We start from the raw sequence: 57,158 nt of genomic DNA on the forward strand, positions 1-57,158 counted from the left end.
GGCTCGACCCCGTTGACCCGCACCTGCAGGCTCGCCAGTTCCAAGGCGGCGTTGCGAATAAAGCCGTTGACCCCAGCCTTAGACGCCGCGTAATGGCTAAGCCCCGGGTACGCCACCCGTGGGCCGGTCACCGAGGAGGTGACCAGCACACAGCCGGCGCCCTGGCGCTGGAACATCGGTAAGGCCGCCTGGGTCAGCCAGAACAGTGCCGAGAGGTTCACTGCCAGGGTGCGTTCGAGGATGGCGGGGGTGATTTCGGCGAATGGGGTCAATGGGAAGTAACCGGCGTTGTGAATCAGAATGTCCAGCCGTCCCCAGTCGCGTTCCAGCCCCTGCACACAGCTAAACACAGCGCAGGCCTGCGCCAGGTCAAGGTCGGTGGCCTCCACCTGGCAGCCCTGGGCCGTCAGTTCGGCGGCCAGCGCCTGGGCCTGTGCCAGGCGCAAGTCGGCGATCATCACCCGTGCCCCGCGCCGGGCAAAGGCTTCGACGATGGCCCGGCCAATGCCTTGCGCACCGCCGGTGACCAGGGCTGTTTTGCCGCTGAAATCGAAGTCTTCAGCCATGGGCGGTCTCCAGATGCGCGTAAGCCAGGGTCGGCACATCGACGATGCTTGAGCCGCCATCGGCGACCAGCGTTGCGCCGGTGATGATCGAGGCGTCGGCGCTGGCCAGGAAGCGGCAGACCTTGGCGATTTCTTCGGCGTTGGCGGGGCGGCGCAACGGCACATCGGCGCAGACCCGCTCATAGGCTTGCTCCAGGGTGTCGCCATAGGCACTCATCAGCGGCTGCATTTCCTCATCGGCCATGGGCGTGGTGACCCAGCCCGGGCACACCGTGTTGACCCGCACGCCGCGTGGGCCGTAATCCCTGGCCAACGAGCGGTTGAGCCCCAGCAGCGCGTGCTTGGCGGTGGTGTAGCCGCAGACTTCGGGGCCGGCGGCCAGCGAGGCGATGGAGCCGATCAGCACAATGTTGCCGGCCCCTTCGATCAGCAACGGCAAACAGGCCCTGGCACTGTAGAACGCGCTGTGCAGGTTGCTGCGCAGCGAGGTTTCCCAGGTGGCCGGGCTGGTCTGGGTGGCGCTGCCCATGCCGTGGCCGCCGGCGCAGGCCAGCAACACATCCAGCCGACCGTAACGCTCGCTGATCTGTGCGATGAACCCGGCCCAGACGTCCGGGCAGGCGGCATCGCCCACCAGGATCAGGCCGCCGGTGTCGGCGGCCACCTGCTCCAGCGGCTCGCGGCGGCGGCCGATCAGCACCAGGTTGGCCCCTTCGGCGGCGTACAGCCGGGCGCAGGCGGCGCCGATGCCGGTGCCGGCGCCAGTGATGACGACGGTGCGTGAATCAGGCATCGGGGTACTCCGTGCGGTTGAGGACCTGGCAGTAGGAACTGACCGGGAAGTTCGAGAGTTCGTCGAAGGACGAGCCGGCGTAACCGAAGATCTTGCCGTCGCTGCGGTGCTGTTGCAGGTCGATCAACACCAGGCCGAGGGTGGGGATGATTTTTTCGCGCCAGACGAACAGGTACAGCTGCTCGGCAATCTTGTAGTAGTGGCAACGGTCGGTGTCGCACAGGCCCTGCTCGACGCCCTTCAGGCACTGCCAGGAGTAGAACTGATCGTTGAGGTAGATGTGCTCGTAGACCTCGCTCGGGCTGTAGCGGTACAGGTTGCGCAGCCCGTTCAGTTCAGTGGTCGGCGCGTGGGGGCACAGGCCTTCCTGCCAGGGGCGATCCAGGCTGCCGTGGAGGAAATCCACGCTGACCGAGGTCAGGGGCTTGCCGGCCAGGGCGCGGCTGTACAGCCCTTCCTGGGTCTGTTCCTGGGGCGGCATGCGGCCGATCACCGCGGTAAAGGACGCGCTGTGGGTGTCCAGCACCAGGCTCACCGACCAGGCCTGGCCGGCTTCGTGCTTGATGAAGTCCACCAGGTACAGGCCCGGGCGCACCGAGGTGGCGCGGTACGGGGCCGAGCCGCTGGAGTGCCCGTCGGCCGCGTGCCAGTTCAGTGCCTGGCCCTCAAAGCGATGTTCAATCTGCCAGCCGTTGGCGAAGTACAGGGTGAAGGTCTTGCCGCTGAGGTCTGCCAGGTTGGGCAGGATAAAGGCTTCAGGGGCGAAACCGTCGGCAAGGGCGCCAACGGTGATCCAGTCGGAAGGTGTGGTCATGGCAAGGCTCCGGTTGAGTGGGTGAACACCCCGGATCATGCCGCCCGCACCTGGGCCCGCCTATCAACCAAAGGGTTGAGGCGGGCTATAAAAACAGCGTGCTCAGTAACTCGGTGCGGCTGGCCACGCCGGTCTTGCGGAACAGGTTGATCAGGTGGGTCTTGATGGTGGGCAGGCCGACGCCCAACTCCAGGGCCAGTTGCTTGTTGCTCGCTCCCTGGCGCAGCAACAGGGCGATCTGCCGTTCTTTGGGCGTCAGTCCGGCCAGCGCATCCTCACAGGGCTGCATGTTGGCAACGGCCATTTGCAGCAAGGCTTGCAGGGCCGTGAGTTGGGTCAGTTGAGCGGCGGTGAAGGCGCCCTGGTCGGCGGTGCGCAGCAGGGAGATGGCGGCCTGGGGCTGGCCGGCGCGGTGCGCGAGGATCTCCACCACGTCCACCACCCCGTAGCGCTGCAGGAAGTCTTGGTAACGACGGCTGTCACGGCTGGGCTGTCGGGCCATGGCCAGGCCCAACGGCACCACCGCCAGGCCACTGGACAGGCAATTGCGCGGTTGCAGCGGGTCGAACTGGCGGTAGTTGTCCAGGTAATCGCGGTGCATGTCACCGCTCATGCGGTGCAGGCTGAAGTCCCGGGCTTGCAGTTGGCGGTCGACACAATAGAACGCGGCCTGGCTGGCCGGCACAAGTTGGGTGAAAGCCTGCAGGCAATGGCCGGCGACTTCCTGGATCGGGATGGCGTGCATGGTGGGTCACCCTCGCCAAAAAAGGCTGCCGGTGGGTGCCGGCAGCCGGGATCAATCAGGCAACGGCGAAATAATGCTTCACAAAGCTTTCGCTGACCACTTCCCAGAGCACGGGCGTGCCCTTGGTCACGAACCAGCTGTCACCCGCTTTGTAGCGGGTGCTCTGGCCAGTGGATTCATCGGTCAGCAGCACTTCACCGGTGACCACGGTGGCCTGTTCGGCGAAGGGGTAAACCATGCGGAACTTGCCTTGGGTGGTGCCGAAATAGGCGCTGCTGACGGGGTCGGTGGGGGCGCCGAAGGTCATTTTGCCAAAGGCTTTGACTTCACCTTCGAGGATCTCGGAACCCAGGTCGGCAACAGTGCCCCAGGCATCCAGTTCGGACAGTTGGATGTCTTGCTTGAGGGGGGTAACGGGCATGGCAGTTCTCCTGTGTATGAAAGGGGGGGCATCAACGGCGACCGTTGAAGTAGCCCGAAAGTTGGTGAAGGCTTTTGCCAGCGGTCAGCAGCAGCGGCCGGATGTGGTCCTTGCCCAGGATCTGTGCGTGCTTGACCGAGCTGATCAGGTCATAGCGCGAAGAGCCTTCGCTCATGCCTTCTGCCAGGACCTTGCAGATGATGTGGCTCGGGGTGACGCCAAAACCGGCGTAGCCCTGTACGTAAAAGGCGTTGGGCCGACCGCTGAGGGTGCCGATCTGCGGGAACAGGTTGGCGCCGGTGGCCATCGGGCCGCCCCAGGCCAGGTCGATGCGCACGTCCTTCAGGTAGGGGAAAATCTTCAGCATCAGGTTGCGGTTCCAGGCCTTCAGGTCCAGCGGGATGTGCTCGACAAAAGGCGTGGCAGCGCCGAACAGCAGGCGGTTTTCGTTGGTCACCCGGTAGTAGTCGATCACCGGACGGATATCGCTGTAGGCCCCGCGAATCGGGCTGATACGGTTGATCAGCTCGTCCGACAGCGGCTCGGTCATCAGTTGGAAGGCGTAGGTGTTCAGGGTGGTCTTGTGCAGCTCGGGCTCCAGTTTGTTGAGGAAACTGTCGCAGGCCCACAGCAGCTTGGACGCTCTCACCGAGCCGCGGCCAGTACGCACGGTGATGCGCTCGCCATAGCTGACTTCCAGGGCCGGGCTGTGTTCGTAGATGCGCACCCCGTGCTCGCTCAGCGCCTTGGCTTCACCCAGCAGCAGGTTCAGGGAGTGCACGTGGCCGCCGCCCATGTGCAACAGCGCGCTGCTGTAGGCGTCGGAACCAATGATCTGCTTGACCTCGGAGCCCGCCATAAAGCGGATTTCGTCCTTGGTGTTGATCGACTTGAAGTCCTTTTCCCAGGCACGCAGGGTCTTTTCCTGGCGGGCGTTGAAGCCCATGTAGCCGTAGCCGTTGCAGAAGTCTGCGTCGATCGAGTACTTGGCGATGCGGTCCTTGATGATCCCGGCCCCCAACTCGCTGATCTCAAAGATCTCCCGCAGCCCTTGCTCGCCCACATGCTTCTTGACCTTCTCCAGGTCGTGGCCGATGCCTGCCATGATCTGGCCGCCGTTGCGCCCCGTGCCGCCGAACCCCAGGTAACGCGCTTCCAGCACCACGATATTGGTGATGCCTTTTTCAGCCAATTCCAGCGCGGTGTTGATACCGGAGAAGCCGCCACCAATCACGACCACATCGGCTTCCACATCCTGTTCAAGGGTGGGAAAGCTCAGGTTGTATTTCTTGGTGGCTGAATAGTAGGTAGGCGTTTCGATATTGATCATGGCGCAGCCTAAAAAGTGAAGGGGAACCCAACTGCAGAACCAGCACCCAACGCTGTTCCTGATGGAAGCTATTAAGTGCCTTCCGAGCGGTAGGTGTCTTGATTCTGTGTGCCGTGGCTTTTGACCAGGGTTGCCAGGACTCACCTTGAGGGTTGCCCCAGGTGCTCACGGCGAGGGGCCTGAATCTAGGCCAAGGCGGCCTTTGCCGCTTGAGCGGGTTTTCTCAGGAAACAGCGCGGATTAGATACCTTAAATAGGGTTTAACGTTATTTAGGGTGTCGGTATTTTTGTATTCGTTTTTAATAAATACGATTTGCAAATGGTGTTTTATGTTTAAGTAATTGTTTTTATTGTATTTATTTTTTATTTATAGGTTTTTTATGACGCCATTTGGTGCTTTTTAAGTGATACGGATTGTCTTTGAAAATGTTGAATAATTGAGTGGTAAAGGCCTAATCTGTCTCGGCATCGTTTCGCTCACCCCGGAAAGCGCTTCGCGAACCAGAGAGGCGGTAGCCTTCAGGCTGTTCCTGGCGCGAATCCTGCTTCTTCATGAGCTTCGAACGGTGCCGCTGCGCTCCCCGCCGTAACCCGATGGCCGGTCACCCAGGCCCGGGCAGGGCGTGCAGCACGGCAGTGGTGCCGCCATTTATCGTGAAGTGGCGTACATAATAAAAATAAGCCCGCGTGAGGCCCGAGATGATTTCTACACCTGCACAACGCCGTGATGGGTTTGATCAGTGGATCCACCAGATCAACCAGATATGCGGCGCCTTCAACGCACAAACCCTGGGCACCGAGTTTTCCGGGCAGATCCGCGAGTGCCAAAACGGCGCACTGGAGCTCAGTTTTGTCGATGCCTGCCAGGCGCGGCTGTACCGCACGCCGCGAGAGGTCGCGGCAGGTGAGGGCGGCAAGTACTTCGCCGTGTTCCAACTCGATGGCACCGCCGGCATGGCCCAGGGCGACAACAAGGCCTTGCTCTCGGCGGGCGACATCACGCTGATCGATGCCTCGCGCCCCAGCGACTTCACCTACAGTGAAAACTCGCGGCAGTTGTCGCTCATTCTTCCCTATCAGTTGGTCGAGCAAACCCTGCGCTTCAGTCAGGTCCGGTGCGGCCAACGGATTGCCGCGACATCCCCCATTGCCCTGTTTTCCCACCGTTTGATATTGGATGCCGCGTCACAACCCAGCCTGAGCCGGCAGGAAAGCGAAGCGACCCTGGAAGCGATTGTCAGCCTGCTGCGCCCGGCGATCAGCCAGGCCGAAGACGGCGGTGATGTGCACGAGCGCCTGTTCCGCAAGACGCTGGGCTGCATTGACGAGCACATCCGTTCGGAAGAGCTCTGCCCTGAATGGCTGGCGCGGGAAGTTGGCGTCTCCATGCGCGGCCTGTATCGGATGTTCGCCAAGAAGGGGCTGGTGGTGGCGCGCTATATCAAGAACCGTCGCCTGGACCTGTGTGCCGAGTCCTTGCGCCAGTCGGGGGTCGAGCAAAAGCTGTCGGCGCTGGGTTACTCGTGGGGGTTCTCCGATTCGAGCTACTTCTCCACGGCGTTCAAGTCGCGCTTTGGCATTTCCCCGGGGGAGTACCGCAAGCAGCACGCTTGACCGATGCGTTCTCCAACACAAAAAAAGAGGCTCCTGGGAGCCTCTTTTTTTATGCGCTTATTGGGGTGAGTTGAGGTTCAACGTCGGGGTTTCATCGAAGAAGTTCCATGGTTTCAACAGCACATGCACCCACTCGGTGGGCATGATCGGCCACTCTTCGGCACGGGCGATGTGGGTGGTGCCAGTGGTCAGCCAGACCACATTGTCGGTGTTCTCGATGGACTGGTTGTCATGGGTGAACTGGCCCAGCCCGGCGTCCTTGTCCGAGCGGTTCGGGTACTTGCCTTCAGGGTATTTTTCCTCGGGGTTGTAGCGCGTTACCCAGAGTTGTTTGTCCATAAAGCTCAAGCGGTGATAGAGCCACTCATCCTTGCCGAAGTTGGCGCCCTTGGCCACCGGGTGAGTGCCGCCGGCGTAAGGGATCAACTGATAGGAAACCGGGTTGCCGACTTTGTTTTCCTTGCTGAAGTTGGTCAGCAGGCGAACGGTCGAAGGGTCGAATTTCTGCGCGGCTTGCTGTTCGGTGCTGACCACCTGCTGCTCGGTCTGCATGGTGCTGGTGCGCGGCCCGCCGCGGTCGTTCTTGGCAACCACCGGGTTCACTTCCACCAGGGAGTTGTTTTCCCCATCCACATCCATGTCCAGGCGGAAGTTGTAGATGTGCTGGTGGGTGGTGCCGACGATGTTGTGGTCGAGCAGGGTGCCGTAGCGGGTGTCTTCCTTGGCGGTGGCCTCGTGCATGGTTTTGGACTTCACGCCCTTGACCGCCTCGATGCCGGTGGCGCCGGCGTCGATGCCGATGGTGCCGTTCTGCTGGAAGACCCAGTCGAAGATGTAGTCGTAGTTGCCGACGGTGCTGATCCAGCGCACCACCAGTTCACGGCGTTCGGTGCTGAGGTTGGGCTGGCCCATCTCCTGGTGTTTGTATTCCGGGCCGGCGTAGCGCTCGAACACCGCCATGGCGCGTGGGATCGAGGTCGGTGCGCCGGTGTAGTCGGCCAGGGTGGCGTCCAGGAGCACGGCGTTTTCCGGGGCGTCCTTGCCGCGGGCGATCGGCGAGGTCAAGGTGCCCATGCCGTAGTCGCCCGAGTCCAGGTAGGCCTTGAAGTACCAGCCCACATCCGGGTCGCCGTAAGGCACGATCATGCCGCCCAGGGAGCCTTCGTACATGACTTTGCGTTTCTTGCCCTTGTCGTCGTAGGTGACGGTGGACAGCACCGGGCCGACCCGGGAATCGAGGCGGACGTGGAAGTTCCAGTTCTGCCAGTGAATGCTGTTGCCGGTGATGGTGTAGTTTTTCCCCTCGGGCTCGATGATCTCCAACGGCTTGACCTTCACTCCCAGGCGCCCACGCCCGTCATAGGGGGTCGGTTTCATCGGCACCGGGATCAGGGCTTCGTCCTCGATCTTGATCAGCTTCTTCTGCTCCAGGTCGACAATCGCCACCAGGCCCTCGATCGGGTGTGCCCAATAGTTGCCGTCATCGGTGTTCAGGTAACTGACGATCTTCAGCAGGCGTTTATCCTGGGCCAGGCCGTCCTTGCCGTCGAAATAGCCGACCGTCAGCGGCGTGGCCACGACCTTCTTGACGTCGTTGATGCCACGTTTGGCCAGGGCCTGTGCGTATTCCGGGCTCGACTCAATGGCGGACTGCACGGTGGCAAAGTCATCCAGCAAGACCATGCCGTGGGCACCTTCCACGGGCTTCCAGGACTTCAGCGTCTTGCTGTCCAGGTCCACCAGCCCTTCGATCACATGCTTGCCATCGAGTACCACCACGTTGGCCTGGCGCGTTTGGCTGACGTTCTGGCCGGTGTAGACGAAGTTCCACACTTGGTCCTTGGGCGGCTCCTTGACGGAGACTTCGGTGAAGCGCAAGCCAGGCTGGTAGTGCTCGGACTGCTTGACGATGGTCACGGCGGCCTTGATTTCGTCGGCGCTCAGCGGGTTGAGCGGGTTGGGGCGAGTCTCGACGACAAAGGTCTTGTCCAGGCCGGACTGGAATACCTGGTTGATGAAGTCCTTGGACATGAACGCGGTCTTGTTCTTGAACACCACCGGCACGGACAGCTCCATGCGCTTGCCGTTGAGCAGGGCCACCTTGCTGTTGGGCTTGACCTTGACGTAGGCACCGTCCTTGGCGATGACGAACAGGTTGGCGTAGTTGTCCCATTTGACCGTGGCGCCAAACGCCTCGAGGGTCGATTGCAGGGGCACCATCTCGGCGGCCGCTCCGTGAGCGTCGGCATTGGGCAGCCAGCACGGCAAGCTGACGGTGGCCAAGGTCATTGCCAGCGCGAGTCGAGCCAGCGGTTTTCTTTTTAGCAACGCTACGGACGTGAACATTTCTGAGTTCCTTGGGACGAGCCGGGGACAGGCACACCTGCACTTTGCTACAGCCGGTGGATCGCTTCTTTTTGATTCTTGCCAGAAACCTTGTGCTCTGTGCCTAAATCAACCGTTCTCGATCGGCACCCCATCGAACCCGGGAGTTTCCGGAGCGTCGAGACGATGCCGCGCAGTGTAAGGCCCAGCGGCCGACGCCGCGCTGTCTCGCTCGCCGAACCGAGATTGGCAGGGACAGAAACCGCTCTGGCACAGATGAAAAGTCCAAGGCCTCATCGCTGACTTAGGCTCTGACGCCAAGCACTGTAACGCCGGCCGTGGGGCGGTTGAGGCGTGCAGTGGGTGGTTATTTCCAATCGTCTGCGTGAGGCAAGGATCATGAATCATAGTCATAAGGTCGCGACCCTGGACAGGGTCAGCGCCTTCTTGAAGCAACGCCGTGGCTTGTACATCGATGGCGGTTGGGTCAGTGCCCAGTCCACGGCCACCTTGCCGGTCTACGACCCTTCAACCGGGCTGCAGATCGCCTCGACTGCCGACGCCAATGCGTTCGATGTCGAGCGTGCGGTGACGTCGGCCCATGGCGCTTTTGTCTCGGGCGTCTGGTCGCGCCGACTGCCGGCGGAGCGCGAACGTATTTTGCTGCGCTATGCCGACTTGCTCGAACAGCACGCTGAAGAACTGGCTCAGTTGGAAACCCTGGAGCAGGGCAAATCGATCACGGTGTCGCGGGCCTTTGAAGTGGGCTGCACCCTGAACTGGATGCGCTACACCGCAGGCCTGGCCACAAAAATCTCCGGACGCACCCTCGACCTTTCGCTCCCTGTGCCCGCCGGGGCGCGCTACACCGCCTACACCCGCAAAGAGCCGATTGGCGTGGTCGCCGGGATTGTGCCCTGGAACTTCCCGTTGATGATCGGCATGTGGAAAGTGATGCCGGCACTGGCGGCCGGTTGCTCGATTGTGATCAAGCCTTCGGAAATCACCCCCCTGACCTTGATGCGCATGGCCGAACTGGCCACTGAAGCCGGCATTCCTCCGGGTGTCTTCAACCTGGTGACGGGCAGCGGCAGCGGGTGCGGTCAAGTCCTGACCCGCCACCCGTTGATCAGCAAAATCAGCTTCACCGGCTCGACCGCCACCGGCAAGGGCATTGCCCGCAGCGCCGTGGACCGGCTGACCCGCATCACCCTGGAATTGGGCGGCAAAAACCCGGCCATCGTCCTCAAGGACGCAGACCCGCAGCAAGTGGTCGAAGGCCTGATGATGGGCAGCTTTCTCAATCAGGGCCAGGTCTGTGCCGCCAGTTCGCGGATCTACATCGAAGCCCCGCTGTTCGACCGGCTGGTGGGCGACTTCGAATCGGCGGTCAAAGGGCTGACCTTAGGGGCGGGCATGGACCCCAGCGCCCAGATCAACCCGGTGGCCTCCAAACCCCATCAACTCAAAGTCCAGTCCTACCTGGCCGACGCCCACAGCCACCAGGCCGAGCTGATCAGCGGCGCCCCGGTCCCGGACCACCAAGGGTTTTATGTCTCGCCAACCCTGGTGATCAACCCCGATGACAGGTTGTCGCTGAGCCGGGAGGAAGTGTTCGGGCCGGTCGTCACCCTGACCCGGGTGGCCGACGTCGAAGAAGCCCTGAGCAAGGCCAACGACACCGAATACGGGCTCACCGCCAGCTTATGGACCAACAGCCTGTCCGCCGCCATGGACCTGACCCCACGCATCGAGGCCGGCACCGTGTGGGTCAACAGCCACACCCTGATCGACGCGAACATGCCGTTTGGTGGTTTCAAACAGTCAGGCACAGGGCGGGATTTCGGTGTCGATTGGCTCGATGCCTTTACTGAAAGCAAATCCATTTGCATCCGGCATTGAGCTGTTGTGAGCCGGCAAGGCCAGTGTTGGGGCAGGGGTTGAATGCGCCGTTTGATCTGATCTCTAGCTGACTTGCCCAAGGCTGCCTCGAATACTCGAGGTGGCCTTTTTTATGCCAGGGTATCGGTGATCGCCGATTGCATAGAGGTGGCGCTCGGCTCGGTTGGCGGCGATGTTGAGGCGGTCGTGTTGAGAAACGGCTCACCGATCGCCTGGCGTATTTCGCGCACGTTGCGGGCCGGCGGGGCGCCGAATTGCCGGAGGTACTCGCGGCTGAACTGTGATGCGCTTTCATAGCCGACCGCGAACGCCACATCAGACGCGCGATGCTCGCCCGCCAGTAATAGCTGGCGAGCTTCCTGCAACCTTAGCTGCTTCTGATACTGGATAGGACTCAAGCCGGTCATCGACCGAAAATGCCGATGCAGGCTGGCGCGGCTCATGCCGCTGGCATCGCACAGCGCCTCGATACGCAGCCGCGAAGTGGAGTGATCCCTGATCCAGGCCACGGCACGGCGGATGCTTCCGAGTGCGCCGTCGGGTTGGGCAATCTGGCGCAGCAGCCGGCCTTGAGGCCCCTGCAGGAGACGATAGAGCAATTCCCGTTCGACCAAGGGGCCCAGAACCGGGATGTCGGCCGGTGTGTCGAGCAGCGACAACAAGCGCAGTAACGTGTCGCGAAGCGCCGCGCTCATCGGGTTGATGGTGATGCCAATCCCGTTTTCCGCGTTCTCGCGAACCGGCGGCAGGGTCGCCGCCAGTTCCGCCAGCAGGGCCGGATCCAGCACGAGCGAGACCGCCACGTAGGGCAGCCCCCCTTCAGCATCCAGAATCTGCCCGATCAGAGGCAGGTCCAGGGCGCTGATGAGGTATTGCTGACTGTCGTAGCTCAGAAGATGGTCGTTAAGCGCGACGCGCTTCGAGCCTTGCAGGATGAAGCAGATCATCGAGCGGTACAGGCAGGGTGTCTCGTCTGTGGAGCCTTGCCCGACGCAGAGGTCTACACGCGGGATCGGCGTGCGCGTCAAACCCGGCGGCGCATGGCGCAGGGCGATATCAAGGTGGGGGGCAAGGTCATTATTCATCTGCGGATTATGGCGATGCTCTGGCAGCACGCAAGACGATTGAGACAATCAGGCAATGAATTGAGCTGATCAGGCGTGGGTTGAAAACCGTCCGTTGCCTATCTTGGGCGGGTCAAGCAAGCACCCCAGGGTGCACCTAACCCAGCAGAGACAGACCATGACCCAGCAGATCGCTCTTATCACCGGTGCCAGCCGCGGCCTCGGCCGCAACATGGCCCTGCACCTCGCCAAGCGCGGCGTCCACATCATCGGCACCTACCGCAGCGGCGCAGCAGAAGCCGAGACGCTGAAGCTGGAGATCGAAGCGCAGGGCGGCAAGGCCGCGATGCTGCCGCTCGATATCACCGATACCGCCAGCTATGAGGCGTTCTCAAGCGCAGTGACCCATACGCTGATGGCCAACTTCGGCCGCGAGCGCTTCGACTTCCTCGTCAACAATGCCGGCAATGGTCTTTTTTCCAACTTTACTGACGCGACTCAAGAGCAGTTTGCCTCACTGGTCGCCACGCACCTTCGCGGGCCGATTTTCCTCACTCAGAAGCTGCTGCCCCTCGTCGCAGACGGCGGTCGCATCCTCAACGTGTCCTCCGGTTTTGTGCGCTTTACGTTGCCGGGGTACAGCATTTATGCGGCGGTGAAAGCTGCAGTCGAAGTGCTGACCCGCTACATGGCCGTGGAACTGGGCTCGCGCCGAATTCGGGTGAATGCAATTGCCCCGGGCGCCATCGCAACCGATTTTGGCGGTGGTGCAGTGCGCGATAACCAGGAGGTGAATGCCTACGTGGCACAAGGCATCGCACTGGGCCGTGTCGGCCTGCCGGACGACATCGGCGGTGCGGTGGCGGCCATCCTGTCCGATGACATGGCCTGGGCCAACGGGACCACGTTTGATATTTCCGGTGGGCAGTTGCTGTAACCGTAGCCCCACTCACGCCCTTGCGTCGCCGCCCTAACAGAGAGCCCCGCATGCCGCCCGCTCGACTTACGCCCATCAGTCATCTGTTGTGCCCGTTCGTCCAGCGAGCGGCCATCGTGCGGCCGGAAAACAGGTGGCCTTTGAGAGACGCGACGTCGACCTCGTTACCAAGCCGGGTTGGTTTCTGGCGCTTTCGCCGATGGGAGAGGGCAGCAAAATCGGATCAGCGAAGGTAATGGGCATACTTGAGTTAGACGGCGATAACATCATCGCGTGGAGAGATTGATTACTTTGATGACAACTTCATTCAGGCAACTTCCAAAGGTTAAGCGCGCCTAAGCGACCGTGTCTGACGTATTCAGAGCACTGCTGGTAGCGCTCGGTATTTTCACTCTTCACATCCTGTATCAGCCCCCGACGACCGACTAAAGACGACCAGGCTCCGGGAAGGAAATTCGCGTGAACGCCGGTTGAACGCAAGGTTCAACGCGGCTTGGCTACTGTTGGCTTGCGCCCGCGTGAACTGGGTTTTACCGGCACGCTGTTGCCGTATTCGCTCCACCAGGTTGCCAGGGCCTGCATCGTTGGCCCCAGTGCTCGGGCCTTTTCAGTCATTTCATATTCGACGCGTGGCGGCACTTCGGCGAACACGGTACGCGACACCAAACCATCATGTTCAAGCTCGCGAAGTTGTGCCGTCAGCATGTGCTGGGTAATGCCGCTGATGGCCTTGCGCAGTTCGCCAAATCGATAAATCCGCTGATTCAACAACCACATGATTTCCAGTTTCCATTTGCCCGAAAGCAGGGCAAATGCGCGGCGCATTTCTTCGTGCATGTTGATTTGAACAACTTCATTAGTTTGGTTTTCCATACTAACCACCACTTTTTCATCCTACTTGTGAACTTTCATGTTAGGCGACATCGTGAGCCCAAGTCGAAGTAAAACACGTGCTCAGGAAGCCGCTTAATGATTGCCAATTACGGGTATTGGATCAGCACCACGCTGTTGTCGTTGATCTATCTAGTCTCCGCAACGTTGTACATCTTCAAAAGAAACTGGGTGCGCGAAGTCTTCGCGGGTCTCGGTTATCCCGAGTACCTGGTGCCGCTGCTGATCGCGGTAAAACTCCTTGTCGTGGCGGTGATTCTGTCGCGCTTCAGTGTGGCGCTGAGTGATCTCGCCTATGCCGGAATGTTCTATCACCTGCTGCTGTCCGCCGCAGCGCATATCGGGGTGCGCAAGCCGCGTGATGCCTTGCCCGCCGTGTTGTGCCTGGTGCTGCTGGCCACTTCTTTCCTGACTCAAAACAGCGCCCGAGACTGGCCGTCGCCCTATGGGTGGGTGGCCACGGAAAACCTTGCAACCCTCAACTGATTGGAGAACACCATGTCCCGACTCAACGGAAAAGTAGCCATCGTCACCGGTGCCGGCCGCGGTATCGGCCGCGCGACGGCCAAGCTGTTTGCGGCCCAGGGCGCGACGGTCGCAGTGGTGTCGCGCACGGCGGCAAACGTCGATCAGGTGGTGGCCGATATCCAGGCGGCGGGGGGGAGCGCCCTGGGGATTGTCTGCGACATCGCGGACCCTGGGCAGGTCCAGGCGGCGGTCGACCAGGTGGCGTCGGCTTACGGCCGGATCGACATTCTGGTGAACAACGCTTTCGACCCCAGCGCGGTATTTTCATCGGTGCTGGAGTTGTCGGTGGAACAACTGCAGCGCAATTTCGAGATGGGGCCGATTGCCTATCTGCGCACCATGCAAGCCTGCTACCCCTATCTGAAGGCCAGCGGAGCAGGGCGGGTGATCAACTTCGGCTCCCTGGCCGGGGTGATCGGGATGCAGGGTTATGCCCCGTACAACATGGCCAAGGAAGCGGTGCGCGCCCTGACGCGTTCGGCAGCCCGGGAGTGGGGCGCCGACAACATCACCGTGAATAACCTGCTGCCTGTCGCGGACACCTGGGGCTCGGCCTACGATGCGCCAGCGCCGACCAACGTCCTGGGACGCTATGGTTCGCCGGAAGATGACATTGCCCCTGTGGTGCTGTTTCTGGCCAGCCAGGACGCGCAGTTCATCACCGGCTATAGCTTGACGCCGGACGGCGGTCAGATCATCGACAGCGCCCGTTAAGTTCGGCTTCAGGGCTGCCAGCAAGGCACCGATCACCGGACCTTGCTGCGGGCCGAGTCATGCATTGGCATGGCCTGTAACCGGAGCGGTGTGTGCGGCGGAACGTGCTGCCAGGTAGGCGAGTACGGCGGCCAATACCAACAACGCCGCGCTCAGTTCGAAGGTGGCCTGGTAGCCGCTGACGTCGAACACCAGGCCGCCCACGGTAGCGCCCAGGGCGATCGCCAGCTGCACGATTGCCACCATCAAGCCGCCTCCGGCTTCTGCGTCGTCTGGCAGGGTGTTCGCCAGCCAGGTCCACCAGCCCACCGGCGCCGCTGTTGCCAACAGGCCCCAGAGCCCAAGCAGCGTCATGGTGATGGCGGGCGAGCTGCCAAAAGACACCAGCGCCAGGGCGATCACCGCCATCAGCATCGGGATGGCAATCAGCGTTCGGTACAGGCCCTTTTTCAGCAAGGCTTCAATCAGGAAAGTGCCCACTAACCCGGCCACACCCAGCACCAGGAGCATCAGCGAGAGCATGGAGACGCTGACATGGGTGATGCCTTCCAGGAACGGCCGCAAGTAGGTGAACAACATGAACTGGCCCATGAAAAACACGCTGACCGCCAGCATGCCCAAGGCCACCGGAGCCTGGGCCATCAAGCGAAACGGATTGCCGCGGCTGGCGTGCCGGGGCGTCTTGATCGAGGGCAGGCTCGCCAGCAACCACAGGGCGGCGATCATGGCCACCGGCAGGATGCAGAAAAAGGCCCCGCGCCAGCCGATCAACGCCCCGAGAAAGCTCCCCAGGGGTGCGGCAATCACGGTGGCGAGGGCGTTGCCACCGTTGACGATGGCCAAGGCGCGCGGCACCTGGTCAGCGGGCACCAGCTTCATGGCGGTGGCTGCCGACAGCGACCAGAACCCGCCAATGGCCACGCCAATCAGCGCCCGGCCAACCATGAAGATCAGGTAGTTCGGCGCGTACGCCACCACCGCTCCGGACAGGATCATCAGCAGGGTCAGGGCGATCAGCAGTCGTTTGCGGTCTACTCGCGCCGCCACCGAGGCGATGAGCAGGCTGGTGATCAGGGCGAACAGCCCCGAGACGGAAATACCCTGGCCGGCCTGGCCTTCGGTGATGTTCAGGTCGGCGGCAATCGGCGTCAGCAGGCTGACGGGCATGAACTCCGAGGCCACCAGGGCAAAGGCGGCCAGGGACATGGCCAGTACCGCGCCCCAGGAGGGCCGAGCCTGCCGGGACGGGAGAAGAGGGTGAGCGGTCATTGCTTGAATCCTGTCATGCCTGAAGCCCCACGGCCTGATCAACCAGGCCGCAGAAAGTGCCGGCGCCCGGGCAGGGCGCCGATTCGATTACTTCAGGTTGCTTTTAAAGAAGCTGCCCAGTTTGGCGAAGGGAATGAGGTTGACCCGGTCGTAAAGATCCACATGCCCGGCGCCTGGAATGATCACCAGTTCCTTGGGCTCGGCGGCGCGCTGGTAGGCGTCTTCGCTGAATTCCCGGGAGTGGGCGTCGGCGCCGGTGATCAACAGCAGAGGCCGCGGCGAGAGGGTCTCGATGTCATTGAACGGGTAGAAGTTCATGAACTTCACGTTGCTGGTCTGGGTCGGCATGGTGGTGTGTTGTGGCGAGGCCCCGGCCGGTGTGACTTGCCCGCGTGGGGTGCGGTAGAAGTCGAAGAACTCATCGCCGATGGCGTTGCCGGTCAGCTTGAGTGGCGTGCCGCCGGTGTAGCGGATTGGCCCCCCGGTGAATTCTGCGTAACGCTGTTCGGCGGCGTCGCGAAGGACTTGCTGGCGTTGCTCCAGGGTCACGGCATGCTTGAGGCCGTTACGGTTGGCGGCGCCCATGTCGTACATGCTGACGGTGGCGATGGCTTTCAGGCGCGGATCGATCTTCGCCGCGCTGATGGCGAAGCTGCCACTGCCGCAGATACCCAGGACGCCGATTCGCTCACGGTCGACCAGGGGGGAAGTGCCGAGAAAGTCCACGGCGGCGCTGAAGTCTTCGGCGTAGATGTCCGGTGAGACCGCATTGCGCGGCGTGCCCGCGCTTTCACCCCAGAAAGACAAGTCCAGGGAGAGGGTGACAAAGCCCTGCTCGGCCATTTTAGTGGCGTAGAGGTTCGCGCTCTGCTCTTTGACCGCGCCCATGGGGTGGCCGACGATGATCGCGGCATTATAAGCGGTGGCGGCCAGGGCCTTGGGCACGAACAGGTTGCCCGCCACCTGCATGCCGTACTGATTCTTGAAGGTGACTTTTTCCACGGTCACCTGGTCGCTTTTGTAGAAGTTGCTCGCTGCGTTCGACATGTCGGCACCTAGTGAAGAAACGGAGGTAACAAGCAGCCCGAGGGCAAGAAAAATGCCTTTCATTGGAGAGTCCTTGTCATGGAGGGGGTTGGGGGGATGGGTTGTGCCGGGGGCGTTCGACGTCGGCCTTCATTCCGTCAGGGGCGTTGTCGATTGCTGGTCGAGATGGCGAACCCTGGGTGGCGTTGGTCGGTACATTTTCCCGACCCACTCAGCGGTTCTGTAGTGCATTACGCTGGATTACTTGCCTGATCCTATGAGTCTTGATCGATTGGCAAGACGCTGGCGGGCTGCCGAGTTACAGTTTCGGCGGACCTGGCAAAGAGCACAGCATGAACAACATCCACCCCGACACGGCGCAGCCCAACACGGCTCATTCCGCAGCCCCGCAAGAGGCGCTTGCGCAGAGCATTGGCGCGCGGATTTCAACCCCCGGCGACTTCACCACATCGATTCCGGGCCTCGGCCTGTTCCGCCGTGAACACCCGTCGCCGCCGGTGGTGTGCATGGTGGAGCCGAGCATCATTCTGGTGGCCCAAGGCGAGAAGCAGCTGTGGGTCGGGGGCGAGGGTTACCCCTACGACACCTCGCGCTTCTTGGTCACCTCCCTGGACTTGCCCGCCAACTCGGAAGTCCTGGCAGCACGCCCCGAACGGCCCTGCCTGGGGCTGACGTTCAAGCTTGACCTGCGCATGCTGGCGGAGCTGATTGCGCACAGTGAGCTGCCGCCAACCCGGGACCGTCCAGTGGTGACGGGCGTGGGCATCGGCACCGTGACCGGCCCATTGCTGGCATCGTTCGAGCGTTTGCTGGCGTTGCTCGATGAGCCCGAGGCCATTGCCGTGCTCGCGCCCCTGATCCAGCGCGAAATTCACTACCGCCTGTTACGCAGCGACCAGGCGGGTCGGTTGCGGCAAATCACCTCGGTCGATGGCCAGGGCTATCGCATCGCCAGGGCCATCGATTGGCTGAAACTGAATTACACCTCGGCCCTGCGCGTCGATGAATTGGCGTCTCGGGTGCAGATGAGTTCGGCGACCTTTCACCACCATTTTCGCCAGCTCACCGCCATGAGCCCGTTGCAGTACCAGAAGTGGCTGCGCTTGAACGAGGCCCGGCGATTGATGCTCAACGAACACCAGGACGTCTCCAGTGCGGCCTTCAACGTCGGTTATGAAAGCCCCTCGCAGTTCAGCCGCGAATACAGCCGGCTGTTTGGTGCGCCGCCCAAGCGCGATATCGCGACGTTGCGCGGGGCGGGCTGACCCAGGAGTCGAGGGCGGCTTGCCGAGGCGTTACTGCTCCAGCCAGGCCGCGTGCAACTGCGGAAAATGCGTGTGCAGCCACTCGATAAACACCTGCACCTGCGGCGTCTCCATTTTTGCCGTGCAGATGGCCACGGCGTTGGGGGCGAAGGTCATCGCCACCTCCAGCAGCGACCACAACCTGCAAGCCGTGATGAAGCTGGGAGCGGTGGCGGGCATCAACTACCGCAGCACCCCCGACTGGGAGGCCGAAGTGCTCAGGCTCACTGAGGGTAAAGGCGTCGATCTGCTGCTGGATGTGGCCGGTGGCAACGGCATCAACCAGTCCATCGCCGCCACCAAGGCCGCCGGGCGCATTGCGCAGATCGGCTTTCTGACCGGGCAGAGCGTCCAGCTCAACCTGATGCCACTGATCTTTCGCCAGACCACCCTGCGCGGTATCGCCGTGGCGCCGCGCTCGTCGTTCGACCGCATGAATGTGTTCTTGAACACCCACAAGATCCGGCCGGTCATCGATCAGGTCTATCCGTTCGACAAGGCCCGAGAAGCCTACGAGCACCTGGCCAAGGGAGCCTTCGGCAAGGTGGTGATCAAGGTCGGTGATCGAGGGGATGGCGCCCTTGAGCGCGGGTCGGCGCTTTAGGCCGCCAACGCTGCAACCGACCAACAGGCCGACCTGAACCTGAAAAGCCCCGCGCGAGCGGGGCTTTTTCGGGTCGATCAGGTGAGGGTCGATCAGGCGGCGAACTCAGGGCCGGAAAGGGTCTTTTTGTAGTCCGCTTTCAGCGCTTCCATCTGCTGTCCCAACTCGTCCAGCTTGGCCTTGCCCAGCAGCTTTTTCGCCTGGGGAAACATCTCGGTTTCCTCTTCTTCGATGTGGTGTTCCAGCAGCTCCTTGACCACTTTCACGCGGCCGGAAAACTCAGGGGTGCCCGGGCTGGTTTCCTTCAAGTCCGGTAATACCAGGGAGTCCACGGTGCGGTGCTCCTCCTTGGCCTCGTAATACATCACGTCTTGTTCCTTGCCGCCGGCTTCCTTGAAGGCCGGGTAGAGGATGTCCTCTTCGAGTCGGGTATGGAGGGTGATCTCCCTCTCCAGCTTGGCCAGCAACTCCGTGCGCTTTTTGACACCACGCTCGGTGGACTCGCTGAGTTGGGCCAGGATGGCTTTGACGCGTTCGTGGTCAGCTTGCAACAGGTCAATGGCGTTCATATCGAATTCCTTGGGTCATCACGGTGAGACGCGCGCCGATCAACAGGCCAACGCTACGCCTCAGGGGTGGCTGCATCGGCTGTGCCAACCACCGTGATTTATAAAGTCGTTGCAAACCAATGGCTTGTTGGGCCAGGCAACGCCGGGGCTCGGGTGTTTTGCATGATGGGGCGGTATTGCCAGTGCATTGCGCGGGTATTGGCGGGGCAGTGTGCTGAGGGACTTTACACCCCGCCATCAGGTGGGCGTGTGGCGGGTTGATCAGCGACCACGCGCCGTCACGCCTGAGTCCAAAGCCACCGCAAGATTCGGTAAAAACACAGGTCATTTCCGACCAGTCGACTGTTCCGGGCGTCCTTATGATGGGCTCGCAGGCCGCCGTGCCTGTTCGCGTGTAGACCCATTACAAGAATAAAAAAGGTAGTCGCAGATGAACAAGTTAAAAGCCGTTGCCGTGTCAACGTTAGTGCTGTCTGTTGACTCGAAAAGTTATGCGTTCGATGGTCATCCAGGGGATTACTTATGGCTCCCGGACCACTCTGCCGTCGCACTGATTTATGGACAGTATCAATCGGCCGACTCGTTCAAGATCGATGGCGGCAATACCGTGCCGAAGTCGAAACTTGAAGCGGCTACATCGATTGTGCGGGGCGTGTACTTCAGGGATCTGGGCGGGGTCAAATGCCCCCAGCAGTTCGACTTTCGCGCGACATTGCCGCGTGAACCCACCGGCAAGCTGATGAAGCGGCTGTTAAAGGCGGAGTATGAGGCTCGATAACATCGCACCTGACCGTCACAACCGAGGGCGGCGGTGACTGTCAGGTCGGGTGTTTCCGCTCGCTCAGTAGCGGGCCGCCGTATGGCTTTCAATGGCCTCCGCTGCGGTCAGGGTGTTTTTCATCAGGCAGGCCACGGTCATCGGGCCCACGCCGCCTGGAACCGGCGTTATCGCACCCGCCACGTCCATGGCGGAGTTGAAGTCGACGTCACCCACCAGCACCGAGGCGCCGTTTTTTTCGACTCTGTTGATCCCCACGTCGATGACCACCGCGCCTGGCTTGATCGCCCGGGCATCGATGAATTCGGCCCGACCCATTGCCACCACCAGGATGTCGGCCTGACGGCATTCGGCGATCAGGTCGCGGGTACGTGAGTGCACGATCGTGACCGTGCAGTGTTCTTGCAACAGCAGATTGGCCATGGGTTTGCCGACGATGTTGGAGCGCCCGACAATCACCGCTTTCTTGCCGCTGAGGTCGCCGAGCTGATCCTTCAGCATCATCAGGCAGCCCAGGGGCGTGCACGGTATCAGTTGGGCTTTCCCCTGGCCCAGCAGCCCCACATTGATCGGGTGGAAGCCGTCGACATCCTTGGCTGGGTTGATGGCCGCAATCACCTTGGACTCATCGATATGAGCCGGCAGTGGCAGCTGGACCAGAATCCCGTGTACGTAACGATCGTTGTTCAACTTGTCGATCAGATTGAGCAGGTCGGCCTCGCTGGTGCCACTGTCCAGCAGGTGCGGGAAGGACTCGATCCCGGATTCCAGCGCCTTTTTCATTTTGGTCTTCACATAGACTTGGCTGGCCGGATCGTTGCCCACCAGCACCACAGCGAGCCCGGGGGCTTTGCCGCGTTTCTCCCTGAAGGCCCGGGCGCCGACGGCAACGTCCTTGCGCAGTATTTCGGCAAACGCCTTTCCGTCAATGACGCTGGCCTGGGCCGTGGGCGTGTTATCCAAAGGTTGTGTCATGGTCATTTCGTCCTACCCCATCAACGGTCAGAAAGCTGCCTCCCAAGCGAGGGAGGCAGTTGCAGTTCAAGATTTCAGGCGTTCGCCTTTCGGATCGTAAAGGCACCCGCGAATGACTTTGGCGGGGCACGTCTCACCCAGGATCAAGAGGCTGAGTTCCGTGCCCAGGGCAGCAAACTCCCGTCGGACAAAGCCCATGGCCAGGCTTTTTTCAACGCGATAGCCATAGGCGCCAGAGGTTGTCAGCCCTACGAGTGCCCCTTGGTGGTAAACCGGCTCACTGCCCAGTGCGTCAGCGACCCCGGCTTGCACCTCCATCAGCACCAGACGGTGGGTGCTGGGCTTGTCTGTTTCTGCCAGCACCGCGGCACGTCCTTCGAACTCCCCTTTATCGGTCTTGATGAAATAACCCATGTTGGCCGCCAACGCCGTGTACTCGGTGGTCAGTTCTCGGCCCCAGATCTGGTAGCCCTTTTCGATGCGCATCGAGTCCATGGCACGCAGGCCGAAGTCGACGATGCCGTGGGCTTCACCGGCCCAGACCAGGGCTTCATACAACGCCTGCTGGTGTTCAAGGGGGTGATGCAGTTCCCATCCCAGTTCTCCGACGAAGTTCATGCGCAGCGCTCGGACGGGCGCCCCCACCACCTGGATTTCCTGGCCGGTGAACCAGGGGAAAGCCTGATTGCTCAAGTCGGCGTCGGTGAGTTTGGCCAGAACGTCTCGTGCCTTGGGGCCTGCCAGGATCAAGGTGCCGTAGGCCCGGGTGATGTTGGCGATGGACACATCGGTGTATTGCGCGGCGCGCTGGCGTAGCCAATCGTCAATCAACAACTCGCAGGCGGCGGGGCACATCAGGTAAAAGGCGCCGCTCTCCAGCAGGGTCATGGAGAATTCCCAGGCCACACTGCCCGTTGGGGTCAGCACATGGGCCAGTGCCACATCGCCACACTGGGCGGGAACCTGGTTGGGGCTGATTCGGTCCAGAAAGGTGCGAGCATCTTTCCCGCTGACTTCGAACTTGGTGAAGGCGCTCAAGTCGAGGATGCCTACGCGATTTTGCACCGCTGCGCATTCCGCTCGAACGGCGGGATCCCAGTTGCCCCGGCGATAACTGAACTGCTCGATGGGCGCGTCGGCCGCCGGTGCGAACCAACTGGCGCGCTCCCAGCCGTAATAGGCGCCGAACACCGCATTCTTGTGTTTGAGGAGGTCGTACACCGGAGTGGTCTTGATGGCTCGACACGCCGGGCGCATCGCGTATTCATTCGGGCAACTGAGTTGGTACTCGTTGGCGTACAGCTCCAGGGATTTGCTCACGGTGTAGGACAGGTTGGCGTAACTGCCAAAGCGTCGGGAATCCAGTTCCCACAGTTCAACCTCCGGGTGGCCGTTGATGATCCATTGAGCGAGATAACGGCCTGCGCCGCCGCCCTGGGTGATGCCAAAACTGAAACCGACGCACGCGAAGTAGTTGTCGTAGCCATGCACGGGGCCCAGCAGGGGCAGCCCATCGGGGGTGTACACAATAGGGCCGTTGACCACTGTCTTGATCCCGGCGTCACCGATGATCGCCACCTGTTCCATGGCCGCCCCGATGATGTCTTCCAGGCGGCCCAGTTCGGGTTGCAGGAGCTCTTGGCCGAATGTAGCCGGCACCCCGTCCACAGCCCAAGCGACGGGCTCACGCTCGTACGGGCCGAGTATCAGGCCCTGGCCTTCCTGCCGCAGGTAATAAGAGATATCGGGATCGCGCAGCAGGGGCAGGTCGTCGGGCCGCTCCACCAGGGCAGGAATTGCGTCGGTCACCAAGTACTGGTGCTCCAGGGAGCAGATGGGGAACTGGTGACCGATCATTGCGGCCACCTCGTTCGCTCTGAAACCTGCGGCGTTGACAATGATGTCCGCATGAATGACGCCTTGTTCGGTCGTCACTGCCCATTTTTTGTCTGCGTTCTGGGTGATCGCGGTCACCGGATTGTGTCGAACGATGGTCGCGCCGTAACCTCGGGCCAGGCGTGCCATGGCGTTGGTAATGCTGGTGGGGTCGATATGGCCGTCGTACGGGTCCCAGAGGCCTCCCAGCAACCCGTGGGTATCGAGGAAGGGGTGCAGCTCTTTCAGGCGCTCGGTATCGACTACCTCAATACCGTCCAGCCCTGCCAGCCTGGCCATGCCGGCCACTCGCTTGAACTCGTCCATTCGCTCCTGGGTATGAGCCAGGCGAATGGAGCCGGTTTGATGGTGACCAACGGATTCCCCCGTTTGCTCAGCGAGTTGCTGATACAGCTCGATGCTGTTTTTCTGCAGCTTCATGATATTCAGGCTGGTGCTGAACGAAGGGAGGTTGCCCGCAGCGTGCCAGGTTGAACCCGATGTCAGCTCAAGCTTCTCGACCAGCATGACATCGGTCCAACCCGACTTGGCCAGATGGTAGAGGGTGCTGACACCCGTGATACCGCCACCAATCACTAAAACTTTGGCTTCCGATTTCATCTCGAGGGAATCCTTTGACGGGTCTGTTGGAGAGTGAATTCGCCGGGGCTCCGGGCGTCTGGATTCCGATGCTAAGGCCCTTGAGATGGCACTACAAACGATGTATACCAGTGAAACTTATAAGTAGGGCTTATGCGAGGAGGGGGCATGTCGTTGACCAATCTACAGCTCAATTGGTTGCGGACTTTTGAGTCGGTTGGGCGGCATTTGAGTTTCTCGGCCGCAGCGGTCGAGCTGAACATGAGCCAGTCGGCAGTCAGCCAGCAGATCAAATTGCTGGAGCACAAATTGGGCAAGGCACTGTTCCTGAGGCAGACACGGTCCATCCAGTTGACCGTCTCGGGGCGTGCTTACCTGGCGGTGGTCCGCGAGGGCCTGTGGCACATGCACCAGGGCATGAACAACATCTTCAGCTCGGTGGCCCAGGGCGTGCTGGAGTTAAGCGTCAACAACTCGTTCGCGCAGTTGTGGCTCGCGCCGCGCATGGAGCGTTTTGCCGAGCTGTATCCGCAAATCTCCCTGCGGATGTATGGCGTGAACTGGGAAGCCGATGCTCCGCCGTCCAGCGCAGAGCTGGAGATTCGTTATGGGGCGGGCAACTGGCAGCAGTACGACATCCAGCAGTTGCTCTCCACGGAGTTGAAGCCTTACTGCTCGTTGGATGTCGCCGCCAAGTTGCGCAGTGCTGGCGGTTTGCTCAGCCTGCCGTTGATCGACGTATTGGGCACCCCCAATGGCTGGAGCGATTGGTTGGCGATCTACCCTCAGGGCGAAGCGGAAAACTATCAGCGGTTTTATGTCGACAGCTATGCCATTGCGGCAAGCATGGCGATCGAAAACGCGGGCGTGTGCCTGCTCAACGAAGAGTTGGTGGAGAAGTCCAGGTTGCGCGGGCAGCTCGTATCGCCATTGGATCAGAGCATCGACTGCCTGGCGGGCTTTTACCTGTTGAAACCCCACAACAAGCCGCTGTCGGGGGCGGCCCAGGCCTTTTGCACCTGGTTGGAGTCGGAGCTTCGCTGATACCCGAGGGTATCGAAGTGACGTGAGCAGGAGCCCGCCAATAGCGGGCTCCTGTGTTTCAGCCGTTGCTAGGGAAGGCGAACTGCGCCGCTTCATGGCTGGCACGTTGTGGCCAACGCTGGGTGATCGCCTTGCGCCGAGTGTAGAAGCGCACGCCATCGGGCCCGTACGCGTGAAGATCGCCGAACAGCGAGCGCTTCCAGCCACCGAAGCTGTGGTAAGCCACCGGTACAGGCAACGGGACGTTTACTCCAACCATGCCCACTTCAATTTCGTCACAGAACAGCCGTGCAGCTTCACCGTCGCGAGTAAAGATGCACGTACCGTTGCCGTATTCGTGCTCGTTGATGAGTTGCATGGCCTGTTCCAGGCTCGCTACCCGCACGATGCACAGCACGGGGCCGAATATCTCTTCCTTGTAGATGCGCATTTCAGGTGTCACGCGGTCGAAGAGACACCCCCCCAGAAAGAAGCCATTTTCGTTGTGGGGCACTTGCAGCCCACGGCCATCGACGACCAGATCGGCACCGGATTCAACACCGTCGTCCACGTAACCCTTCACTTTGTCGCGGTGGGCGCCCGTGATCAGTGGTCCCATGTCGAGGCCCGAGGATGTGCCGGCGCCGATTTTCAGCGCCTGGATCTGCGGTACCAGCTTATCGATCAGCGCATCGGCGATTTGGTCGCCCACACAAACGGCGACGGAAATCGCCATGCAGCGTTCGCCGCATGAGCCGTAAGCCGCCCCCATCAGGGCATTGACGGCATTGTTCAGGTCCGCGTCGGGCATCAGCACGGCATGGTTTTTCGCGCCGCCCAGGGCCTGGACACGCTTGCCGCGTTTGGTGCCTTCGGCGTAGATGTATTCCGCGATAGGGGTCGAGCCCACGAAGCTCAGCGCTTTCACTTCGGGCGCCTCGATCAAGGCATCGACGGCTTCTTTATCACCGTGAACCACGCTCATCACGCCTTTGGGCAAGCCAGCTTCAATCAGCAGCTCAGCGATGTAGAGCGTAGAGCTCGGGTCGCGCTCCGAGGGTTTGAGGATGAAGCAGTTGCCGCAGACGATGGCCAGTGGATACATCCACAAAGGCACCATTGCCGGAAAGTTGAATGGAGTAATACCGGCTACCACCCCGACAGGTTGGAAGTCGCTCCAGGCATCGATGTTCGGGCCCGCGTTGCGGCTGAACTCACCCTTCAGGATTTCCGGGGCGGCACACGCAAACTCGACGTTCTCGATACCGCGCTTCAACTCTCCGGCGGCGTCTTCGAGGGTCTTGCCGTGTTCTTCACTGATCATCCGGGCAATTTTGCCTTCGTTCTGCTCCAGCAATTGCTTGAAGCGAAACATGACCTGGGCCCGTTTGGCGGCTGGCGTCTTGCGCCAGGCGGGAAAGGCCGCTGTCGCGGCGTCAATGGCGTGCTGAACCGTGGCGCGATCGGCGAGTGATACCTGGTGGAGCACCTCGCCGGTGGAGGGGTTGAATACATCGGCGGTGCGGCCGTGGGTGGCAATACGTTCGCCGTTGATCAGATGATGAATGTGGCTCATTGGGCTGCCTCTGGGTGTGCAATCGATGGGTGTGCGGGCTCAGGTACCGGGCCCGCATAGGGGATGGGTCGGGGAGGGCGTCAGTCGAGCCGGTTCAAGGCTTCGCCCACGGCGTCAAACATCCGGTCGAGGTCTTCAGGCTTGGCGTTGAAGGTCGGCCCGAACTGAAGGGTGTCGCCGCCGAAGCGCACATAGAACCCGGCTTTCCACAGCGCCATGCCGGCTTCGAAGGGGCGGACAATCGCGTCGCCTTCACGCGGAGCAATCTGGATCGCGCCGGCCAGGCCGCAGTTGCGGATATCAACGATGTGTTTTGCCCCCTTGACGCCGTGCAGCCTGTTTTCGAAGTGCGGCGCCAGTTCGGCGGATTCCTGGATGAGGTTTTCCTTCTCCAGCAGGTCCAGGGTGGCCAAGGCCGCAGCGCAGGCCACCGGGTGAGCGGAGTAGGTGTAGCCATGGCCGAACTCGACCGCGTACTCAGGGCTCGCCTGGGTCATGAAGGTTTGGTAGATCTCGCTGGAAGCAATCACCGCGCCCATCGGAATCGCGCCGTTGGTGATCTGCTTGGCCACGTTCATGATGTCCGGCTTGACCCCGAAGTACTCCGCGCCGCTCCAGGTGCCCAGGCGTCCGAAACCGGTGATCACTTCGTCAAAGATCAACAGGATGTTGTTCTGGTCGCAGATTTCCCGCAGGCGCTGCAAGTAGCCTTTGGGTGGAACGATTGCACCTGCCGAGCCCGACATGGGCTCGACGATCACAGCGGCTATGTTGGACGCATCATGTAACTCAATGAGCTTGAGCAACTCGTTGGCCAGCTCCACGCCGCCGGTGTCTGCCATGCCTTTGGTGAAGGCCAGGCCCGGTTGCAAAGTGTGTGGCAGATGATCGACATCCATCAATTGGCCGAACATTTTACGGTTGCCGCCGATGCCGCCCAGGCTGGTGCCCGCAATGTTCACCCCGTGGTAGCCCCGCGCTCTGCCGATCATTTTGGTCTTGGTGGCGTGGCCTTTCAGGCGCCAATACGCCCGGGCCATTTTGACCGCAGTGTCCGCGCACTCGGAACCCGAGTTGGTATAGAACACATGATTCAGATCGCCCGGCATCAGGTCGGCGACGCGCTCGGACAGCATGAATGACAGCGGGTGGCCGTATTGAAAGGCGGGCGAGTAATCCAGGGTACCCAACTGTTGGGCGACCGCTTCCTGGATGGCCTTGCGTGAATGGCCAGCGCCGCAGGTCCACAGGCCTGAAAGGCTGTCGTAGACCTTGCGGCCTTCGGCGTCTGTCAGCCAACTGCCTTGTGCCGACACGATGAATCGCGGGTCGCGCTGGAAGTTGCGATTCGACGAGAAGGGCATCCAGTGCGCGTCCAGCTTCAGCTGGCTGGCCAGGGGCTGTGTGTGAGCCTGTTGTGTGTTCATGAGCAGTGGTCCTCTTGGCGAGACACTCATCGTGGTCAGTGGGTAAGTTGGCCTTGCTGAGCATCCTGGTTGGGGTTTCAAGGCTTGCTAAGAAATTGACATGCACATAGATTCGGTAAAACACACCTTTCACTACCATTGGTTTCAGGTTACCTAAACTATGAAGGCGCGCGTCCTAACCCGTTTGCCCAGGTCACTGATTTTGATATTCGAATGCTGAAGATTTTTCGCAGCGTCGTTGAGTGCGGTGGTTTCTCCGTGGCGGAAAGTGTCCTGGGCATTGGCCGGTCGGCCATCAGCCAGCAAATGACCGAGCTTGAGCAGCGCCTGGGCTTGCGCTTGTGCCAGCGAGGACGTGCCGGATTTTCCCTGACGGAGGATGGCCAGCAGGTGTATGAGGCGTGTTTGCGCCTGCTGTCGGCGATGGAGGGCTTTCGCAGTGAAGTCAACGGGCTGCACAGTCATTTGCGAGGCGAATTGATCATTGGCCTGACGGACAACCTGGTGACAATGCCGCACATGCGCGTCACGGACGCGTTGGCGGCACTCAAGAAAAAGGGGCCTGGCGTTCAGATTCAAATTCGCATGAGCACGCCGGGGGAGGTTGAACAAGGCGTGCTCGACGGCCGTCTGCACGTGGGCGTCATCCCGCAAGTCGGTGCCTTGTCCGGGCTCGAATACCAGCCGTTGTACAGCGAGCGTTCGCAGCTGTACTGCGGGGTTGGCCACCCGCTGTTTTTCATCAAGGACCTGGAATTGAGTGATCAGCGCATCCAGGAACAGGACGCCATCGCCCCGACATTCCGCTTGCCTGCAACCCTCCAGGAGCACTATCAAGTACTCAATTGCACGGCCAGTGCATCGGACAGGGAGGGCATGGCCTTCCTGATTCTTACTGGCCAGTACATCGGGTACCTGCCTGATCACTACGCACGCAGTTGGGTGACAGAGGGCCGGCTGAGAGCCCTGAAACCCTATTCCTGCTTCTACGACCTGACCCTGGCCTCGGTGACTCGAAAGGGTCGCCGTCCGCACCTGGTCCTGGAGACCTTTCTCGAATCGCTCGCGGTAAATGGCTAAGGCTGTCCAGCGGGGTGCACACTGCTTTTACGGATTAGCTCAACTTATCAATAACCGACTGATACATCGTTTGTTTTCGGTATAAACCCGCTCGTAGGATGGACCCCAGAGGCTATGTTCGATGCCTGTGGAGGTTTTGATGCAACGCGAATCCATGGAGTTTGATGTCGTCGTCGTGGGCGGCGGGCCTGCTGGCTTGTCCGCCGCGATTCGCCTGCGTCAGTTGGCAATAGAAGCCGGTCGGGAACTCTCGGTATGCCTGGTTGAAAAAGGCGCCGAGGTGGGCGCGCATATCATGTCCGGTGCGGTGTTTGAGCCCAGTGCGTTGAACGAGTTGTTTCCTGACTGGCGCGAGCGGGGGGCGCCGCTGCAGACCCCGGTCCAGGCGGACGAAATTTTCTACCTGTCGTCCTCCCGTCTTGCCATTCGGGTCCCGGGCGCACTGGCTCCCAGCACCCTGCACAACACGGGCAACTACATCATCAGCCTGGGCAACCTGTGCCGTTGGCTGGGTCAGCAAGCCGAAGCCCTGGGGGTCGATGTATTTCCGGGCTTTCCGGCCGCGCAGGTGCTGTATGACGACGAGGGGCGGGTCAAGGGCGTGGTCACCGCCGACATGGGCGTTGGTCGAGGCGGTGAGCACAAAGGCGGCTTCACGCCGGGTATAGAACTGATTGGCAAGCAGACCGTCTTCGCTGAAGGTTGTCGCGGGCATCTGGGCAAGCAGTTGATCAGCCAGTATCGCCTCGATGCCGATGCTGACCCTCAGCACTATGGGCTCGGCATCAAGGAAGTCTGGGACATTCCCGCCGAACAGCATGTTCCCGGGCTGGTGATTCATAGTACCGGATGGCCACTGACTCAGAGCGGCACCCAGGGCGGTGCCTTTATGTACCACTTGGACGACGGCACTGTGGTGATGGGGCAGGTGGTGGATCTCAACTACCGCAATCCCTACCTTTCGCCCTTCGACGAGCTTCAGCAGCTCAAGCATCACCCGCTGTATGCGCAGTACCTGCGTGGGGGTTCCCGCATCAGTTACGGCGCGCGCGCCATTGCCAAAGGCGGGCTGCAGTCCCTGCCTCGGATGCACTTCCCGGGTGGTTTGCTGATTGGCTGCGATGCCGGGACGTTGAATTTCGCCAAGATCAAAGGCTCCCACACGGCGATGAAGTCCGGAATGCTGGCTGCTGAAACGATCTATGAGGCGTTTGCCGCGGATGACTCGCCTGGCCAGGACCTGGCGGCCTACGCAGACAAATTCAAGGCCTCGTCGATTTATCGCGAGCTTCACCGGCAGCGTAATTTTGGTCCCGCCATGCACCGCTTTGGCAACCTGCTGGGGGCCGCGTATGCCTGGGTGGACCTGAATCTGTTGAAAGGCAAGTTGCCCTGGACCTTTCACGACAAGCGTCCCGATCACTCAACCATGGCCACGGCCGATAGCGCGGCGGCCATCGTCTACCCCAAGCCCGACCATGTCCTGAGTTTCGACAAGACCTCGTCGGTCTATCTGTCCAACACCAATCATGAAGAGGATCAGCCTTGCCACCTGACGCTGGTGGACGCCTCGATCCCCATCGCGTTCAACCTGCCGACCTATGCCGAGCCTGCACAGCGCTACTGTCCCGCCGGCGTGTACGAGGTGGTGGAAGAGGCGTCGGTGAGTCGACTTCAAATCAATGCGCAGAACTGCCTGCACTGCAAGACCTGTGACATCAAGGACCCGAGTCAGAACATCGGTTGGCGCGTGCCTGAAGGAGGCGGGGGGCCCAACTACACCAGTATGTAGAGGAGACAGAGTCGCTACGCGATTGAGCGACCGGAGTGTGACTAGTGCGATGCGTGGAACAGAACAATAACGAGCTGGATAAACCCCCTGCCTTTCTTACTAGCAATCTATCGGGAGCATCATGAAAAAATTAGCGTTGGTCCTCGTCTCTGGCCTGGCCTCTTTCGCCGCGGTGGCGCAAGAAAACCTGACCGTTGTCACCTATGGCGGGAGTGTCGCGGCGGCCCAGTTGCAGTCCTCGATCAAGCCCTATGCCGATAAAACGGGCGTCAAGGTTCGTACTGAAGATTACTCGGGCGGTATTGCCCAGCTCAAAGCCCAGGTTGAGTCGAAGAAAGTCGCCTGGGACGTGATCGACATGGAAATGCCCGATGCGGTGCGGGCCTGCAACGCCGGCCTGTTGGAGCGTATCAACCCGGAGAAAGACCTGGCGCCCGCCCCTGAGGGCTCAACCGCGGCAGACTTCCTGCCAGGTGCGCTCAATGAGTGCGGGGTGGGTGCCTATATCTGGAGCACCGCGGTGGCCTACAACACCAACGCCTACAAAGGCCAGGCACCAGCGACCCTGGCGGATTTCTTTGATCTCAAGAAGTTTCCCGGCAAGCGCGGCTTGCGCAAGGCGCCCCAGGCCAACCTTGAATGGGCGTTGTTGGCCGATGGCGTTCCCCGCGACCAGGTCTATGCCACGCTGGAAACCGAAAAAGGCCTGGAGCGTGCGTTCAGCAAACTTGATTCCATCAAAAGCCAGGTGATTTGGTGGGAGGCCGGGGCACAACCGCCGCAGTTACTGGCGGATGGCCAAGTCACCATGACCTCCGCCTGGAATGGTCGGATCTGGGCTGCACAAGTGAAGGAAAAACAGCCCTTCAAGATCATCTGGGACGGTCAGATGTATGACATCGATGTCTGGGCTGTTCCGGTTGGCGCACCCAATAAAACCAAGGCCATGGACTTTCTCCGCTTTGCCACATCGACCCAGGTTCTGGCGGATCAGAGTCAGTACATCGCCTATGGGCCTACCCGTAAATCGTCCCAGCCGCTGGTGCATGCCGATATGAAGTCGAGCATGCCGACCGACCCGGCCAATTTCGCCACGGCATTGCAGGTCAATTCCCAATGGTGGGGTGACCATGCGGATGAGTTGAACGAGCGCTTCAATGCCTGGCTTGCACAGTGACTCGATGGCTGTTGAGTGGGGTCGTCAAGCCGTTTGGGTCGGCTTGTATTTGCCCACCGGAGTACCAGCCCTGGTGAGGCATAACGACGGTTAGCCCGGGGGACCTTAAAAGGAAGAGGTCTTTGCCTGGTGCATTTCGCCCGACGCTTGCGTCGGGCTTTTTTCGTTCTGCCGGTTCAAAAAACAGTCACGGGCAGTCGGTCCTTATGAATAAGCCATGCTTATCCATGTACCTAATATAGATCGTTTGTAAGCGTCTATAGGGGCTTATAGCATCGGATTCCAGAGGTTTGGACTTATTCGGAGGTTGCTATGAAGGTGCTGGTGGCGGTCAAGCGTGTCGTAGACGCCAACGTCAAAGTCCGTGTCAAAGCGGATGAATCTGATGTTGAGTTAAGCAACGTAAAAATGTCGATCAATCCGTTTTGCGAGATCGCTGTGGAGGCGGCCCTTCAACTGAAGGAAAGCGGCCAGGCCAGCGAGGTAATCGCAGTCTCGGTGGGGCCTGAAGCGTGCCAGGAACAGTTGCGAACCGCGCTGGCGATGGGCGCAGACAGGGCCGTGTTGATCAAGTCGGGTAGCGATCTTGAACCGCTGGCGATTGCCAAGCTGCTTTACACCGTGGTCAAGCGTGAGGAGCCCGGTCTGGTGTTGCTGGGCAAGCAGTCCATCGATGGCGATAACAACCAGACCGGCCAGATGCTGTCTGCCTTGATGGGCAGCGCCCAAGGCACCTTCGCATCGCAAATCAATGTGGTCGGTGAGTGGGTCAATGTGGTCCGCGAAGTGGACGGTGGCCTGGAAACCCGAAGCTTGCGTTTGCCCGCAGTGATCACGGCGGACCTGCGTCTCAATGAACCTCGCTACGCCTCCCTTCCCAACATCATGAAAGCCAAGAAAAAGCCACTGGATGTCGTGGATGCCAATGACCTGGGGGTCGATACCCAGCCTCGTCTGAAGGTCATCAAGGTCTCGGCGCCACCAGAGCGCCAGGCCGGCGTTCGTGTGGGCAGCGTGCAGGAACTGGTCGAGAAGCTGAAGAACGAAGCGGGGGTGATCTGATGACGGTTTTACTGATGGCTGAACACCAGGACGGTGCTGTCAAAGCCAGCACCTTGAACGCGCTGTCGGCGGCGGTTCGCCTGGGCGGGGAGGTCGAGGTTCTGGTGGCGGGCCAGCGTGCGGGCAAGGCGGCGGAAGAGCTGGCTGCGTTTGCAGGGGTGAGTGGGGTGTTGATTGCAGAGGCTCCCGAGTACGCCGACCAAGGGGTCGAGAACGTCGCAGCCTTGGTCACCGAACTGGTGAAGACCTCGGCATACAGCCACGTTGTGGCCGCCTCTACCGCCTATGGCAAGAATCTGCTCCCTCGGGTTGCCGCATTGCTGGACGTTGCCCAAGTCAGTGACGTTGTGGAAATTCTTTCCGACAACACCTTTGTGCGGCCGTATTACGCCGGCAATGCCTTGGCAACCGTCGAAAGTCGTGACGCGGTGAAAGTGCTGACTGTACGCACCACGGCTTTTGCTGCGGCCGAGCGGGCAGGGGGGCTGGCTCCGATCAAGGCCGTTTCGGTGTCCTGCGATACCGGGCTTTCCACATTCCTGAATGCCGATTTCAGCGTGTCCGAGCGGGTTGAGCTGACCTCGGCCAAGATCGTCATTTCCGGTGGCCGCGGCATGGGCAGCGGCGAGAATTTCGCGATGCTGGAAAAAGTCGCCGACCAGCTCGGCGCCGCGGTCGGAGCCTCTCGTGCGGCCGTCGATGCGGGGTTTGTCTCCAACGATATGCAAGTGGGTCAGACCGGCAAGATCGTTGCTCCCGACTTGTACATCGCAGTGGGTATCTCGGGCGCGATTCAGCATTTGGCCGGGATGAAAGACTCAAAAATCATCGTCGCGATCAACAAGGACGAGGAGGCGCCGATCTTCCGGGTGGCTGACTACGGCCTGGTTGCCGACCTGTTCGAAGCCGTTCCAGCTCTTGAAGCTGCCCTGTCTCACGGAGTCTGAAATGAGCGCCAAGCGTACCTATACCTTTGCTTTCGACTGCCCTGACCGGGTCGGGATCATTACTCGTACCGCCGGCCTGTTCGCCAGTCATGGCGGCTGGGTGGAAGAGGCCTCGCAGTTTTCTGACGAGGAGAGCAATCGCTTTTTCAGCCGCATGGTGGTGCGTGCCCAATCGCTGCCTTTCGATATCGAGGTGCTAAAGCGCAAGGTCGAACCCCTCGCGCAAGAGATGTCGATGAACTGGCGGCTGGTCGACAGCGATCAGCGCAAGCGTGTGGTGTTGATGTGCAGCAAAGGCTCGCACTGCATGACCGACTTGCTGGATCGCTGGAAGACCGGCGATCTGGTCTGTGATATCGCCTGCGTGATTTCCAATCACGAAGATTTGCGCAGCCTGGTCGAGTGGTACGGCATTCCCTTCGAATACGTGCCTGTCGACAAAGACAACAAGGCCGAGGGCTTTGCGCGAACCGAGCGGTTGATTGACGAGTACCGGGCAGATTGCATCGTTCTTGCTCGTTACATGCAGATTCTTCCGCAAAACCTCTGTGAAAAATATCGGCATAAAGTGATCAATATTCATCACAGCTTCCTGCCGTCGTTTATCGGCGCCAAGCCTTATCACCAGGCTTCTCGCCGCGGCGTGAAGCTGATCGGGGCGACCTGTCACTACGTCACCGAAGACCTCGACGAGGGGCCGATCATCGAGCAGGACGTGGCCCGTGTCAGCCACCAGCAGACGGTTGATGACCTGGTTCGATTGGGCAAAGACGTCGAAAAAACCGTATTGGCCCGTGGGCTTCGGAACCATCTCGAAGACCGGGTCCTGGTCTACGGCAATAAAACCATCGTGTTTTAAGCACCCCTATCGTCGAGCCAGTTGCCCGCCCGGGGGCTGGCCTTGGAGTTTTATATGAGCAATAGCGTTCCGAGTTCAGCGCGTGTCGTCATCGTCGGCGGTGGGGTTATCGGCTGCAGCGTGGCCTACCACCTGACCAAACTGGGCATCAAGGATGTCGTGTTGCTGGAGCGCAAGACGCTGACCTGCGGTACGACCTGGCATGCGGCCGGCCTGGTGCCGACCCTTCGTGCCACTTACAACATGAGCATGCTGGCCAAGTACAGCGCCGGCTTGTATGAGGGGCTTGAAGCCGAAACGGGCCAGGCCACTGGCTTCGTTCGCAATGGCTCGTTGAGTGTCGCGACTCACCAGGAGCGTTTCACTGAGCTCAAGCGTGGTGCATCGATGGCCAAGCTCTGTGGTTTCCCCTGTGAAGTGGTCAACCCGGAGCAGGCGCTGGACCTGTGGCCACTGCTGAATATCGACGACATCGTGGGCGGTGTGTACTTGCCGTTGGACGGTGTGGTGAACCCGGTCGATGTCACCCAGGCACTCGCCAAGGGCGCGCGGATGGGCGGCGCCAAAATCATCGAGAACACCCAGGTCCTGGACATCAAGATCAAGGATGGCAAGGCGGCAGGCGTGGTCACGGCACAGGGCGATATCGACGCTGAGTTCGTCGTCAATTGCGCAGGCATGTGGGCGCGTAACTTCGGCAAGAAAGCCGGTGTCAACATTCCCCTGCATGCGGCCGAGCACTACTACGTCGTCACCGAGCCGATGCCGGAAATCAACGGCATCATGCTGCCGACCCTGCGTGACCTGGACTACTACAACTACTTCAAGACCGATGCCGGCAAACTGCTGATCGGCACCTTTGAACCCAACGCCAAGCCGTGGGGGCATGAAGGCATTCCAGACAGCTTCAGTTTTGACGAGCTGCCACCCGATTTCGATCACCTGGAACCCTATCTGGAGGCGGCGATCCGCCGTATCCCGGCCCTGGAGAAGACCGGGCTGCAGGTGTTCTTCAATGGCCCGGAAAGCTTTACCCCCGATGACCGCTATCACTTGGGTGAGGCGCCGGAGTTGCGCAACTACTTTGTCGCCGCAGGCTTTAACTCGGTGGGCATCCAATCCGCGGGCGGCGCCGGCAAGGTACTGGCCGAATGGATCGCCAAGGGGCACGCTCCCATGGACCTGTGGGACGTGGACATCAAGCGCAACTTGCCTTTCCAGGGTAATTCCCAATACCTGTACGACCGCACGACTGAAGGCCTGGGCCTGCTGTACGCCATGCACTGGCCGTTCCGTCAGTTCGAAACGGCGCGTAACGCACGCAAAAGTATCCTCCATGACCGTTTGCTGGCGGCCAATGCCTGCTACGGCGAAGTGGTCGGCTGGGAGCGCGCGAATTTCTTCGCTCCTGAAGGTGTGAAGCCGGAATACGGCTACAGCTGGGGCAAGCAAAACTGGTTCGACTGGTCGGCCGCCGAACATAACGCCGTGCGCAAAACCGTCGGCCTGTTTGATCAGAGCTCCTTCGCCAAAATACTGGTCCAGGGTCGCGATGCGATGTCGGTGCTTAACCGGATCTGCAGCAACAACGTCGATGTCGAGCCGGGTCGGATCGTCTACACCCAATGGCTCAATGAGCGAGGCGGCATCGAGGCCGACCTGACCGTCACCCGGCTTGAGAAGGACTCGTTCCTTATCGTCACTGGGCCCTGGACCCAGACTCGCGAGCTGAACTGGCTGCGACGCAACACCCCGGACGACGCCAATGTGGTGTTCACCGACGTTACCTCGTCGATGGCGGTGATCAGTGTGATGGGCCCCAACGCCCGCAACCTGCTGCAGCCCCTGACCACCGACGACCTGTCCAATGAAGGCTTCCCGTTTGCCACGTCGAGGGAGATCGAACTGGGTTACGCCCGGGTACGTGCGTCGCGTATTACCTACGTCGGTGAGCTGGGCTGGGAGCTGTATGTCCCGACCGAGTTTGCCCCGGATGTCTTCGACCGAATCGTCGCAGCGGGTGAACCTCACGGGTTGAAGTTGTGTGGCTACCATGCCCTGAACTCCCTGCGAATCGAAAAGGGCTATCGCCACTTTGGCCATGACGTGATGGAAGAGGACACCCCGCTGGAAGCCGGTTTGTCGTTTGCCTCGGACTTCAACAAGGCCGGAGGCTTCATCGGCAAAGAGGCGCTGCTCAAGCAGAAAGCCGAGGGCGTCAAAAAACGCATGGTGCTGTTCAAGTTCCTCGATCCGGAGGCCACCAACTATCACGAAGAGCCGATCTATCGGAACGGCCAGATCGTCGGTCGCACCACCTCCGGAATGTATGGCCACTACATCGGCGGCAACGTCGCCATGGGCTATGTCTGCAACGACGAGGGAGCAACGGCGGAGTGGGTGAAGGAGGGCACGTACGAGATTGAAGTGGCGACCCAGCGCTATGAAGTCGAAGCCAGTCTGCGTGCGTTCTACGACCCGGAAATGAACAAAATCAAGTGCTGAACCTGGTCGGCCAACCGCATTGACGGTGGGCAGGTTCGGTATGCAAACCACATAACAACAAGTCGATTGAATCGCGCAGTGCCCGGAGTTGCGTTCCGGGCCCCGCGCAAAAATCGCCGGAGACAACCATGAATGCAAAATGCATCGTCAGGTCGAAGTCGTCGATCACCCCAATGGGTTCGCGGCTTTGCGCCACTCCATCACGCCTTATCGATTCCGGGTTCGCCCTGAGCCCTTTCTGCCGAAAGATTCCTCTTGAATTTGTCGTGTCGACGACCCGATACGGGTGCCCTTGCGCCTGATTGATGTGGGTCCTTTTGTCCTCGCGAGCAAGAGAAACCGTGTGAGCGTCGTGTACCGCGGCGCTGCACTTAGCTGATTAAAGAGTTGCAGAAAGGTGGTCACATGCAAGCAGAATCCTTTGTGAGTTTTCGCAATGTGCAGAAGAGCTACGACGGTGAAAACCTCGTGGTCAAAAACTTCAACCTGGATATTCAGCGCGGCGAATTCATCACCATGCTCGGGCCTTCGGGCTCCGGAAAGACGACGTGCCTCATGATGCTGGCGGGTTTTGAAACCGTCACCCATGGGGAAATCTGCATCGATCGCCAGCCGGTCAACGACATCTCGCCGCAGAAGCGCGGGATCGGCATGGTCTTTCAGAACTATGCCCTGTTCCCCCACATGACCATCGCCGAGAACCTGGCATTCCCGCTCAAGGTTCGCGGGCTGTCGTCCAGCGACATCCAGGGCAAGGTGAAAAAGTCCCTGGAGATGGTCGCCATGGGCGCCTTGGGCAGTCGCATGCCCGCCCAGCTTTCCGGTGGCCAAAAACAGCGCGTGGCACTCGCCCGGGCGCTGATTTTCGAACCTCGCCTGGTGCTGATGGATGAGCCGCTGGGGGCGCTGGACAAACAATTGCGCGAGCAGATGCAATACGAGATCAAGCGCCTGTCGAAACAGCTGGGCATCACCGTCGTATACGTGACCCACGATCAGAGCGAAGCGCTGACCATGTCTGATCGTATTGCCGTGTTCAATGATGGGGTGGTTCAGCAACTGGCCAACCCCTCCGACCTCTACGAGAAACCCGAGACCGCCTTCGTCGCCAGCTTCATCGGTGAAAACAACCGGCTGCTGGGGAAGGTGGTCGCGGTCGAGGGCGATTACTGCCAGGTACAAGTCGGCAACCAGCAGGTGAAAGCGGTGGCGGCTAAATCGGTGAGCGCAACCCGCGGCACCCAGACCACCCTGTCGATTCGTCCGGAGCGGGTGTATCTCGATCCCGCGCCAGGTGAGTGCGACAACCGCCTGCCGGCAAAGATTCAAGAGCTGATCTATCACGGGGACCATCTGCGCCTGCGTCTGAGCGTCGCCGATCAAGATGACTTCGTCGTGAAAGTGGTGAACGGCGTCAACCAGGCCAGGCCGACCCCCGGCGCACTGGTGACCGTCGGGTGGCGCGCTGATGACTGCCGAGCGCTCAACACCGTTCTCTAACGTTCCTCACCGCTCACACGGAGATCACTTTATGAATCGCCCTGTAATGTCTGAAGGGCCTGCGGATCAGCTGTATGTTCAGCCGCAGGTGGGCCCGTCAATAAAGGAAAGCCTGGATAAGGCCGAGCGTCGGAACAAGTTCAAGTCGGTGCTGTTGGTCTTGCCGTTGCTGGCGTTTATTGCCGTCTTCTTTCTCATGCCCATCGGCGACATGCTGATGCGCAGTGTGCAGAACAGCACGCTGGCGGACTACATGCCGAACACGGTGGTCGAGTTGAAGCACTGGGATCGGCAAGCGCTGCCTGAAGAGAAGACCTTTGCGGTCATCGGCAACGACCTGCTCGGCCTTCTGAAGTCGCAGAACCTGGATCGGGTCGGGACTGATTTGAACCGCGTGCAGAGCGGCATGAAGCTGCTGTTGAACAAGACCGCGAGGGGGCTGGAGAAGCAAGGCGCGGCAGGCATTGCCGAGTTCAAGCCACTGATGATCAGCATCGACTCGCGCTGGGGTGAAACTGCGACCTGGTCACAGCTCAAGGTGATGGCGCCGTCGGTTTCGGCGGTCCATTACCTGGCGGCGCTGGATCGTCAATACGACGATAACGGCGACATCGCCAAGCAGCCTGAAAGCCGGCAAATTTATGTCAATAATCTGTTGAAGACCCTCACGGTCAGTGGCGCGATCACCCTTATCTGTTTCCTCTTGGGCTACCCATTGGCCTACTTCCTGGCCTGCCTGCCGGACCGCTTGAGCAACCTCCTGATGATTCTGGTCCTGCTTCCTTTCTGGACCTCTCTGCTGGTCAGGACCAGCGCCTGGATTGTGATTCTGCAATCCAATGGGGTCTTCAACGATGTCTTGCGCAGCCTGGGCCTCATCGATCAGCCCCTGGACCTGATGTACAACCTGTACGGCACCATCATCGCCATGACCCACATCCTGCTGCCATTCATGGTGTTGCCGCTCTACAGCGTCATGCGCGGTGTCGACCAGACCTACATCCGGGCCGCGCACTCCATGGGCGCCAGCTCCATGCGCACGTTTTTCAAGATCTACTTTCCGCTGTCCCTGCCAGGGGTCAGTGCCGGGGGGATTCTGGTGTTCATTCTGGCGGTCGGCTACTACATCACGCCGGCACTGGTGGGCGGCCGCACAGGCCAGATGATCAGCAATTTCATCGCGTATCACATGCAGACGTCATTGAACTGGGGGCTGGCGTCGGCTATCGCCAGCCTGCTGCTGGTGGTGGTGCTGTTGATGTACTGGGTCTACGACCGATTCGTAGGCATTACCAATATGAAGTTGGGGTGAACCATGAGCCTGCCAAATTACATTGGGCCTATCGAGCGTTGCTGGTTTTTCACCGTGCGCGGATTTGCACTGCTGGTGCTGCTTTTCCTAGTCGTGCCGATTCTGGTGATCATTCCCTTGTCCTTCAACGTCGAGCCGTATTTCAGCTTTACCAAGGACATGCTCCAGCTGAACCCTGAGGCCTTTTCCCTGCGCTGGTATCGCCAACTGATCAACGATCCGCTCTGGGTGCTGTCGATCAAAAACAGCTTCCTGGTGGCCTGCGGCGCAACGGTGATTGCGACAGCGCTCGGCACACTGGCCTCCATTGGCCTGAGCCGCTCGGACCTGCCGTACAAGCGCCTGCTCACCGGCATCCTGATCTCGCCCATGATTGTTCCGGTGATCATTTCAGCGGCGGGCATGTACTTCTTCTACAGCAAGCTGGGGATTGGCCAGAGCCTGCTGGCGTTGATTCTCTCCCATGCGGTGCTAGGCACGCCCTTCGTCATCCTGACGGTCACCGCCACCCTGGTTGGCTTCGACCATTCGCTGACCCGTGCGGCGGCGAGCATGGGGGCGTCCGCAACCTATACGTTCTTCACGGTGACATTCCCTCTCATCCGTCCCGGGATCATTTCTGGTGGGTTGTTCGCGTTCATTACGTCGTTCGACGAGGCGGTGATTGTTCAATTCCTGGGGGGCGTCGAGCAACGCACCATCCCGCGGCAGATGTGGTCGGGAATGCGTGAGCAGATCAGCCCGACGATTCTTGCGGCTGCCACATTGCTGATCATTTTGTCGGTCCTGCTGTTGCTGTCTATCGAAGTCCTGCGCCGTCGTTCGCTGCGCGTCCGTGGCATCACTAATTGATCTGAGGTCTAGGGAAGTCGTTATGAAAAAGATACTGATTTGCGCGGTAACCAGTCTTGCGTGTGCGTCTGCGATGGCGCAGGAGAACCTCACCATTGTCACGTACGGTGGCTCATTGGCTGCGGCCCAGACCAAGGCTGCGATCAAACCCTTCAGTGAGAAAACCGGGGTGAAGACCACCCTGGAAGATTACTCCGGGGGCATCGCCCAACTGAAAGCCCAGGTCGAGACCAGGAACGTCTCCTGGGATGTGGTCGACATGGAGTTGCCGGACGCCGTTCGAGCCTGCAATGCCGGGCTGTTCGAACGTATCAATCCGAGCAAGGACCTGGCTCCTGGGACCGATGGTGCCCCCGTGGATGTGGACTTCATCTCCGGCGCGGTGACCGACTGTGCGGTGGCCAACATCATCTGGTCGACGGCTGTGGCTTACAACGTCAACGCCTTTAAAACCGAGCAGCCCGCCACACTGAAAGATTTTTTCGATCTCGCTAAATTCCCCGGCAAACGAGGCCTGCGCAAGGCACCCCAGGGCACGCTGGAGTGGGCCTTGATGGCCGATGGGGTGCCACGCAACAAGGTGTATTCCACCCTGGAGACCGAGGCCGGCCTTGAGCGCGCGTTCGCCAAACTCGACACCATCAAAAGCCAGGTGATCTGGTGGGAAGCCGGGGCTCAGCCGCCACAGTTGCTGGCTGACGGGCAGGTGGCAATGACCTCGGCCTGGAACGGGCGTATCTGGACAGCCCAGACCCAAGAGAAGCAACCGTTCAAGATCATCTGGGATGGCCAGTTATACGACATGGACGTGTGGGCCGTGCCGGCCGGCAGCAAGAACAAGGCGCGGGCCATGGAGTTCCTCAAGTTCGCCACCAGCACGCCTGTCCTGGCCGAGCAAAGCCAATACATCGCCTATGGGCCTACTCGCAAATCGTCACAGGCCCTGGTCAGCGAGGAGATGAAACCCCATCTGCCAACGTCCCCGGAGAACTTCAAGACGGCTTTGCAGATGAATGCCGAATGGTGGGGCGATCATGCCGACGAGCTTAACGAGCGCTTCAATGCCTGGCTGACTCAATAACGCGCTTTGCCTTTGCCGCCTTCGCAGGAGTCCAACGCCATGTCGACTTTGATTTACCTTGGACTGGGCAGTAACCAGGACCGAGCGCATCATTTGCGGCAGGCGTTGGCGTTTCTGAGCGCCTTACTGACGGATGTGCGGTGCTCCCCGGTCTTCAGCTCGCCCGCTGTCGGCTGTACCGGGGATGACTTTTTCAACCTGGTGCTGTCCGGACGCACGGACCTGGCACTGGGCCCGTTGAGTCACGTACTCAAGCAGTTCGAAGCGCGTTACAGGCGGATACGCGGGCCACGGATCGTGTTGCCCGTTGATATCGACATTTTGCTGTATGGGGATTTTGCCGGTGACTATGAGCATGGGGTGCTGCCCAGGTCGGATCTCATCGACAAGCCCTATGTGATGATGCCCCTCGCCGCGCTGGCCCCCGACGCGCGGCACCCCATCACCGGCACAACCCACGGGGCCGCATGGAGTGAGTTCCAACGCAGTAGGCCGTTGCACGCCAAACCGATTGCGGTGCACTGCGATGGGGTGACTCCTTACCTGGGCCGAGAGGCTGCCGGAAGTGAAGACTTTACGATGGCGCAACAGCTTAAAGCCTTGCGGCTTCGACAAGGCCTGACACAGCGTCAGCTCGCTGAAAAAGCACGGGTGACGCACAGCTCCATCTCTGTGATCGAGACGAACCAGGCAAGCCCTGGGGTCAATACCCTGGATAAAATCCTGTCTGCGTTATCGACGTCATTACCTGAATTTTTTGCCCAGTTGGAGCAGGGAAGTGCCTTGGCTCCCCCTGAAACGGGACGAAGGGTGTTCCAGGAAAACCGGCAGTGAACGGTTTTTAATCATCAACGCTGAGGTTGAAGACAATGAAAATGGTACCCCGACTGACAATGGCTGATGCTCAACACATCATGCAGGCCTGTCTGGCCAAGGCCAGGGAAATGGCGGTCGATATGGACATCGCCATTACCGACGATGCGGGGCATCTGATGATGTTCCAGCGCATGGACAATGCGCGCATCACCAGTATCGACATTGCCATCAGCAAGTCTTTCACGGCCGCCGCGGCTCGCAAATCAACACGCGCCTACGGTGAAATCAGCGTGCCGGGCAAACCGGCATTTGGCATCAACACCAGCAATCAGGGGCGTTTTTCCATCGTCGCGGGTGGGCTGCCGCTGTTCATGCACGAGTTCATCGTTGGCGGTGTGGGCTGCAGTTCCGGCACGCCCGACCAGGACGAAATGGTGGCGCAAGCGGGCATCAATGCGTTTGCGGCCTACCTCAGCTAGGCGTGACGACAGCTCCCAGGCTCTTTATCCCGCGCATACCGTCAGCAGGATCAACACGTGCTGGGTTCTGTGCCCTCACACCCTGAACGCCCCCACCCGAAATCGCTCGCGGTGTCACGGAACAGGCGTGGCGACATGCCGAACGCCGATTTGAAATGTCGGCTGAAGTGCGAACTGCTGCCGTAGCCCCAGGCGTAGGCAATTTCGGTCAGGGAGCAATGGGCGTGTTCGCTGCTGCGCAGGTCCTCGGCACAGCGCGATAAGCGCCGTTGCCAGATGTACTCGCTGATGCTGCAGCCCAGTTCTTCCTGGAACGAGCGATGCAGGCTGCGCACCGAGCATTGTTCGGCGTTGGCAATGCGTTCGATGCTCAGGTCGCGGTCGGCCAGATGCCGTTCGATGTAGGCCTTGACCCGGTTCTGCTTGAAGAAACGGAAGTCGTGTTCGAGTTGTTTTTCTTCCTGCTTGTTCTTCAGGGCGTTGTCCAGGAGCGCGACGATGCTGTCGCCGATCAGCCCGGCCGAGTGGTTGTTGAGCAAAGGGTATTGGCTGTAGGCATCGCTGATCATGTGCATCAGCATCCTGCCCAGACCATTGCGCCCGTTAAGGTGCACTTCTTGCGCTCGCGCCAGCTCCCCGGCCGAGCTCTGGAACAGCAGGATAAAGTGCTCGCTACCTTGGGTACTGGTGACGCTGAAGGGCTGGCCGCTGTCGACCAGGAGCATTTCGTCAGGCGCCAGTGCGCTGCTGCGCTGGCCCTGCTCGAAATGGCTGACCCCGGCAATCTGCACGATCAGCATCAGTGGGGTGTCAATGGCGTTGACCGCCTGGCTCAGGTGACGCGAGTAGCGATGGGCACTGGCAGTCATGCGACAAAAGCGCAGTTGGCCGAGGTCGCCGTATTCCAGGCGGCCCTGGAAGTTGCTGTCGTGCAACGGGTCAATAAAGGTCGACTCCAGGCGTTTGATGTAGTCAGGAGTGCGGCCCATGTGGTCGCTCATGAACTCTTTCCACTTCATCAGTCGGTCGGAGCGAATGATCTGCTCAGTGGACACGCAGGCTAAATGGCTCATGTCTTCGCCTCTTTTCTAGGGTGTACAGGTTGGGCAAGTGCTTCGTCACTTGCCCAATCGGGAGCTGCGGGCCGGATCCTTGTCAGAACGGGTAGCGGTGGCTGCCGGGTGTCCAGGTGACCCAATGGGCACGGGTGAACTCGTCCAGGGCGTAGTGGCCATTGAAGCGTCCGAGCCCGGAGTTTTTTTCACCGCCAAAGGGTGCGTTGGGTTGATCGTCGACGGTGATGTCGTTGATATGGGTCATGCCCGCCACAATGCCGCGGGCAAAGCTCAGGCCCCGAGCCATGTCTTGGGTGAACACGGCGCTGGACAGGCCATATTCACTGGCGTTGGCCAACTCCAGGGCATGCTCCTGGTTGTGTGCAATCAGCAGTGGCAGCAGGGGACCAAAGGTTTCATCCCGTGCCAGTTCCTGGTGAGCGTCCACCTCGCCAAATACATGGGCCGGCAGCACCAGCCCCGACGCCGGCCCGCCACAGAGGCGTTTGAGGCCAGCCTGCTCGGCGTTGTCGATTTTGCGCAACAGACCATCGAGCTGGCTCTGGTTGACCACCGGGCCGATCACGGTATCGGCCAGGGCCGGGTCGCCGGTCTTGAGGTTGCGTACGCGCTCCACTACCAGCGCTGCGAAATCCGCGTACAGCGAGCGGTCGACGATCACCCGGTTGACGCTCATGCAAATCTGCCCCTGGTGCAGGAAGCGCCCGACCACCGCAGCGTGGGCCGCGAGCTCGATATCGGCATCCGCCAGTACCACCAGCGGCGCGTTACCGCCCAATTCCAGGGCCACCCGCTTGATGTGTTTGCCACCGGTGGCGATGCGCCCGACATTGCGCCCCACGTCCGTGGAGCCGGTGAAGGAAATCAGGCTGGGTACCGGGTGTTCGACAAAGGCGTCGCCCATTTCCGAGCCGGCGCCGACCACCACATTCAACGTGCCGTCGGGGAAGCCTGCTTCCTCGAACAGGTGGGCAATCAGCAGGCCGCCGGTTACTGCGGTGTCGCTGGCGGGCTTGAGCACCACGGTATTGCCCAGGGCAAGCGCCGGCACCACCGAGCGCATGCTCAGGTACAGGGGAAAGTTCCACGGGCTGATAACACCGACCACCCCCAGGGGCTCACGAAATACAAAGCTCTGTTCGCCCGGTTTATAGCTGGTGAGAATTCGCCCTTCGACCTGCATCGGCAGGGTGGCGCATTCACGCACCAGGTTCAGGGTGGCGTGGCATTCCATGCTGGCCTTGATCCGTGTGCTGCCGGACTCGCGGATCAGCCAGTCGATGATTTCTTCGCTACGGCCTTGAATCACCTGCGCCAGTTTTTCCAGCTGAGCGCTGCGTTGGGTAGCGTGCAATTGCACCCAGGGGGCTTGCGCCTTGTGTGCCGCTTGGTAGGCGTCGTCGAGGTCACCGACGGAGGCCAGTGGCATCTCCAGCAGCGCCTCGCCGTTGAACGGGTTGCGGTCATCCAGCCGGCGCGTGGAGCGGCCCTTGCGCCAGGTGCCGTTGATGTACTGGTCGCCATTGATGGCGTAGGGAACAGGGTGTTGAGCGGTCATGGTCGGATCTCTGGAGTCGGTTGGCCGTGGCGGTTGTGGGCGTGGCAGGAGCAGGGGCTATTCAGGTCCTGATCCAGGCCCGGCCCCACGAGTTGAGGGTGTATTCGCCCTGGGGCCAGCGGCCGGGCTCGCGTGTCGCGTCGGGCACTTCTTCTAGTTCTGCGGAGAACTCCAGCCGGTTGCGGTCAGCGTCGACCACCATAAAGAACAGGTTGTTGCCGGGGCCGTGTCGGCCAGGGCCAAAGAAAATGCTGACGCGCTCCTTGGCAAAACGATCGCCCCAGTCGCGGATGTCATTCCATTCGTTGGTCTCGTAGCAGTGGTGATCCCATTCGTTTTTCGAACCGCGGAAAAACGCCAGGGAATGGTGTTCGTCGTCCGAGCGCAGGAAGCACACCATCAATTGGCCCGTCTCCTCATCGACCACGTTGTCGGACACGGTAAACCCCACCGTGTTGACGTAGAAATCGATCATGGCTTCCAACTCTGTGGTCTGGAACACCACATGTTGCAGGCGCCCGGGCATGCCTGGGGGGCTGCCAGCGGTAGCGGCGGCGTTGGCCGGTGAAACACCAAAGATGGTTTGCCGACCCTGGGGATCGCGAATCAGGAAAGCACCCGGCTCCAGCAGCGGAGAGTCAAGGCTTTGCACGGCGCAGTCGCGCTCGATCAGGCGGGTGCGCAGGGTGGCCAGGCGCTCCTGGTTCCCCAGGTCGTAAGCCGAAGCCAGCAGGCCTGAGTGGTCGGCAGGAGACACCAGCATGGCCCGTTGCGTGCCGCGCAGTACCCAACTGCCATCGGCCTGGGCCTGGCTGTCCATGTCCAGCATCCGCTGGTAGAAATCGATTTGACGTGACGCGGTCTTGCTCGCCAGGTGCAGGTAGCACAGGCGGGCGGGCGTGCTGGTTTGCAGTGTTTGCATAAACACCTCCATGACTTCAAAGGATCAATGAACGAGTGGTGCGTTGCTGACGTCGATGGCGCTGTTGATCGCCAGCGGGATGCCGAATGTGCGCTGCAGCGAGGCGGCGGTCGGCGCCTCGCTGGACGGGGCGAAGATGGCCGCGATATAGCGGTCAGGGCGCAGCAGCAAAAACGTGTTGGCGTCCCCCAGCACGCTCTTGAGCATTCCCTGGCGGTCATGGAGCACAGTGCAGCCAGGCACCGATTGCCCCGGTTCGGCGTGGGGCGGCAGGATCAGAATGCGTTTGGCGTCCAGGTGGGCCCACAGCTCGTGCTGCAGTTCACCGAAGCCTTGGCCGTTGAGGTTGGCGTACTGAATCAGCGCGAAGCCGGAGCCGATGCTGTGGTCCAGCAGGGTTTCCTGTCCCAGGACGTCGGTGAGCAGGGGCTGGGGAAACATCTGCCCGCAGGACAGCTGTCCGGCCTTGCCCGAGGTCAGTACCAGGCCGTTGGTGAAGCGTGGCTTGGGCTTGAAACGCATTTGCAGGAAATAGTCGCGCAGCGGGGGCAACAGGCCGATCAGGCGGAACGCGCTGCTGATCAGGCCGGCACGCAGTACGGTGGCCGGCGCCATCACCCGGCCCAGGTTCAGCGCCAGCTTGATCAACGCCCAAGCGTGATCGCGACGCTCGCTTTCGTAGGACAGCAGCGCCGTGGCGGCGATTTTTCCCTTGAGTACGCCAATCAGCTTCCAGGCCAGGTTGTGGGCGTCGCGCACACCGCTGTTCATGCCTTGCCCGGCATAGGGCGGGGTCAGGTGCGCGGCGTCACCGGCGAGAAAGACCCGGTCCACCTGCCAGCGCTCGGCGACCCTGGCATGGAAGGTGTAGATGGTCTTGCGCACCACGCTCACGCGCGTGTCGCCCTTGAAGGGGCGCAGCAGGTCTTGCAGGCGTTCGTCGCTGAGCATCTGCTCATCGGTTTCATCGGCCTTCAGCATGAACTCGAAGCGCCGGGTGTGGTGCGGGCCGGGAACCTCGACCACCGGACGACGCGCATCGCAGTAGACCCGTGTCTGCCAGAAGGGGTCAGTGTCCTGGTCGGTGTCGACCACCAGCCAGCGCGAGGAAAAGCTCGAACCGACCATCTGGATACCCAGTTGTTTGCGCACCGGGCTGCGGCCACCGTCGCAGGCGACCAGGTAGTGGGCACTGACATCCAGCAGCTGTCCGCTGGCGTCACGAATCAGTGCCCTTACGCCGTGTGAGTCCTGAGTGAATTCCAGCAGCTCGTGCTCGAAACGCACCGCCAGGCTGGGGAAGCGTTCAAGGCCGGTCTTCAGGGTGCTTTCGAACAGGGGCTGGCGAAAGGCATTGCGCTTGGGAAAACCATACAGCTTGCCCGTGGGCTCGACCTTGCCAAAACAGTGGCCTCCGGGACGGGTAAAGTAATGCACGCCGTAGCCTGCCACCACATCACGTAACACCGCCTCATCCAGGCCCACGGCCTGCATGGTACGCAGCGACTCATCGTCGATCGATACGGCCCGCGGCTCGGTCACGGTGCCGGGCTTGCGATCGACGATCAGGGTGTCCACATTGGCCTGGCCAAGCAGGTTGGCCAGGGTCAGTCCGGTGGGGCCAGCGCCGATGACCAGGACTTGGGTGCTGATGCGTTTCAGGGTTGTCATTATTGTTCCCTTGCAAATAACTCAGTCCAATGGCTTGGGCGGGTTGGCGAGCATGGCCATGAGCTGCGAGAGCTTCCCCGCCAGGGCGAGCAGTTGCTGCCCTTGCTGTTCTTCCTGGGCGCTGTCGCGGTCTTCAACGGAGCGCACGCAACTGATGCTGCCGACCACCTTGCCGTCGCTGTCGAAGATCGGTGCCGCGAGGCCATAAATGCCCGGATCGACTTCCCCGGCGCTGGCCACATAGCCCTGGCGCCGCAGGCGTTGCAGCGAGCGGCGGAACTCTTCCCAGGTCTGCCCCAGATGACTGGCGCGAACGTCCTCGGGGTTTTCCAGGAACAGCTGACTGTGCTGGCGTGACCCCATGTTGGCGAGAATGGCCTTGGAGGTCGCCCCCAGGAACAGCGGCCTTGGCGTACCGCGGGAGTAGCTGACCTCGCTGGCCAGTTCGCCGCACTGGTGCACGCAGATCACTTGGTCCTTGAACAGCCGGCAGATCAGCCACACCTGCCGCTCGTTCCAGCGCGGCAGGCTGGCCTCCAGGGCGCTTGCGGCGCGCACCAGGGGGTCGCTGACCCGCAACTGGCGGTCCCAGGTAATAATCCGTGCACCCAGGGCATAACGCCCGGCCTCGACTTGAAACAACAGGTTGACCTCGGCCAGCTCACGCACATAGCGGTAGATGGTCGAACGGGTGAAGCCCAGCGCCAGTCCCATGTCATCGACTGCCCAGATCGGGCTGCCTTCGGTAAACAGGTCAAGCACCCGCAGCATGCGCTCCAGGCTCGACCCTTTGGTTTCGCTGTCTGGCCCCGTCGGGGCGGTGTCGTTGAGTGGGTCCATGGTTTATTGCTCGTCGACGATGCTGTTGCGCAAGGTGCCAATCCGCGAAATTTCAACCTCCACCGTGTCGCCCGGCTTCATCCACAGCGGCGGCTCACGGAATGCCCCGACACCCCCGGTGGTGCCGCTGACGATCACGTCGCCGGGTGCCAGCTCGGTAAAGGTGGAGCAGTACTCGATCAGTTGGCGTACATCAAAAATCATGTCGCTGGTGCTGGTGTGCTGCATGACTTCGCCATTCAGCCGGGTGGTCAGTTGCAGGTCCTGTGGGTCGGCGATTTCATCGCGGGTGACCAGCCATGGGCCAAAGCCACCGGTGTTGGGGAAGTTTTTGCCGGGCACGAACTGAATGGTGTGTTTCTGCCAGTCGCGCACGCTACCGTCGTTGTAGCAGGCGTAACCGGCCACATACTCCAGGGCATCGGCCTGTTTGACGTGGCGCGCCGGTTTGCCGATCACCACTGCCAGTTCACCCTCGAAGTCCAGCTTGTGCGACGCCGTGGGCCGGACGATGGGTTGCAGGTGGGCGGTCTGGCTGTCGGCGAAACGGGTAAAAATCATCGGGTAGATCGGCATCTCGCGCCCGGTTTCGCGAACATGGGTGGCGTAGTTGATACCGATGCACAGCACTTTTCCGGGGTTGGGGATGACCGGCAGAAAGGTCACCTGCGCCAGGGCGATACGCGGCAGGCCGGCCAGCACTTCGCTGCTCAGCTCGCTCAGGTGCGGGTTGGCAATGGCTTGCTTGAGGTCACTGCCAAGGGTCGGCTTGAGGGCTTCCAGGTCGATGATTTGATCACCGTCCACCACACCGTAGGTGCTGCGGCCTTGGACAATAAAGCTTGCAAGTTTCATGGGTAACTCCTGGGTAGAGGGTTAGTGCAGGTGCACGATGTTGAGCGAAGCCCGGCGTTGCTCACGCACTTGGGCGAAACGAATGACCAGGGTGGCGCTTAGCGCGATCAGGCCGGGCAGCAAGGCGGCGATGAACATCTGTTGCAGGCTCCAGTCGCGCGCCAGCCCCAGGCCTCCAGCAGTTGATCGGCGGTGGTCCCGGCGATCATCGCGCCCAGGGGCATGCCGCAGAACAGCAGGGTGACGCTGATTCTGGCGTAGCGGCGCGGGCTGTATTCCGACGCGAGGGCCACCAGGTTGGGAATGGCGCCGCCCAGCCCGAGGCCGGTCAGCAGGCGGGCAATCACCAGCTGTTCGAAGCTCTGAACATAAGCGGTCAGCAGGGAAAAAACACTGAATGTGAGGATCGAGGCCAGCAACACCTTCTTGCGCCCGATCTTGTCGGCCAGGGGTGCCAATCCCAGGGCGCCGAGCATCAGGCCAAACAGGCCCGCGGCGAATACCGAGCCGAAAGCAGCGGGCGAGGCCCCCAGTGAACCGGCGATGGGGCTCACCAGAAAGCCGATGATTTGGGTATCAAAGCCATCGAGGACGGCCACCAGGGTGCAAAGTGCAACCACTTCCAGTTGCATCGGGCTCATAGGGCGGTGGTCGATCACCTCGCCCAGGAGGTTGGAATTTGTCTCGGTGTGCATGGCGTTTGCCTCTTGTTTTTGTTTTTGCAGTGCCCTGGCCGCGAGCGAGCGTTGGCGGCTGAGGATCAATCTAAGGCTGTTATTTAATCCTGTAAAGTGAGATTTAACAAAAATCTCACAATATGGAATTTATGTAATTTCAGGTCTTGCGCCCATGCCTACACCGACCCTCTGGAACGGGCCATACGACACAGAGATGACGGTGTTGGCATGGGGGCAGCGGACGGTCAGGAACGCTGTGGCACGCAATGCAAGCCTGCGGATCAGCCGTTGTGGCCGATCCGCGGGCTCAGGTCACGGCTTGGCCGGTGCCCAGCAACCGTGCAGCGACATACGCAGACGAAACGGCACCTTGATTCGGGCGATGGGGCCGCTGTGCATATCGCGGGAATCCAGCACCACCAGTTCGGTACGGTCCTCTGTCAGGACATTCAGCAGGGCCAGTACGTAACCATCGGCTTCCGGCGCATCGGGGCTGCGGGGAATGAAAATGGGTTCCTGGAAGCAATGGCTGTCACCCGGGAACCAGGCGTCGGTGGTGCCGGCCTCAAGGTTGACGTGGGCCAGCAGGTTGAAAAACTGGAAGGGCATGGGGCCGACGTCCGGGTTGTATGGGCGCTCCGGGTCCAGTGCCAGCACAAAACCATGCTGGTAGGGGCGGCCGAGAAAGCGTTCATCGCATCGGGGGAACTCGCAGGGGTAGTCGGTCAACGGCTGCGGTTGAACCTGCTCTTCACTGCCGTTCAGGTCGAAGGTCCAGCGCATCAGGTTGGCCGCCAGGCTCTCGGGCGGTGGCAGGTAACCGTCGGCCTGGGGAAAGAAGTAGAAGACATTACCGCCCGTCACCGGCATGTCCAGGTACACCTTACCGCCCTCGTCGAAGGCATTGAGGGTGTGGCCCTGGAAGCTGTCGACAGGACCTTTGAACCAGCGCACGTCCTCGGCAGAGCCATCCCGTGGCAGCACGGCGAACAGCTGGGGCAAGTCCGGTTGCCACTGAAAATGCGGCCCCCCGCGCTGCATGCGTTCAACGTCTACCGTCAGCGGAATCAGCGGGAAAATCACATAGTGCTCGGTGACTGCAAAGTCATGGACCATCGCCGCATAAGGTGCCTGGAACCAGATTTCATGCAGCAGCTTGCCGTCGGCCGAGAGCTCGAAGTAGGCCATGTCCGGGGTGCCGTCGCCGCGGGCTTCATAGCTGAAGGCGCAGAGGTTGCCGTTGCGCGGATCGACCTTGGGGTGGGCGGTGAAGGTGGCGGATGTGATCTGCCCGTCAAAATCCCACTCGCCGAGGGTCTCCAGGGTGTGCAAGTCCATGGCCCAGGGCAGGGCATCTTCCTTGAGCGCCAGCAGCACGCCGTTGTGGGGCATCACCGTGGTGTTGGCGGTGGTGTTGTTGGGCGCGGCCAGGGGGTCATTGGTGTAGGTGTTGCGGTAAACACCGTTGAGTGAGCGGCCTTCGCGGCGCTGGGCCTGCAAGCGTTCGGTCATCACGTAGCGCCGGCGCATGGACACCTGGCCGTCGGCGAAATAGAACCCGGTGACCATTCCATCACCGTTGAAGAAAATGTCGTTGCCCAGCATCGGCGGGTATTGCGGGTCTGGCGCTACCTGGTAAAAGGCGCCGTGGATCGAGGCGGGCAGGGTGCCTTCGATCTCTAGGTCGAATACCTCCGCTTCCACCCGACTGGGGGTGTAGAGCGTGCCGGAAAACTCTGCGGTTTGAGGAAAGGGTTTGGACATCAGGTGACCTCATCACTGTTCAGGTGTATTCATTGATTCTCGACGCGCTGGCCGTTCAGGCTGGCTGGGGTGAAATGGCGGCCTTGGCGCTTCGGCGAAAGCGCCCGACCACCAGGCACGAAATCACTAGCGCGGCGATGTAGGCCGAGGCCGCCAGCCATCCGACGGCGCGGAAGTGTCCCTCGCCGACCACCAGCGCCGCGCCCAGGGGGCCAAGCCCCTGGCCGACGAAGATGGCCGCATTGCCCAGGCCGGCCAGTCGTCCGGACGGGTCCAGTTCGGCGGCCATGGAAAACAGATAAGGCAGGCTGAAGAACCAGACCAGGTGAATCAGGCAGGCCGTGGCAAAAAAAGCGCTGGGGCTGTCGCCATACACCATCACCAGGGTTGCCAGTAAGGCTGTGCCGAAGCTCAGCAGTTGGGGCAGGAGCAAGCCCAGGCGCCGTCCGATCAACCCGGCCAGGCCTGCGCCCAGGGCTCCGGCCAGGATGCTGCCGCCGAGCATGGCGCCGATTTGCTGGGGCTCCAGCCCGATGCTTTTGCCGATGCGCTCCTGATAGACCCAGAGCGCGGAATGGCCAAAGAACAGCAGCGCAAAGAGCGCAATCAGCAGCGCCGAAGTCAGGCCAAAGGGCGGGATCGAGCCGCTCGCCAGGCGGTGTGCCTCCGGGTAGCGGCGAGGCACTCGCGAACAGCTCAGCGCCGCGATCACACTGGTGACGGCCAGGAGAAAAAATGCACCGTTGATGCCCCATGACGCGAGGATCAGCGGCATGGAGGTGACCAGCAGCATGCCCCACAGCAGGTTGGCAATATTGATGGTGGCGAAGGTGGCGTCTTTGGACGTACGCAGCGCTGCGCTGGCGTAGACCACCGCCATGACCGCGCCCCCGCTGGCCCCGCAGACCACCCTGCAAATGATCAGCGATGCCTGGCTGTGCAACTGAGTGCTGGCCGCGTTGCCCAGGGCCAGGACTACCAAGGCGATCAAGGCAAAGCGCCGTCGGTCGACCTTGGCCATCAACAGGGCACAGACGCCGCAAGCGACGGCCATGGCAATCAGCTCGGCGGCGAAAATGCGCCCGATGGCGTTCAGTGGCAAACCCAGTTGGTCGATAAAGGCACCGCCCAGGATAGGTTGGATCTGCAGCGTGCCCAGGGAAATGACCATCATCAGGCAGATGGCGGCCAATGATTTTTTGCTGTCGATGGAGTCGAGCGCGTTCATACAACATCACCTCGGGTAAAGGGGCCCGCCCCTCAGCCTGGACGGGCCTGCATCAGTCAGAACTGGTGGGCGTAGCGCACCTGCACGGCGTAGTCGTTTTTCGAGCGGTTCTCGACCCCGGTCTCTTTATAGGTGTTCAACCAGAAACCCTCGGCCTCGTTGATTTTCCAGAACAGGCCCGGGCCGATCCCCAGAACCTTTTCCCGGGAGTCGCTGAGGCGGCTGCCGTTGGCTCGGTCATCGGAAATCTGCCTGAAGTAGTACCCGGCAATGCCGACCGAAAGGTGGGGGATCACTTCGTAGGAGGCGCTGAAGTTGCTCCAGGCCGACTGGCCGGCTTGGGTGTCGCGAACGGGCCGACCTTCGTAGAACTGTGCCGAACTGCTGGCGGGGTCGTTGTTCTTGAAGTTGTACAGGTAGTGCAGGCGCCAGCTCAGTTCCCAGCGTGGGGCCGGCATCCAGGTGGCGGCCCAGTAAGGGTTGATCGAGTAGAAGTTCGAGCCGGGGTTCAGGTCTTTATGTTCGTCGTATTTGCCGGTGGGCAGGATGAAGTCCAGGGCCAGCCGCTGGACAAAGACCGGCCGCCCATGGGCGTCCACAATCGGGTCGAACTGCACCTGGGGGCCCACGGTGATATCGCCGAGGCCGGTGGCGTTGTCTTGGAGCTTGACGCCGTTGTCGCCAAAATCCCCGTCCAGCGAGACGATGGGCACCAATAGGCTCCAGCCTAGGTGGGCGCCGCCACCTATGGCTTCGGGGGAGTAGTAGCTCAATTGGTTGATGAGCGTCACCACGTTGATCTGCGGATCATCGAAGGCGCCGTTCTCTTTGCCTGAATTGCCCCGGATGCTGCTGGCGCTGCTGAACTTCAGGTAAGTCAGGTGCGACAGGCCGGGCGGCCCGGCGAAGCCGTCATAAAAGCTGGTGCCGCCCAGGTTGATACCGCTGGGCTGAGCGACCGATGGCGGTGGCGGGCCATCGGCTGCCTGTGCGGCAAACGAAGCGAAAGTCAGTGCCAGGCACGCTGGCAGGCATTTAGTTGGGCTCATTGGAGTGGCTCTATTATTGAAATTATGAGCAGGGACAAACTCCCTCACGCCTCAACTCTAAGGCCAGGAAAGGGTAGAAGCTTGAGTGCAGCGGACAGAGTTGACTGAGAGCGCCATGGCCCGCAAAACCGGGCGACTGATGTTTGTATTCAGACCTGACAAGGGCCTTGGGTTTACGGACTCAGGCCATACTTGATCAACGTCAAGGCCATGCCCGCTGCTTTCTACGCAAACAAAAACGCTGCTCATCCGAGCAGCGTTTTTGTGGGTGCGACATTGATCAGGGCCCGTTGCAGGCCCCTGGTTTCAAGACTTGAAGCGCCCCACCAAACCGTTCAGTTCATCCGACAGGTTCGACAGTCGTCCGGAGTCTTCTTGCGCCGAGCTGGCCAGGCTTTCCACCAGGCGCGCCTCGTCGTAGATCTGCTGGATATGCCGGTTGATCTCCTCGGCCACGCTGTGCTGTTCCTCGGCGGCTGCCGAGATTTGCAGGTTCTGGTCGCGGATTTCATTCACCGACAACTGGATGCCCTCGAAGCTGTCCCGTGCGCTCTCGATCGACGACACGCTGGCGCGGGACAGGTCCAGGCAGCTTTCCATCTTCTGCGACACTTCCTGGGTCTTGTTGCCCAAGGTGCTGAGCAGTTGGTCGATTTCACCGGTGGAGTCGGAGGTGCGCTTGGCCAGGGCCCGTACCTCATCCGCCACCACGGCAAAGCCCCGACCTTGATCACCGGCCCGGGCCGCTTCGATGGCCGCGTTCAGGGCCAGCAGGTTGGTTTGTTCGGCGATGGCGCGGATGGTGCCGAGGATCTGGTTGATGCTGCGGCTGCCGGCTTCCAGTTCCACCATGGCCTGGGACGATTCCGTCAGGCGGCTGCCCAGGCGGTTGACGTTGTCGGTGGTCAACTCGATCTGTTGCTTGCCCTCGGCCACCCGACGGTGCCCGCTCTCGGCGGAGTCCGCGGCATGGCTGCACGAACGGGCCACCTCGTTGGCGGTCGCCACCATCTCGTTGAACGCCGTGGAGACCAGTTCCACCGCTTCGCGCTGACGCCCGGCGGCTTCATTCATGTTGTTGGCCACTTCGCTGTTGACCCGCGAGGCGTCCTGCAGGTTGGTCGAGGCCGCGCCGATGCGTTGGATCAACTGGCGTATGGCGGCCAGGAACTTGTTGAACCAGCCGGCCAGTTCCGCGGTTTCGTCCTTGCCCTGGACTTCCAGGTCACGGCGCAGGTCGCCTTCGCCCTGGGCGATCGACTGCAGGCCGGTGCTGACCTGGCCGATGGGTTTGACGATGACTTGGGAAAACGCTGCGGCCATCAGGGCAAAGATCAGCGCCAGCACCACCACGATGATTGCGGTCAGGTAGGTCATGCGGGTCGCCGCCGCCATGACTTCGCTGTACTCGATCAAACCGACGTAGCGCCAGCCCAGGCCGGGGGAGGTCCAGATATTGGCCATGTAGCGCACGCCGTCGATCTCCACCTCGGTGGGGCCTTGGGGCGTGGCGGCCAGATGGGCATAGGGCGCGCCCAGGTCCTTGAGCTGCTTGAAGCTGTGCTTGGCGTCGCGAGGGTCGACCAGCACGGTGCCGTCCTCGATCAGCATTACGTAACCGCTTTCACCCAACTTGATGCTCTTGACCAGCTCCGTGAGGTTCTTCAGGGAAACACTGACGACAAACACGCCCTTGGCCTTGCCGGCGTTGTCGAGCATCGCCCGGGCAGTACCCACCAGGGCCACATCGTCTTTGTCGTAGTAGTACGCCGGGGTGCGCACGGTCTTGCCCGGGCTGGCCATGGCGGCCTTGTACCAGGGGCGGGCACGCGGGTCGTACTTGGCCAGTTGCGGGTCATCCGGCCATTTGGCGTAGGTGCCGTCTTCCAGGCCGATGGACAGAATCGCTGCCGCCGGGTGGGTCGTGCCATGGCGCGCGAACTGCTCGATCACCTTCTGCGCCGCCGCAGGCATGGGCTGGCTGGCGGCGTCGGCGCCCTGGTAATCCTTCAGCGTGGCGACCGAGGTGTATACAGGATCGGTGGCCATTTGATCGACGTTCTGCTGGGTGCCGTCGAAAAACTGCCGGATATTGCCGTCAATCTGGCGGATTTCCCGGGTACTGCCATCAATGAACTGATCCACCGCCTGGGTGCGGGTGTTAAGCACTGAGATCACGGCAACCAGGCTGACCGGGATAAAGGCGACCAATACGAACGCAAGCACGAGCTTAGTTTTTATTTTCATGGTGACGACCATCAGCTGAGAAAGCGGGGCAAATGGCCGGTGCCTGACGGAAAAAGGCTATTTGCTATCAACCTTGTTTCGGCCCGACGGGTGTAAATCTTTAACAAGTATTTTGTGT

49 protein-coding genes and 2 pseudogenes are annotated in these 57,158 nt (G+C 60.9%); 22 read left to right on the forward strand and 29 right to left on the reverse strand.

The annotated features are described in order from the left end of the window. The 6 genes from M1B34_RS17385 to M1B34_RS17410 form a co-directional block, all read right to left on the reverse strand. A partial coding sequence (locus M1B34_RS17385; RefSeq protein WP_268265752.1) for an SDR family NAD(P)-dependent oxidoreductase occupies positions 1-566 on the reverse strand: 566 nt, incomplete at its 3' end. Then, positions 559-1,359, reverse strand: a complete 801-nt coding sequence (locus M1B34_RS17390; protein ID WP_268265753.1) for an SDR family NAD(P)-dependent oxidoreductase — start codon at positions 1,357-1,359, stop codon at positions 559-561. The genes M1B34_RS17390 and M1B34_RS17385, both read right to left, overlap by 8 nt. Beyond that, positions 1,352-2,173, reverse strand: a complete 822-nt coding sequence (locus tag M1B34_RS17395; protein ID WP_268265754.1) for a molybdenum cofactor biosynthesis F family protein — start codon at positions 2,171-2,173, stop codon at positions 1,352-1,354. The genes M1B34_RS17390 and M1B34_RS17395 overlap by 8 nt, the downstream gene beginning before the upstream one ends. 85 nt (positions 2,174-2,258) lie before the next feature. Beyond that, positions 2,259-2,918, reverse strand: a complete 660-nt coding sequence (locus tag M1B34_RS17400; RefSeq protein ID WP_268265755.1) for a helix-turn-helix transcriptional regulator — start codon at positions 2,916-2,918, stop codon at positions 2,259-2,261. 55 nt (positions 2,919-2,973) lie between these two features. Next, positions 2,974-3,339, reverse strand: coding sequence for a cupin domain-containing protein (locus tag M1B34_RS17405; RefSeq protein WP_123334038.1), 366 nt, complete (start codon positions 3,337-3,339; stop codon positions 2,974-2,976). 31 nt (positions 3,340-3,370) lie between these two features. Further along, the gene (locus M1B34_RS17410) at positions 3,371-4,669 is read right to left on the reverse strand and encodes an NAD(P)/FAD-dependent oxidoreductase (RefSeq protein ID WP_123334036.1); all 1,299 of its coding nucleotides are present in this window, start codon (positions 4,667-4,669) and stop codon (positions 3,371-3,373) included. 699 nt (positions 4,670-5,368) lie between these two features. On the opposite strand from M1B34_RS17410, the gene feaR reads away from it, so the two are divergent. Next, positions 5,369-6,283 carry a transcriptional regulator FeaR gene (feaR, locus tag M1B34_RS17415; protein WP_268265756.1) on the forward strand — a complete coding sequence of 305 codons (915 nt, stop codon included), beginning with the start codon at positions 5,369-5,371 and terminating at the stop codon, positions 6,281-6,283. 57 nt (positions 6,284-6,340) lie between these two features. Here feaR and tynA read toward each other — a convergent pair whose 3' ends face one another. Beyond that, entirely contained in the window at positions 6,341-8,629 is a 2,289-nt protein-coding gene (gene tynA, locus M1B34_RS17420; RefSeq protein WP_268265757.1) for a primary-amine oxidase, read from the reverse strand. A gap of 378 nt (positions 8,630-9,007) precedes the next feature. Here tynA and M1B34_RS17425 point away from each other — a divergent pair, with 378 nt between their 5' ends. After that, complete coding sequence (locus tag M1B34_RS17425; RefSeq protein WP_268265758.1) at positions 9,008-10,510, forward strand: aldehyde dehydrogenase family protein; 1,503 nt, start codon at positions 9,008-9,010, stop codon at positions 10,508-10,510. Positions 10,511-10,620: 110 nt separating this feature from the next. Here the strand turns inward: M1B34_RS17425 and M1B34_RS17430 are convergent, their stop codons facing one another. Beyond that, positions 10,621-11,595 (reverse strand): AraC family transcriptional regulator, encoded by a 975-nt coding sequence (locus M1B34_RS17430; RefSeq protein WP_268265759.1) that lies wholly within the window; start codon positions 11,593-11,595, stop codon positions 10,621-10,623. Positions 11,596-11,752: 157 nt separating this feature from the next. Here M1B34_RS17430 and M1B34_RS17435 point away from each other — a divergent pair, with 157 nt between their 5' ends. Then, a complete protein-coding gene (locus M1B34_RS17435) occupies positions 11,753-12,511 on the forward strand; it encodes an SDR family NAD(P)-dependent oxidoreductase (protein ID WP_268265760.1) in 759 nt (252 codons plus the stop codon). A 483-nt stretch (positions 12,512-12,994) separates the two neighbouring features. Here M1B34_RS17435 and M1B34_RS17440 read toward each other — a convergent pair whose 3' ends face one another. Next, positions 12,995-13,384 carry a winged helix-turn-helix transcriptional regulator gene (locus tag M1B34_RS17440; RefSeq protein ID WP_268265761.1) on the reverse strand — a complete coding sequence of 130 codons (390 nt, stop codon included), beginning with the start codon at positions 13,382-13,384 and terminating at the stop codon, positions 12,995-12,997. A gap of 96 nt (positions 13,385-13,480) precedes the next feature. Between M1B34_RS17440 and M1B34_RS17445 the strand changes: the two genes are divergently transcribed. Beyond that, entirely contained in the window at positions 13,481-13,888 is a 408-nt protein-coding gene (locus M1B34_RS17445) for a DoxX family protein (protein WP_268265762.1), read from the forward strand. Between the two features lie 12 nt (positions 13,889-13,900). Then, positions 13,901-14,644, forward strand: a complete 744-nt coding sequence (locus M1B34_RS17450; RefSeq protein WP_268265763.1) for an SDR family NAD(P)-dependent oxidoreductase — start codon at positions 13,901-13,903, stop codon at positions 14,642-14,644. 57 nt (positions 14,645-14,701) lie between these two features. Here M1B34_RS17450 and M1B34_RS17455 read toward each other — a convergent pair whose 3' ends face one another. Both M1B34_RS17455 and M1B34_RS17460 read right to left on the reverse strand, forming a co-directional pair. Continuing rightward, positions 14,702-15,913, reverse strand: coding sequence for an MFS transporter (locus tag M1B34_RS17455; RefSeq protein ID WP_268265764.1), 1,212 nt, complete (start codon positions 15,911-15,913; stop codon positions 14,702-14,704). An 87-nt stretch (positions 15,914-16,000) separates the two neighbouring features. Then, on the reverse strand, positions 16,001-17,023 hold the full coding sequence (locus M1B34_RS17460; protein WP_123334016.1) for an alpha/beta hydrolase: 1,023 nt from the start codon (positions 17,021-17,023) through the stop codon (positions 16,001-16,003). A gap of 269 nt (positions 17,024-17,292) precedes the next feature. Between M1B34_RS17460 and M1B34_RS17465 the strand changes: the two genes are divergently transcribed. Then, a complete protein-coding gene (locus M1B34_RS17465) occupies positions 17,293-18,225 on the forward strand; it encodes an AraC family transcriptional regulator (protein ID WP_123334014.1) in 933 nt (310 codons plus the stop codon). Between the two features lie 30 nt (positions 18,226-18,255). On the opposite strand, the gene M1B34_RS17470 is transcribed toward M1B34_RS17465, so the two are convergent. Then, entirely contained in the window at positions 18,256-18,381 is a 126-nt protein-coding gene (locus M1B34_RS17470; protein WP_268265811.1) for a hypothetical protein, read from the reverse strand. On the opposite strand from M1B34_RS17470, the pseudogene M1B34_RS17475 reads away from it, so the two are divergent. After that, positions 18,329-18,868: pseudogene (locus M1B34_RS17475) on the forward strand (zinc-binding dehydrogenase); the annotation flags it as partial. The gene M1B34_RS17470 and the pseudogene M1B34_RS17475 sit on opposite strands and share 53 nt — an antisense overlap. Positions 18,869-18,960: 92 nt before the next feature. Here the strand turns inward: M1B34_RS17475 and M1B34_RS17480 are convergent. Further along, positions 18,961-19,437, reverse strand: a complete 477-nt coding sequence (locus M1B34_RS17480) for a hemerythrin domain-containing protein (RefSeq protein ID WP_268265765.1) — start codon at positions 19,435-19,437, stop codon at positions 18,961-18,963. Between the two features lie 430 nt (positions 19,438-19,867). Here M1B34_RS17480 and M1B34_RS17485 point away from each other — a divergent pair, with 430 nt between their 5' ends. Continuing rightward, the gene (locus M1B34_RS17485) at positions 19,868-20,215 is read left to right on the forward strand and encodes a hypothetical protein (RefSeq protein ID WP_268265766.1); all 348 of its coding nucleotides are present in this window, start codon (positions 19,868-19,870) and stop codon (positions 20,213-20,215) included. 63 nt (positions 20,216-20,278) lie between these two features. Here the strand turns inward: M1B34_RS17485 and folD are convergent, their stop codons facing one another. Both folD and M1B34_RS17495 read right to left on the reverse strand, forming a co-directional pair. Then, positions 20,279-21,196 (reverse strand): bifunctional methylenetetrahydrofolate dehydrogenase/methenyltetrahydrofolate cyclohydrolase FolD, encoded by a 918-nt coding sequence (gene folD / locus M1B34_RS17490; protein WP_268265767.1) that lies wholly within the window; start codon positions 21,194-21,196, stop codon positions 20,279-20,281. 60 nt (positions 21,197-21,256) lie between these two features. After that, complete coding sequence (locus tag M1B34_RS17495) at positions 21,257-23,686, reverse strand: FAD-dependent oxidoreductase (RefSeq protein ID WP_268265768.1); 2,430 nt, start codon at positions 23,684-23,686, stop codon at positions 21,257-21,259. Positions 23,687-23,833: 147 nt separating this feature from the next. Here M1B34_RS17495 and M1B34_RS17500 point away from each other — a divergent pair, with 147 nt between their 5' ends. Beyond that, a complete protein-coding gene (locus tag M1B34_RS17500; protein ID WP_268265769.1) occupies positions 23,834-24,709 on the forward strand; it encodes a LysR family transcriptional regulator in 876 nt (291 codons plus the stop codon). A gap of 58 nt (positions 24,710-24,767) precedes the next feature. On the opposite strand, the gene M1B34_RS17505 is transcribed toward M1B34_RS17500, so the two are convergent. Together M1B34_RS17505 and aptA are read right to left on the reverse strand one after the other, a co-directional pair. Continuing rightward, a complete protein-coding gene (locus tag M1B34_RS17505) occupies positions 24,768-26,264 on the reverse strand; it encodes a CoA-acylating methylmalonate-semialdehyde dehydrogenase (RefSeq protein WP_268265770.1) in 1,497 nt (498 codons plus the stop codon). Between the two features lie 80 nt (positions 26,265-26,344). After that, positions 26,345-27,691: an omega-aminotransferase AptA gene (aptA, locus tag M1B34_RS17510; protein WP_268265771.1), complete on the reverse strand. Its 1,347-nt coding sequence runs from the start codon at positions 27,689-27,691 to the stop codon at positions 26,345-26,347. 213 nt (positions 27,692-27,904) lie between these two features. On the opposite strand from aptA, the gene M1B34_RS17515 reads away from it, so the two are divergent. From M1B34_RS17515 to M1B34_RS17575, 13 genes are all read left to right on the forward strand, one after another. Next, positions 27,905-28,771, forward strand: coding sequence for a LysR family transcriptional regulator (locus M1B34_RS17515; RefSeq protein WP_268265772.1), 867 nt, complete (start codon positions 27,905-27,907; stop codon positions 28,769-28,771). A gap of 139 nt (positions 28,772-28,910) precedes the next feature. Further along, complete coding sequence (locus M1B34_RS17520; protein WP_268265773.1) at positions 28,911-30,563, forward strand: electron transfer flavoprotein-ubiquinone oxidoreductase; 1,653 nt, start codon at positions 28,911-28,913, stop codon at positions 30,561-30,563. Positions 30,564-30,684: 121 nt separating this feature from the next. After that, a complete protein-coding gene (locus M1B34_RS17525) occupies positions 30,685-31,740 on the forward strand; it encodes an ABC transporter substrate-binding protein (RefSeq protein WP_268265774.1) in 1,056 nt (351 codons plus the stop codon). A 312-nt stretch (positions 31,741-32,052) separates the two neighbouring features. After that, positions 32,053-32,802, forward strand: coding sequence for an electron transfer flavoprotein subunit beta/FixA family protein (locus M1B34_RS17530; protein ID WP_268265775.1), 750 nt, complete (start codon positions 32,053-32,055; stop codon positions 32,800-32,802). Beyond that, positions 32,802-33,749, forward strand: a complete 948-nt coding sequence (locus tag M1B34_RS17535) for an electron transfer flavoprotein subunit alpha/FixB family protein (RefSeq protein ID WP_268265776.1) — start codon at positions 32,802-32,804, stop codon at positions 33,747-33,749. The genes M1B34_RS17530 and M1B34_RS17535 overlap by 1 nt, the downstream gene beginning before the upstream one ends. Position 33,750: 1 nt before the next feature. Beyond that, positions 33,751-34,608, forward strand: coding sequence for a formyltetrahydrofolate deformylase (gene purU / locus M1B34_RS17540; RefSeq protein ID WP_268265777.1), 858 nt, complete (start codon positions 33,751-33,753; stop codon positions 34,606-34,608). A 54-nt stretch (positions 34,609-34,662) separates the two neighbouring features. After that, a complete protein-coding gene (locus M1B34_RS17545; RefSeq protein ID WP_268265778.1) occupies positions 34,663-37,113 on the forward strand; it encodes a GcvT family protein in 2,451 nt (816 codons plus the stop codon). Between the two features lie 405 nt (positions 37,114-37,518). Beyond that, the gene (locus M1B34_RS17550) at positions 37,519-38,613 is read left to right on the forward strand and encodes an ABC transporter ATP-binding protein (protein WP_268265779.1); all 1,095 of its coding nucleotides are present in this window, start codon (positions 37,519-37,521) and stop codon (positions 38,611-38,613) included. Between the two features lie 31 nt (positions 38,614-38,644). Continuing rightward, a complete protein-coding gene (locus tag M1B34_RS17555; protein ID WP_268265780.1) occupies positions 38,645-39,925 on the forward strand; it encodes an ABC transporter permease in 1,281 nt (426 codons plus the stop codon). Between the two features lie 3 nt (positions 39,926-39,928). After that, entirely contained in the window at positions 39,929-40,777 is an 849-nt protein-coding gene (locus tag M1B34_RS17560) for an ABC transporter permease (protein ID WP_268265781.1), read from the forward strand. Between the two features lie 22 nt (positions 40,778-40,799). Beyond that, positions 40,800-41,858: an ABC transporter substrate-binding protein gene (locus tag M1B34_RS17565; RefSeq protein WP_268265782.1), complete on the forward strand. Its 1,059-nt coding sequence runs from the start codon at positions 40,800-40,802 to the stop codon at positions 41,856-41,858. A 39-nt stretch (positions 41,859-41,897) separates the two neighbouring features. Further along, on the forward strand, positions 41,898-42,692 hold the full coding sequence (gene folK, locus M1B34_RS17570; RefSeq protein ID WP_268265783.1) for a 2-amino-4-hydroxy-6-hydroxymethyldihydropteridine diphosphokinase: 795 nt from the start codon (positions 41,898-41,900) through the stop codon (positions 42,690-42,692). 59 nt (positions 42,693-42,751) lie between these two features. Further along, on the forward strand, positions 42,752-43,153 hold the full coding sequence (locus M1B34_RS17575) for a GlcG/HbpS family heme-binding protein (RefSeq protein WP_268265784.1): 402 nt from the start codon (positions 42,752-42,754) through the stop codon (positions 43,151-43,153). A 50-nt stretch (positions 43,154-43,203) separates the two neighbouring features. Here M1B34_RS17575 and M1B34_RS17580 read toward each other — a convergent pair whose 3' ends face one another. The 12 genes and pseudogenes from M1B34_RS17580 to M1B34_RS34100 form a co-directional block, all read right to left on the reverse strand. After that, entirely contained in the window at positions 43,204-44,226 is a 1,023-nt protein-coding gene (locus M1B34_RS17580) for a helix-turn-helix domain-containing protein (protein ID WP_268265785.1), read from the reverse strand. A gap of 82 nt (positions 44,227-44,308) precedes the next feature. Continuing rightward, entirely contained in the window at positions 44,309-45,787 is a 1,479-nt protein-coding gene (locus tag M1B34_RS17585) for an aldehyde dehydrogenase family protein (RefSeq protein ID WP_268265786.1), read from the reverse strand. Between the two features lie 61 nt (positions 45,788-45,848). Next, a complete protein-coding gene (locus tag M1B34_RS17590; protein WP_268265787.1) occupies positions 45,849-46,709 on the reverse strand; it encodes a VOC family protein in 861 nt (286 codons plus the stop codon). A 24-nt stretch (positions 46,710-46,733) separates the two neighbouring features. Continuing rightward, positions 46,734-48,380, reverse strand: coding sequence for a bifunctional 3-(3-hydroxy-phenyl)propionate/3-hydroxycinnamic acid hydroxylase (locus M1B34_RS17595; protein WP_268265788.1), 1,647 nt, complete (start codon positions 48,378-48,380; stop codon positions 46,734-46,736). A gap of 21 nt (positions 48,381-48,401) precedes the next feature. Continuing rightward, positions 48,402-49,220: an IclR family transcriptional regulator gene (locus M1B34_RS17600; RefSeq protein ID WP_268265789.1), complete on the reverse strand. Its 819-nt coding sequence runs from the start codon at positions 49,218-49,220 to the stop codon at positions 48,402-48,404. Between the two features lie 3 nt (positions 49,221-49,223). Beyond that, a complete protein-coding gene (locus M1B34_RS17605; RefSeq protein ID WP_268265790.1) occupies positions 49,224-50,075 on the reverse strand; it encodes a fumarylacetoacetate hydrolase family protein in 852 nt (283 codons plus the stop codon). Between the two features lie 107 nt (positions 50,076-50,182). Continuing rightward, positions 50,183-50,839 (reverse strand): MFS transporter, encoded by a 657-nt coding sequence (locus tag M1B34_RS17610; protein WP_341870552.1) that lies wholly within the window; start codon positions 50,837-50,839, stop codon positions 50,183-50,185. Positions 50,840-51,064: 225 nt separating this feature from the next. Continuing rightward, positions 51,065-52,516, reverse strand: coding sequence for a carotenoid oxygenase family protein (locus M1B34_RS17615; protein WP_268265792.1), 1,452 nt, complete (start codon positions 52,514-52,516; stop codon positions 51,065-51,067). Positions 52,517-52,571: 55 nt separating this feature from the next. Continuing rightward, entirely contained in the window at positions 52,572-53,744 is a 1,173-nt protein-coding gene (locus tag M1B34_RS17620; protein ID WP_268265793.1) for an MFS transporter, read from the reverse strand. A 56-nt stretch (positions 53,745-53,800) separates the two neighbouring features. Then, entirely contained in the window at positions 53,801-54,793 is a 993-nt protein-coding gene (locus tag M1B34_RS17625; RefSeq protein ID WP_268265794.1) for a SphA family protein, read from the reverse strand. Positions 54,794-55,099: 306 nt separating this feature from the next. Then, the gene (locus tag M1B34_RS34095) at positions 55,100-55,867 is read right to left on the reverse strand and encodes a methyl-accepting chemotaxis protein (protein ID WP_425273520.1); all 768 of its coding nucleotides are present in this window, start codon (positions 55,865-55,867) and stop codon (positions 55,100-55,102) included. Positions 55,868-55,954: 87 nt separating this feature from the next. Beyond that, a pseudogene (locus tag M1B34_RS34100) lies at positions 55,955-57,052 on the reverse strand (cache domain-containing sensor histidine kinase); the annotation flags it as partial. Between the last annotated feature and the right edge of the window lie 106 nt (positions 57,053-57,158).

The sequence above is a fragment of the Pseudomonas morbosilactucae genome, from assembly GCF_023241715.1.
Taxonomy (GTDB): Bacteria; Pseudomonadota; Gammaproteobacteria; order Pseudomonadales; family Pseudomonadaceae; genus Aquipseudomonas; species Aquipseudomonas morbosilactucae.

Bases quoted from the DNA above. Each gene is read 5' to 3' on its own strand.
- M1B34_RS17625 (WP_268265794.1), bottom strand. From the start codon at position 54,793: ATGAGCCCAACTAAATGCCTGCCAGCGTGCCTGGCACTGACTTTCGCT.
- M1B34_RS17585 (WP_268265786.1), bottom strand. From the start codon at position 45,787: ATGACCGCTCAACACCCTGTTCCCTACGCCATCAATGGCGACCAGTAC.
- M1B34_RS17560 (WP_268265781.1), top strand. From the start codon at position 39,929: ATGAGCCTGCCAAATTACATTGGGCCTATCGAGCGTTGCTGGTTTTTC.
- M1B34_RS17460 (WP_123334016.1), bottom strand. From the start codon at position 17,023: ATGAAAGGCATTTTTCTTGCCCTCGGGCTGCTTGTTACCTCCGTTTCT.
- M1B34_RS17595 (WP_268265788.1), bottom strand. From the start codon at position 48,380: ATGACAACCCTGAAACGCATCAGCACCCAAGTCCTGGTCATCGGCGCT.
- M1B34_RS17600 (WP_268265789.1), bottom strand. From the start codon at position 49,220: ATGGACCCACTCAACGACACCGCCCCGACGGGGCCAGACAGCGAAACC.
- M1B34_RS17545 (WP_268265778.1), top strand. From the start codon at position 34,663: ATGAGCAATAGCGTTCCGAGTTCAGCGCGTGTCGTCATCGTCGGCGGT.
- M1B34_RS17575 (WP_268265784.1), top strand. From the start codon at position 42,752: ATGGCTGATGCTCAACACATCATGCAGGCCTGTCTGGCCAAGGCCAGG.
- M1B34_RS17435 (WP_268265760.1), top strand. From the start codon at position 11,753: ATGACCCAGCAGATCGCTCTTATCACCGGTGCCAGCCGCGGCCTCGGC.
- M1B34_RS17525 (WP_268265774.1), top strand. From the start codon at position 30,685: ATGAAAAAATTAGCGTTGGTCCTCGTCTCTGGCCTGGCCTCTTTCGCC.
- M1B34_RS17425 (WP_268265758.1), top strand. From the start codon at position 9,008: ATGAATCATAGTCATAAGGTCGCGACCCTGGACAGGGTCAGCGCCTTC.
- M1B34_RS17565 (WP_268265782.1), top strand. From the start codon at position 40,800: ATGAAAAAGATACTGATTTGCGCGGTAACCAGTCTTGCGTGTGCGTCT.
- feaR (WP_268265756.1), top strand. From the start codon at position 5,369: ATGATTTCTACACCTGCACAACGCCGTGATGGGTTTGATCAGTGGATC.
- M1B34_RS17450 (WP_268265763.1), top strand. From the start codon at position 13,901: ATGTCCCGACTCAACGGAAAAGTAGCCATCGTCACCGGTGCCGGCCGC.
- tynA (WP_268265757.1), bottom strand. From the start codon at position 8,629: ATGTTCACGTCCGTAGCGTTGCTAAAAAGAAAACCGCTGGCTCGACTC.
- M1B34_RS17440 (WP_268265761.1), bottom strand. From the start codon at position 13,384: ATGGAAAACCAAACTAATGAAGTTGTTCAAATCAACATGCACGAAGAA.
- M1B34_RS17550 (WP_268265779.1), top strand. From the start codon at position 37,519: ATGCAAGCAGAATCCTTTGTGAGTTTTCGCAATGTGCAGAAGAGCTAC.
- M1B34_RS17530 (WP_268265775.1), top strand. From the start codon at position 32,053: ATGAAGGTGCTGGTGGCGGTCAAGCGTGTCGTAGACGCCAACGTCAAA.
- M1B34_RS17535 (WP_268265776.1), top strand. From the start codon at position 32,802: ATGACGGTTTTACTGATGGCTGAACACCAGGACGGTGCTGTCAAAGCC.
- folD (WP_268265767.1), bottom strand. From the start codon at position 21,196: ATGACCATGACACAACCTTTGGATAACACGCCCACGGCCCAGGCCAGC.
- M1B34_RS17390 (WP_268265753.1), bottom strand. From the start codon at position 1,359: ATGCCTGATTCACGCACCGTCGTCATCACTGGCGCCGGCACCGGCATC.
- M1B34_RS17405 (WP_123334038.1), bottom strand. From the start codon at position 3,339: ATGCCCGTTACCCCCCTCAAGCAAGACATCCAACTGTCCGAACTGGAT.
- M1B34_RS17555 (WP_268265780.1), top strand. From the start codon at position 38,645: ATGAATCGCCCTGTAATGTCTGAAGGGCCTGCGGATCAGCTGTATGTT.
- purU (WP_268265777.1), top strand. From the start codon at position 33,751: ATGAGCGCCAAGCGTACCTATACCTTTGCTTTCGACTGCCCTGACCGG.
- M1B34_RS17465 (WP_123334014.1), top strand. From the start codon at position 17,293: ATGAACAACATCCACCCCGACACGGCGCAGCCCAACACGGCTCATTCC.
- M1B34_RS17470 (WP_268265811.1), bottom strand. From the start codon at position 18,381: ATGACCTTCGCCCCCAACGCCGTGGCCATCTGCACGGCAAAAATGGAG.
- M1B34_RS17520 (WP_268265773.1), top strand. From the start codon at position 28,911: ATGCAACGCGAATCCATGGAGTTTGATGTCGTCGTCGTGGGCGGCGGG.
- M1B34_RS17430 (WP_268265759.1), bottom strand. From the start codon at position 11,595: ATGAATAATGACCTTGCCCCCCACCTTGATATCGCCCTGCGCCATGCG.
- M1B34_RS17445 (WP_268265762.1), top strand. From the start codon at position 13,481: ATGATTGCCAATTACGGGTATTGGATCAGCACCACGCTGTTGTCGTTG.
- M1B34_RS17580 (WP_268265785.1), bottom strand. From the start codon at position 44,226: ATGAGCCATTTAGCCTGCGTGTCCACTGAGCAGATCATTCGCTCCGAC.
- M1B34_RS17410 (WP_123334036.1), bottom strand. From the start codon at position 4,669: ATGATCAATATCGAAACGCCTACCTACTATTCAGCCACCAAGAAATAC.
- M1B34_RS17605 (WP_268265790.1), bottom strand. From the start codon at position 50,075: ATGAAACTTGCAAGCTTTATTGTCCAAGGCCGCAGCACCTACGGTGTG.
- M1B34_RS17590 (WP_268265787.1), bottom strand. From the start codon at position 46,709: ATGCAAACACTGCAAACCAGCACGCCCGCCCGCCTGTGCTACCTGCAC.
- M1B34_RS17515 (WP_268265772.1), top strand. From the start codon at position 27,905: ATGCTGAAGATTTTTCGCAGCGTCGTTGAGTGCGGTGGTTTCTCCGTG.
- M1B34_RS17480 (WP_268265765.1), bottom strand. From the start codon at position 19,437: ATGAACGCCATTGACCTGTTGCAAGCTGACCACGAACGCGTCAAAGCC.
- M1B34_RS17395 (WP_268265754.1), bottom strand. From the start codon at position 2,173: ATGACCACACCTTCCGACTGGATCACCGTTGGCGCCCTTGCCGACGGT.
- M1B34_RS17615 (WP_268265792.1), bottom strand. From the start codon at position 52,516: ATGTCCAAACCCTTTCCTCAAACCGCAGAGTTTTCCGGCACGCTCTAC.
- M1B34_RS17495 (WP_268265768.1), bottom strand. From the start codon at position 23,686: ATGAAATCGGAAGCCAAAGTTTTAGTGATTGGTGGCGGTATCACGGGT.
- M1B34_RS17500 (WP_268265769.1), top strand. From the start codon at position 23,834: ATGTCGTTGACCAATCTACAGCTCAATTGGTTGCGGACTTTTGAGTCG.
- folK (WP_268265783.1), top strand. From the start codon at position 41,898: ATGTCGACTTTGATTTACCTTGGACTGGGCAGTAACCAGGACCGAGCG.
- M1B34_RS34095 (WP_425273520.1), bottom strand. From the start codon at position 55,867: ATGAATGAAGCCGCCGGGCGTCAGCGCGAAGCGGTGGAACTGGTCTCC.
- M1B34_RS17455 (WP_268265764.1), bottom strand. From the start codon at position 15,913: ATGACCGCTCACCCTCTTCTCCCGTCCCGGCAGGCTCGGCCCTCCTGG.
- M1B34_RS17485 (WP_268265766.1), top strand. From the start codon at position 19,868: ATGAACAAGTTAAAAGCCGTTGCCGTGTCAACGTTAGTGCTGTCTGTT.
- M1B34_RS17620 (WP_268265793.1), bottom strand. From the start codon at position 53,744: ATGAACGCGCTCGACTCCATCGACAGCAAAAAATCATTGGCCGCCATC.
- aptA (WP_268265771.1), bottom strand. From the start codon at position 27,691: ATGAACACACAACAGGCTCACACACAGCCCCTGGCCAGCCAGCTGAAG.
- M1B34_RS17400 (WP_268265755.1), bottom strand. From the start codon at position 2,918: ATGCACGCCATCCCGATCCAGGAAGTCGCCGGCCATTGCCTGCAGGCT.
- M1B34_RS17505 (WP_268265770.1), bottom strand. From the start codon at position 26,264: ATGAGCCACATTCATCATCTGATCAACGGCGAACGTATTGCCACCCAC.